Raw genomic sequence first — 56,073 nt, 5'->3', positions numbered from 1 at the left:
ACCCAGTGCGGCGGGATCTCGGCGGGCCACTCGTCGTCGATCTCGGCGAGTCCGAAGGCGGGGTTGCCGTCGCCGGTGTGCGCCGTCGCCCAGCGCGGGCCGCCGGGATCGGTCTCGTCGGTGAACTCGTGCCCGAAGACGGCGAGCGAGAAGCCCTGCACCCGGTCGTAGTCGCGGGTCAGCAGCTCGTTCCACGTCAGCGAACCCGGCTCGTCGAGCACCCCGCTGCCCGGCAGGTCACCGGGCTCCCACAGGCCGAAGTAGGCGCCGCCGGGGTCGACGGCGATGAGGGTGCGCGACAGGGCGCCGATGGAGACCGGGCGGCCGAGCGTGCGCCCGCCGTAGGCGTTGATGGCGCGCGCCGCCACCTCGATGTCGCCGACGCGGAGGTAGGTCGTCCACTGGCTCTGGATGGGCGCCGAGTCCGGCTTGCGGCTGATGCCGGCGACGGGGTGGCCGTCGAGCAGCGCCATCGTGTAGCCGCCCGTAGCGGGGTCACCGGCGAGCCACTGCCAGCCGAAGAGCTCGCTGTAGAAGGTCTTGGCGCGCGGGACGTCGCTGACGAGCAGGTCGACCCAGCACGGGGATCCATAGGGATAGTCAGGCACGGTCAGGTTCAGGTCTCGCATCAGGTCAGGGCTGCTCCGGATCCACGCGGCGGCGCGTCTGGTCGGCCAGCCGGCCGTCCAGCTGTCCCCTGACGTGGTGAAGGATGCCACGGCACGCGGCCTCGACCTCCGCGAAACACCGGGCGAAGTGCTCCTCGTCGCCGTACCAGGGGTCACCCGTCTCGAGGGTGCCGGCCGCGACGGCGGCGGGGTCGAACTCGCGCACGAGACGGATCTTGCCCCGGTTGTCCGGCGTGCGGGCCAGGCGGTTCAGGGTGCGCACGTGCCCCTCGTCGGAGGCGAGGACGAGGTCGACCTCGTCGAACTCCTCCGGGTCGAACTCGCGCGCGCGGTGGCGCGACCCGTCGTAGCCGTGCCGGGCGAGCACCGCGACGGTGCGCGGGTCGGCGTGCTCGCCGACGTGCCAGTCACCGGTGCCGCTCGAGGAGACCCGGACGTGCTCGGTCAGCCCGGCGTCGTCGACCATGTGCTGGAGGATCACGTGACCCATGGGAGACCTGCAGATGTTGCCGCTGCACACGAAGGTGACATGGATTGGGCGCGACGACATGGTGCCCATTGAACACTGCGAAACGGGCGCCAAGGCCCGAAGCGCGATGACTCCTCGTCCCGGGTTTGTCCTTGGTTCGTCCTGGGTGTCGACACGTCGTCCGCCAAGGGCCCGTCCGGGCGTCGGCGCGGCCGTCTTCGGGGTCGGCCGGGGGCAGCGAGGGGCCGGAGTGGCCGGTGTGACAGGCGTGACGAGGTGGTGTCGGTGGTCGGTGACACGGTGTGGCCATGACGACGACCGCGCAGCCGACCGCGCACCCGACCGCTCAGGGCGCCCTTGCGCCGGAGGCCCTCGAGTCCACCTTCGCCGCCTGCGTCGCCGGGGGCGACCTCGACGGGCTCGTCGGGCTGTATGCCGCCGACGCCGTCGTCAGCCTGCCGCGTGGTCGCGAGGCGGCCGGGTCCACCGCGATCCGCGAGGCGTTCGGGCGGGCGCTGGCGGCGGGCGTGCTCGATGGCGGCGAAACGGGTGTGAGCTCGCGCGCCGTCGTCAGCGGCGACCTCGCCATGACGACGTCCACGACCGGCGACGGCACGGTGCGCACCCAGGTCGCGCGACGCACCGCCGAGGGCCGGTGGGTGTGGGTCCGCGACGGGTCGCGCCTGCGCGAGGTCGAGGCCGCTCTGCCCGCGGTGCCGGGCGCTCTCGCCGTGGCGTAGTTTCGCTCTGTGACCGACGCACCTCCCGGCCCCGAGGCTCCGGCGCCGCCCGAGGGCACGCGTCGCTCGCACTTCGTCGACCTGACACCGCTGCGGGTCAGCCCGGCCTTCGCGCGGCTCTGGTTCGGCAACACCCTGGCCGGCGTCGGCACGTTCGTCACCAACACGGCCGTCGGACTGCACATCTACGACCTGACCCGCTCGACCTTCATGGTCTCGCTCGTCGCCTGGTTCTCGCTGCTGCCGATGATCGTCGCGGGCCTCTACGGCGGCGCGATCGCCGACCGTTTCGACCGGCGCACCGTGGCCCTGTCGGCCTCGACCGTGGCGTGGGCGTCGACGGTCGTGCTCGCGACCATCGTGTGGCTCGGCGCCGAGCAGGTCTGGATGTTCTACGTCATCACGACCGTCAACGCCGTGGCCGCGACCATCGCCTCGGCGACCCGGCAGGCGATCACGCCGAGGCTGCTGCCGCGCGACCAGCTGCCCAAGGCGGCGGCCCTGCTCGGCATCTCGGCGGGTGTCATGGTGACGGTCGGCCCCGGCATCGCGGGTGTCCTCGTCGCGCGGGCCGGCTACGCGTGGACCTACACCGTCGACGTCGTGCTCTTCTTCGCCGGCTTCTTCGGCCTCTGGACCCTGCCCCGCATCCGGCCCGAGGGGGAGCACGCGCCGGCCGGCGGGTTCCGTTCGGTGGTCGACGGGCTCGCCCACCTGCGCCGGGCGCCCAACGTCCGGATGAGCTTCGTCGTCGACATCATCGCCATGACCTTCGGCCAGCCCATGGTGCTCTTCCCCGCCGTGGGCGCGATCGTCATCGGCGGCGGCTCGGTGACGGCCGGCATCCTGCTCGCGTCGTTCGCCGTCGGCGGCATCCTGTCGAGCATCGGCTCGGGGCGGGTGACCGGACTGCGCTGGCAGGGGCGGGCGATCCGCAACTCCATCGTCGCGTACGGCCTCGGCATCCTCGGCTTCGGCGTCGTGCTGGCTGTCACGACGCTCGGCGGTTTCGCCGTCACCTCGATGGACTTCGGCGACGTCAACCGGTGGGCGCTCGCGCTGGCGGCGGTCGGGCTGGCCGTGGCGGGTGGCGCCGACAACGTCAGCGCGATCTTCCGCCAGTCGATCCTGCAGGCCGCGGTGCCGGACCACCTGCGCGGCCGCACCCAGGGCGTCTTCACCGTCGTCGTCACCGGAGGACCCCGGCTCGGTCAGATGTTCGCCGGCACCCTGGCCACGCTCACAGCGACGTGGGTCCCGTCCGTCGTCGGCGGCGTGCTCGTCGTCGTGCTCGTCGTCGTCACGGTCTCGCGGGTCACCTCGTTCCGCGACTACGACGCCCTCGACCCCCGACCCTGAATCGACTGAGCGCCCCGCCTCACACCACCGTCGAGTGGCCCCGTCGTCACACGGCTCAGCCGTGAAACGGATGGGACGACGCGCTCACTCGAGTGGGCGTCCTGGTCTCTGACCACCGTCGAGTGAGCGCCCCGCCCCAGACCACCGTCGAACACCGTCGAGTGGCCCCGTCGTCACACGGCTCAGTCGTGAAACGGGTGTGACGACGCGCTCACTCGAGTGGGCGTCTTGTTCCCAGACCACCGTCGAGTGAGCGCTCCACCCCACTCCACCGTCGAGTGAGCGCCCAGCCCCCAGACCACCGTCGTGGGGCTGGTGTGACGACGCGGCCACTCGAGTGGGGTTGGGACTCAGGCGTCGGGGTAGCCGGTGGGGTTGGCGCTCTGCCAGCGCCACGTGTCGACGCACATGTCGTCGATGGTGCGCGTCGCCCGCCACCCCAGCTCGTGGTTGGCCTTGGTCGGGTCGGCGTAGGACACGGCGACGTCACCGGCGCGACGCTCGACGACGCGGTAGGGCAGCTCGCGGCCGACGGCCCGCTCGAACGCGTGCAGCATCTCGAGCACGGTCGTGCCGTGGCCGGTGCCGAGGTTCCAGACCCCGACGGGCTCGTCCATCGAGCCGAGCTTGGTCAGCGCGGCGAGGTGCCCCGCGGCGAGGTCCTCGACGTGGATGTAGTCGCGCGCGCCGGTGCCGTCGGCGGTGTCGTAGTCGTCGCCGTAGACCTGGAGGTACTCGCGCCGGCCCACCGCGACCTGGGAGATGTAGGGGACGAGGTTGTTGGGGATGCCCTGCGGGTCCTCGCCCATGGTGCCGCTGACGTGCGCACCGACCGGGTTGAAGTAGCGCAGCAGCGCGAAGCGCATGCTCGGGTGGGCTGCCGCGACGTCGCGCAGGATCTGCTCCTGCATGACCTTGGTCCAGCCGTACGGGTTGGTCGCCGAGGTCTGGCGGTCCTCGGTGGCCGCCTCCTGGTTGGTGCCGTAGACCGTGGCGGACGAGCTGAAGACGAGCTTGTCGACGCCGTGCAGCCGCATGGCGCGCACGAGAGAGAAGGTCGAGCCGAGGTTGTTCTCGTAGTACTCGAGCGGCAGCTCGACGCTCTCGCCGACGGCCTTGAGCCCGGCGAAGTGGATGACCGCGTCGATCTTCTCGTTGGCGAAGAGGTGCTCGGTCTTGTCGTGGTCGGTCAGGTCGAAGGAGTGGACCGGCAGGTGCGTGCCGGTCAGGGCCTCGAGCCGGTTGACCACCGTCGGCTTGCTGTTGGCGAAGTTGTCGACGATGAGCACGTCGTGCCCGGCGGCGACGAGCTGGACCACGGTGTGCGAGCCGATGTAGCCGGCTCCGCCGCTGACGAGTACGCGCATGCGGTCACCCTATCGACCGACGTCCGCGGGCAGGGAGGGGATCAGACGAGCGTCAGCTCGGTGATCGCGGCGGAGTAGAGCGCGAGGGGTGCGACGACGAGGAGGGCCGACACGGCATACATCCCCACGGCGGCGACGGGGAGCGGCAGGCCGGCGATGTGCTCGGCGTCGAGCAGGCCGATCCGCGCGGTGGCCACGCGGGTGCTGTCGGACATCGCCATGGCGCCCGCCGGCTTGGGGCCACCGGCCATCGCGACGATGGCGCGACCGGTGTGGACCGGGCCCGCGTGCCGCACGGCGGCCCGGTCGGCGAGCACCTCGATGAGCAGGCTCACCTCACGCAGCGCGGCGTCGCAGCGCAGGAAGCCGGGCATCGCCTCGTGGACGACCGTGAAGAACTCCATGACGAGGTCGTGCCGGGCGCTGAGGTGGGCGCGCTCGTGGGCGAGGACCGCCGACAGCTCGTCGGGGCCGAGCCGGTCGAGGGTGCCTTGGGTGAGGACGACCCGGCGGCGCACGCCGGGCACGCAGTAGGCGGTCGGCGTCGTGTGCTCGAGCACGCGCATGTGCCGGTCGGCGCCCTCGCCGGGCACGCCGAGGAGATCGACGAGGTCGCGGTGGCGGCGGCGGGCGGCGCGCAGGTTGCGGCCGACGCGGTCGCCGGACAGGAGCAGCCGCACGGCGACGACCCCGCTCAGGGCTGCGGCGACGGCGAGCACCGCCCAGTGCTCCGAGAGCCGGACCTGCCGGCCGACGAGCAGCGGGATCGCGGCGGGCGCGGCGAGCAGCGCGGCCAGCACGGCGGCGACGGCGGTCGACTGCCAGAGCACGAGCGCGGCCCGGGGCGCGCGTCGGAGAGCCGTCGCGCGGGCCAGGACGCGCGGCACCGGCCACGCGAGCAGGATCGCGAGGACGACGAGGGACGCGACGAGGAGCACGTGATCAGTGTGGAGGGTCCGGGGCGCGATCGGGGTCAGCCGGCACGTTCTGGTCGGCGGGCCTCGAGCTCGGCCAGGGCGGCCTTGAGCTCGTCGATCTCCTCGGGCGTCGACTCGTCGAGGAAGTGGAGCAGCGCCGTGCGGCGCTTGTCGCCGGCGAGCTCGCCGAGCGTGTGGTGCAGCGACTCGGACGTGAGCTCGGCGCGGGTGGAGGCCGCGGTGTAGCGCCAGGCCCGCCCGTCGCGCTCGCGGTTCACCAGGTCCTTCTTGGCCATGCGGTCGAGCACGGTCATGAGGGTCGTGTAGGCGAGCCCGCGCTCGACCCCGATGGCGTCGTGGACCTCACGCACGGTGCGGCCCTCGGGGTGGGCGTCGGCGGTGGTCCAGAGCTCTTCCATGACGACGCGCTCGAGGTCGCCGAGACGGTTCTTCGGGGTGCTGGGCATGGCGGTCCAATCTACCGACGTGGGGGGTCGGGTTCGTGCGTGCGGTCGTCCGGCCGGGCGTCCGTTTCTGCGGTGTGCTGAGCAGTGTTCGGAGACATCGTCGCCGATGGACGGCGCCGCACCTGCATGACGTGGTCGAACAGGTCGGCCCCGTCGTCGCGGTGGGTCACCATGATGATCGTCTGCGGAGGCGTCCCCGCAGCCTCCCCCTGAGACGTACCCGGTGCGCCGCCACCTCTGGTCAGGTCCTCGACGACGGCGCGGGCCGTCGGCGGGTCGAGGTGGGCGACGGGCTCGTCGAGCAGCACGACGGGTCGGCGGCTGACGTGGGCCCGGGCGATGCCGAGGCGGGCGCGCTCGCCCCCCGAAAGACCGCGACCGCCAGCGCCGAGCGTGGTGTCGAGCCCGTCGGGCATCGCGCGCAGCAGCGGGGTGAGCCCCGCCGCGCCGAGAGCCTGCTCGAGGTCGGCGTCGTCGGCGTCGGGGCGGGCGAGGGCGAGGTTGGCGCGCAGCGAGGTGCCGAACACGTGCGTCTCGTCGTCGACGACGGCGATCCGGGAACGGGCCTGCTCGAGCGGCTGGTCGAGGGCGTCGGCGCCGCCGAGCAGATAGGTCCCACCGGATGGGTCGAGGTGGCGCGCGAGGACGGCGAGCAGGGTCGACTTGCCGCTGCCGTTGGGACCCGTGATCGCGATGCGGCTACCGGCCGGCACGTCGAGGTCGGTCGTGGTGAGGTCGGTGCGCGCGCCCGTCCACGAGGCCGTGAGCGCTCGCGTCTCGACGTCGCTGCGGTCACCGCCGGCGTATGCCGTGTGCCCGGCCGGGGTGCCCGACGCGTCCTCAGGCGCCCGGTCGGGCGAGGACGCCTCGGGGGACGCTGGCTCGGCCGCGACGGCGGGGGCCAGGTCGAGGAGCGCGTCGATGCGGCGCTCGCTGCCGCGGGCCCGGGCGAGGGCCCGCATGGCGTCGACGAGCGGGGTGATCGCCTCCGAGACCGCGACGGGCGTGAGCACGAGCAGGGCCTTGACGGGGGTCGAGACGGGCAGGTCGCGAGCGATGACCGCCGTGACGGCGACGGCTGCGCCGACGGCGACGAGGAAGAGCGAGGCCGCGGTCGCGCGACCGGCGCTGATGCGGCGCGTCACCCGGTCCAGGGCGGCGTGGGCGTCGTCGAGCCAGCCGAGCGCGGTCGTCCAGCCGCCGACGGCGCGCAGCTCGCCGGCCTGGCTGGCCATGAGCTCGCTGACGCGCGTCACCTCGGCGCGAGCTGCGAGCAGCTCCGGGAGCGAACGGGACTCGAGGCGGGCCGCGAGGGCGCTGACGAGGCACACGACGACGCCGAGGCCGAGCATGACGAGACCGACGGGCAGCGCGAGTGCCATCGTCAGGGCGATGACGATGCCGCCGGCCACGGCGGTCGAGATGACGGGGACGGTGACGCGCACCTGGGCGTCGACGACGTCCGTGAGGTCGTCCACGACGCCGGTGAGCACGTCGGCGCGGCGACGGCGCCCGAGGCGGGCCGGGGTGAGGGGGATGAGGGCCTCGTAGGCCGAGGTGCGGCGCTCGGCGAGCAGGCGCAGTGCGGCGTCGTGGCTCGTGAGGCGCTCCCAGTAGCGGAAGACCGGACGTGCCATGCCGAAGGCGCGGACGGCGACGATCGCGGTGAGCAGGGTGAGGATGACGGGCCGCTCGGAGGCCCGGACGATGAGCCAGCCGGACGTCGCGGTGAGGGCCATGCCCGAGGCGGTCGCGATGCCGCCGAGGAGGCCGCCGCGGACCGTGCCGGCCGAGGGCCACCAGACCCGCCGCCGCCGTTCACCGGCGGTTCGAGGTGATGGGGGCACCGGCGTGGGCCGCGCGATCACCTCGACGCGCGGGTCGGGGGAGGACGCGGTGCTCATCGTGCCCCCTCCTCTCCAGCGGTTCGAGGTGATGCCGGCAGGGTCCCGGCTGTCAGGATCACCTCGACCGGCCTGGCGTCTGCGCTGGCGAGGACGACGTGGTGGTCGGCGTGGGCGAGCAGCTCGTCGCGGTGGGTCACGGCGACGACGACCCGGCGCTCGGCAAGCTCGGCCACGACGGCGGCGACGTGCTCGGCGCCTTCGGGGTCGAGGTGGGCGGTCGGCTCGTCGAGCAGCAGCAGCGTCTCGGGGGCGAGCCAGGCGCGCGCGAGGGCCAGGCGCTGGCGCTGCCCGGCCGACAGCCCGAAGCCGTCGTCGCCGAGGTCGGCCGACAGGCCACCGGGCAGCGCGGCGACGACGCCGTCGACCTCGACCGCGCGCAAGGCCTCCCAGAGCTGCTCGTCGGTGGCGGGGTGGCCGATCGTCAGGGCGGAACGCACAGAGCCGGTCGCGAGGAACGGGCGCTGCGTCACGTAGTGCGAGGCCGGGGCCTCGACCGTGCCCGCACCCGGCCGGCGCAGTCCGGCGACCAGGTCGAGCAGCGTCGACTTGCCGACCCCCGAGGGGCCGGTCACGACGGTGAGCCCGGCCCCGGCCACGAGGTCGAGGTCACGGATCACGGGAGTCGGCGACCCGGCATACGCGTAGGTGACGCCGGTCAGGCGCACCCGCCCGACCGCCCCGCCACCCCCACTGGCCCGACCGAACGCGGCGTTCGACGTCGAACTCATTGTTAGAGCAGCGCTTTCGGCACCGAACGCGGCGTTCGGTGCGGAATGTGGGGCGGAGGTCGGGTTGGGCTCGAGTTGGGCGAGGATCGCGTCGAGGGCGACCGCGCCGTCGGCCGCCGCGTGGTACTCCGCGCCGACCCGGCGCACCGGCCAGTAGGCCTCGGGCGCCAGCAGGATCGCGACGAGGGCCGGCCCGAGGGCCATCGACCCGGTCGAGAGCCGCAGGCCGACGGTCACGGCGACGATGGCGACGGAGATCGTCGCGAGCAGCTCGAGGGCGGCCGACGAGAGGAAGGCGATGCGCAGCGTCTCCATCGTGGCGCGCCGGTGCCGGTCGCTGACCTCGCGGACCGTCGTCACCTGGCGCCGGGCCCGTCCGTAGGTGACGAGGGTCGGCAGGCCGCGCACGACGTCGAGGAAGTGGCCCGACAGTGCAGCCAGGGCGGACCAGCGGCGCTCGGTCGACTCGGCCGTCGCCTTGCCGATGAGGGCGGCGAAGACCGGCAGCAGCGGCAGGGTCAGCACGACGACGAGCGCGCTCGGCCAGTCGACGACCACGAGCGTGGCGATGGCGAGCGCCGGCACGACCGCGGCGGTGACGAGCGTCGGCAGGAAGCGGGCGGCATAGGGCTCCACGGCTGCCGTGCCCGCGGTCGCGAGCGACACGGCTGCACCCGGCTCGAGCCGTACGTCCGCGTCGACGGTGCCCCAGCGCCGCAGCAGCGCCGCCCGCAGCGCCGACGACACCGAGACGCCGGCCCACGCCGCCACCCACTCGGTGGCCGCGGCGAGCACGGCCCGCACCGCGAAGAGCCCGAGCAGCCAGGCGAGCGGGGTGACGAGGTCACGCCCCTCGACGACGGCCACGACGACCGCCGACAGCGCGAAGGCCGTGGCGATCGTCGCCAGGCCGCTCGCGATGCCGGTTGCAGCGAGGACGGCGACGGGCCTCCGGGCGGCGGGGACCGCCCGGAGGAGTCGTGGGTCGAAGGGCTTCACGGAGTCCGTGCTCTCTTCAGTGTCGGGTGATGGGTGGTCGGCTGTCGCGGGTCAGTGCGACACCGTCTCGAGCGGTGCGTCCTCGGGAATGTGCTTGACGGTCAAGCGCTTCCGGAAGACCCAGTACGTCCAGCCCTGGTAGAGCAGCACGATCGGCGTGAAGACCAGCGCGACGATCGTCATGACCTTGAGCGTGTAGTCGGTGCTCGACGCGTTGTCGATGGTGAGGTTCCACGCCGGGTTGGTCGAGCTGGGCATCACGTTGGGGAACAGCACGAGGAAGTACGTCGCGACGGCCATGGCGATCGTGACGGCGGTGCCGATGAAGGCCCAGCCCTCCCGTCCGGCACGGTTCGCCGCGAGGCCGCCGAGGAGCGCGACCGCGGCGACGACGGTCGTGACCCACGAGGCGAGCTTGCCGTCGGTGACACCGATCCAGAGGAGCAAGGCGACGGCGAGGACCGCCGCGACGACACCGACGCGCTCGGCGATCTGGCGCGCCTCGTGGCGGATCTTGCCGTCGGTCTTGAGGGCGATGAAGATCGCGCCGTGCGTGAGGAAGAGCGCGACGAAGACGAGGCCGCCGAGCAGGCCGGCCGGGTTGAGCAGCGTGAAGAGGTTGCCGGTCAACTCCTTGTTCGCGTCGATCGGCACGCCGCGCACGATGTTGGTCAGCGCGACGCCCCAGAGGAGTGCGGGCACGAGCGAGCCCCAGAAGATCGCCTGGTCCCAGCGTGCCTTCCACTGCGCCTCGGGCCGCTTGTGACGGTACTCGAAGCCGAGGTTGCGCAGGATGAGGGCGACGAGGATGAGCAACAGCGGCAGGTAGAAACCGCTGAACAGCGTTGCGTACCAGTGCGGGAAGGCGGCGAAGGTCGCACCGCCGGCCGTGAGCACCCACACCTCGTTGCCGTCCCAGACCGGGCCGATGGTGTTGAGCAGGACGCGGCGGCGCTTCTCGGCGTCGACGGCGTCGGAGGCGTAGCGCTTGCCGCCGAGGACCGGCAGCAGCATGCCGACGCCGAAGTCGAAGCCCTCGAGGACGAGGTAGCCCGTCCACAGGACGCCGAGGACGATAAACCAGAAGGTGGCGAGATCCATTGCAGCTCAGCCCTTCTCAGTAGGCGAAGACGAGGGGTGCGTCCTCGTCCCGGTCGGCGGGCTCCTGCGGCTCCTCGAAGGGCTCGGCCCCCTTGCGGACGTAGTGCAGGAAGAGCTTGATCTCGACGACGGCCAGCGCCCCGTAGAGGAGGGTGAAGACGACCATCGACGTGATGACCTCGCCCATCGAGACGCCGGGGGAGACGCCGTTGGCCGTCGTCATGAGGCCGAAGACGAGCCAGGGCTGGCGGCCGACCTCGGTGAAGATCCAGCCGAAGCTGTTGGCGAAGACGGGAAGGAGCGGAGCGGCCACGGCGGCATACGCCATCCACTTCGAGGTGGGGGTGCGGCCCTTGCGGGTCAGCCACAGCACCGCCAGCGCGATGGCTACCGTCGCCATGCCGAGCCCGATCATGAGACGGAACGACCAGTAGGTGGTCGGGATGTTGGGCACGAAGGCGGTCGCGACGTCGGCGACGCGGGGGTTGCCGCTCGCGCCGTACGTCTGGGCGTACTCGGCCTTGAGGTCGTTGATGCCCCGGACGGCGCCCTTGAAGTCGCCGGTCGCGAGGAAGCTGAGCAGGCCGGGGACCTCGATGAGCGCGTTGGCGTGGGACCCGTCGAGCGAGCCGATCGTCAGCACGGAGAAGGGTGCTCCCTGGCCGGCCGGCACGGAGTCGTAGAGCGCCTCTGCGGCGGCCATCTTCATCGGCTGCACCTCGGTCATGATCTTGCCCTGCACGTCGCCGGAGACGATGACGCCGACGGCGGCGACGAGGGCGAAGACCGCGCCGATGCGCGTGGCCCGGCGGTACATCGGGGCGTCGGTGCGCGCGACGTCCTGCGCGTCGTCGGCGGCGCGCTTGGCCTCGCGGCGCATGAGCCAGAGCGCGACACCCATGACGACGCCGGCGCCGGCCATGTAGGCCGACAGGACGACGTGCGGGAAGGTGACGAGCTGGACCTTGTTGGTCAGCACCGCGAAGAAGTCGGTGAGCTCGGCGCGGCCGCTCGCCCTGTTGTAGGTGTAGCCGACCGGGTGCTGCATGAAGGAGTTCGCGGCGAGGATGAAGTACGCCGAGAGCACCGTGCCGATGTGCACGAGCCACATCGTCGTGGCGTGCAGCTTCTCCGGCAGCCGGCCCCAGCCGAAGATCCACAGTCCGAGGAAGGTCGACTCGAGGAAGAAGGCGAGCAGCGCCTCGATCGCCAGGGGGGCACCGAAGATGTCACCGACGAAGCGCGAGTAGTCGCTCCAGTTCATCCCGAACTGGAACTCCTGCACGATGCCGGTCACGAGACCGAGCGCGAAGTTGATGAGGAAGAGCTTGCCGAAGAACTTGGCCAGCCTCATCCACTCCGGGTTGCGCGTGCGCACCCAGGCGGTGTGGAAGACGGCGACGATGAGGGACATGCCGATCGTGATCGGCACGAAGAGGAAGTGGTACACGGTGGTGATGGCGAACTGCCACCGTGCCAGGTCCGTTGCATCCATTGGGACTCCGCGAGGGTCGCGCCAGAACTACATTACGTAGTAGATGCTAGCGGGTGCCCCGGCGGCCCACCCCGCCGGTGTCCAGCGTTGGGGCGTGACGCCGCTCACGCGCGAGGTCGGCGTTGACACGGCCGCGCGCCACTGCCTTACTTCCCGGGTGACCGAACTGGACGTCGCCGTCGACCCCGCCTCCCACGAGCCGCCCTACCTGCAGCTGCGGGCCCAGGTCGAGGCGCTCGTCCGCTCCGGCCGCCTCGTGCCGGGCGACCGGCTGCCCACCGTCCGTGCACTCGCCGCCGACCTCGGGCTCGCGGCCAACACGGTGGCGCGCGTCTACAAGGAGCTCGAGGCCGCGGGTCTCGTCGAGACGCGCGGCCGTGCCGGCACGGTCGTCGCGTCGGGGGAGCATGCCGCTGCGGCGGCGCTCGACGTGCTCGCCGCTCGTTTCGTCGCGGCGGCCCGCGAGGCGGGGGTGCGCGACGCGGCCGCCGTCGAGATCGTGCGTCGCGCGCAGCGCAACAGCTGACCGAGGGCGTATGCCGTGTGCCCGGGTCAGGCGTGCCGGACGGGTCAGGCGTGGCGCTGGAGCGGGTGCAGGATCCGCGAGACGGTGATGCGGTGCGAGCGGTCGCGTCGCGGCTGTCGCGCCGGGGCGCCGAGCGATTGGGCGCCCACGGCCGCGTCGGCGACCGACCGGGTCGCAGCATCGGGCTGCGGAATGGCCGTGGACTTCACGGCCCAGGCGCCGGCGATGCGAGCTGCGTGCGGAGGGATGGTCATGACGTGCTCCTCGGGTCGGCCGGGCGGACAGAGGGTCACACCCGACAGTCAGAGCCGGCAGGCGGAGCGCTGATACCGCCCAGCGGCAGACCCCGCGACTCCGGGCGCCCGTCGGTGCACGTTCGTGCAGCCAGGAGCCGTTCGCAGGGCGGACGCGGGCGACTCGCTGCGAAGGTGCCGCTGACCGTTCGCTGTCTGGTGCCCCGTGGATGCGCGGGAGCGGCGCGAACGGCGACACGGGGAAGGAACGAGAAATGCGCAACACCATCGTTCGGATCGCCGTCGCGTTGATGGCGGTCCTCGGCATGACCGCGGTCGTCGCGTCACCCGCCTCGGCGATCACCCGGGTCAGCTGCTCCAGCAGCACCCTCCACACCCACTCGATCTCGGGTGACACGTGCTGGTCCGGCACGGGAACCGCCTGGGTGACGCTCTACCGTGTGACCCTCGTGGACGCGGCCAGCCGGTCCGGCTACGTCACCTACGACACCTTCAGCGGCACGCGCAAGACCACCTACTTCCAGGCGTACGACATGGTCTCCCTGCCCGAGGTCACGGTCCGCGTCATCTACCGCAGCTGACGACCTCCTCCAGTCGCCCGGTGGGGGACTGTCGCCGCCCGTGCTTCGACAGGCCTCCACCGGCCGACCGGCGGTCAGTCGACGAGGTCGATGTCCCAGCGCTCGTCGTCGCGCAGCGCGGGGGACGTCCACGCGGGGTCGGGTCGCCACCGGGTCCATGACTCGTCGAAGGGCCAGTCGCCGGCCGCGAAGGAGGCCCGCGCGTGGCGGCCGTTGTGCCGGATCGCCTCGGCCTGCTCGGCCGTCCCCCGACCCTGCTCGACGGCCGCCTCGAGCTCGTCGGCGTCCTTGACGTTGACCGTGCCGTCGGCCTCGATCCAGAGGTCGAGCACGTGGTCGCCCGTGCACGTGTCGCGTCCGTCGCGACGGTGGACGGTCTCGAGGTTGACGTACCACCCTTCGAACGTCCAGCGGTCATGTGCCGCAGGGTCGCCCGGGTGATCGCCCTCGGGCACGTCCCAGAAGAGCCAGACCGACCACGGCAGCTCGGCCGGGGCGATGCGCAGGATGCCTGCGCCGCGCCACCGCGTCCGGGCCTGCACGCGCTGGGCGTCCCGGAGGAACCGCTCGGCCATGGGCACGTCACGCAGGTCCGAGCCGTCGGCATACCTCTTCGTCAGCTGCACCGTGCCGGGCGCGAGCCACGCGACCAGGCCCTGCTCGTCGTCGCGCACGACCCGCATCGGTGCGACGCTCTCGGGGCGTCCGGGACGCCAGCCGAGGTCCCGGTAGCGCCACATGACCTCGTCGCCGGCGTCGAGGAACGGCGGGACACCGAGCGTGCGGGCGCCCTCCGGCGGCCACACGGGATACGGCGCAAGCACCGGGGCAGCGGACAGCGGTGAGGTGTCGGGCACGCGCCCCACCCTACGAGCCGCGGTCAGCCCGAACGGCCCGTCGGCGTCAGCCGGACCACGGCGATCCCGCGACCGGACCTCGTCGGGCAGCCGGCACGCGCGGCGCGGTGCCCGCTCAGCCTCGGGGTCGCTCGTCGACGATGCGACGGGCCTTGCCGATCGAGCGCTCGATCGTGCCGGGGTCGCGCACCTCGACGCGGCACGTCGTGCCGATGTGGGTCTTGATCGCGTGCTGGAGGGTGCGCGCGATCTCGTCGGCGGCGCCGGGCTCGAGGCGCGTGAGCGGCTCGACCAGGACGGTCAGCTCGACCATCCGGCCGGGCTGGGTCAGCACGCACTGGAAGTACGGCGACAGCCGCGGCTCGGCGAGCACGTGCTCCTCGATCTGGGTCGGGAAGACGTTGACGCCGCGGATGATCATCATGTCGTCGGTGCGGCCGGTGATCTTCTCCATGCGGCGCATCGACGGGACGGCCGTCCCGGGCAGCAGCCGCGTCAGGTCGCGGGTGCGGTAGCGGATCACCGGCATGGCCTGCTTCGTCAGCGACGTGAAGACGAGCTCGCCGACCTCGCCGTCGGGCAGGACCTCCTCGGTGATGGGGTCGATGACCTCCGGGTAGAAGTGGTCCTCCCAGATGTGCAGGCCGTCCTTCGTCGTCGCGGCCTCCTGCGCGACGCCGGGGCCCATGACCTCCGAGAGGCCGTAGATGTCGACGGCGTCCATGCCGGTGCGGCGCTCGATCTCCTGGCGCATCGACTCGGTCCACGGCTCGGCGCCGAAGATGCCGACCTGCAGGCTCGTCGCAGCGGGGTCGATGCCCTCGCTCTCCATCTGGTCGAGCAGGCTGAGGAAGTAGCTCGGCGTCACCATGATGACCCGCGGCTCGAAGTCCTGGATGAGCTGCACCTGCCGCTCCGTCATGCCGCCGCTGACGGGCACGACCGTGGCGCCGAGCCGCTCGACGCCGTAGTGCGCGCCGAGGCCGCCGGTGAACAGGCCGTAGCCGTAGGCGACGTGGACGATGTCGCCGGGGTGTCCGCCCGCGAGGCGGATCGAGCGGGCCATGAGGTCGGCCCACGTGTCGATGTCGCGCTTGGTGTAGCCCACCACGGTGGGACGGCCGGTGGTCCCCGAGCTCGCGTGCACGCGTACGACCTGCTCGCGGGGCACGGCGAACATCCCGAAGGGGTAGTTGGCCCGCAGGTCCGCCTTGGTCGTGAACGGCATACGACTCACGTCGTCGAGCGACTGCAGGTCGTCGGGGTGGAATCCCTTGGCCTCGAACGCAGCCCGGTAGTGCGGGACGTTGTCGTATGCCGCGTGCACGGTTCGCCGGAGACGCTCGAGCTGGGTGGCGCGCAGCTCGTCCACCGACATCGTCGGGATCTCGTGATCCGGCAGGCCTGGCTGGTCGGGCTGCTCGGGCTGGTCGGCTGGGCGGGTGGCGGCTGACTCCGTCGTCATGGCCCCATTGTGCCCACCCCGCGCCCGGATCACCCCGGCCCCGCCCACCCCCGAAAGTCGAGTGGGCACTCTCACCCGGGGTGAAAGTGCCCACTCGACGGTCGAGAGACCGCGGACGCTCAGACGTCGGCCGTGGTGGTGGTCGTGCCGGTGCTGGCGGCGTCGGCCCGCGCCTCGTCGTCCTCGGTGCGCATGCGCTTGAGGAACGTCCTGGTCCGCTCGTGCTGCGGGTTGCTGATGACGTCCTTGGGCTTGCCCTCCTCGACGACCACCCCGCCGTCCATGAAGACGACGTGGTCGGCGACGTCGCGGGCGAAGCCCATCTCGTGCGTCACGACGATCATCGTCATGCCCTGCTTGGCGAGCTCGCGCATGACGAGGAGCACCTCGCCGACGAGCTCGGGGTCGAGCGCCGACGTCGGCTCGTCGAAGAGCATCAGCTTGGGGTCCATCGCGAGGGCGCGGGCGATCGCGACGCGCTGCTGCTGGCCGCCGGAGAGCTGTGCCGGGTAGGAGTCCGGCTTGTCGCCGAGACCGACCTGCTCGAGCAGCTCGAGCGCCCGGGCCCGTGCCTTCTTCTTGTCGACCCCGCGCACCTGGACGGGGGCCTCCATGACGTTCTGGAGCGCCGTCATGTGCGGGAAGAGGTTGAAGCGCTGGAAGACCATGCCGATGTCGCGGCGCTGGGCAGCCACCTGCTTGTCGGTGAGGTGGTGCAGGTGACCACCCTCCTCGCGGTAGCCGACGAGGTCACCGTCGACCCAGATGCGGCCGCCGTCGATGGCCTCGAGCTGGTTGATGCAGCGCAGGAAGGTCGTCTTGCCCGAGCCGGACGGCCCGAGCAGGCAGACGACCTCACCACGGTGCACGTCGAGGTCGATGCCCTTGAGCACCTCGTTGCCGTGGAAGCTCTTGAGCACGTTGACCGCACGCACGAGCGGCGCGTCCTCGCCGGTGCGCGAGCGCTCGTGCGGCTGCGAGGACTCCGCGGTCGTGCTGGTGGTGGAGTTGTCGGACATCAGGCGCCTCCTGCCCCGGCCGGACGGGCGAACCGCTTGTTGCTCGGGGTGCCGAAGCCGCGTCCGAAGCGCTTCTCGAGGAAGTACTGCCCGACCATGAGCACCGACCCGACGATGAGGTACCAGGCGGTGACGGCGACGAACGCCGGCATGATCAGCAGCGTCCGGTTGCCGATGGCGCTCGTCTGGTAGTAGAGCTCGGTGATGACGGGGATCGCCGAGAGCAGCGAGGTGTCCTTGACCATGGCGATCGTCTCGTTGCCGGTCGGCGGCACGATGACGCGCATGGCCTGGGGGAGCACGATGCGGCGCATGGCCTGGCCCCGGTTCATGCCGAGCGCCGAGGCCGCCTCGGCCTGGCCCTTGTCGACCGACAGGATGCCGGCGCGCGCGATCTCGGCCATGTAGGCCGCCTCGGACAGGCCGAGGCCGATGATGCCGGCGAGGAGCGTGCTCGAGAACTGGTTGACGTTGAGGGTGAAGAAGGTGAAGTCGCTCGACAGGCCCATGAGCGAGGCGAGCTGCTGACCGAACGGGACGCCGAAGTCGAGCCGGTTGTAGAGGAAGCCGACACCGCTGCCGATCATGGCGAGCAGGACGAGGCGCGGGATGCCGCGGAAGAACCACGTGTAGACGAACGAGACGCCGCGCAGGATGGGGTTCTCCGACAGGCGCAGCACGGCGATGATGATGCCGCCCACGATGCCGATGACCATCGAGCCGACGGTGCCGATGATCGTGCCCTTCCAGAGCCCCTCGAGCACCGGGGTCTGGCGCATGATCTCGAGCGCCTTGGGGAAGTTCCAGCGTTCGTTGGTCAGGAACGAGGTGACGAGCATCGCGACGAGCACGAGGATCACGGCCAGCGCGACCCAACGGCCGGGGTGCCGGACCGGCCGGGCGTCGATGACGCCCGGCCGGTCGGTGGTGGTGTCGGTCATCCGCGCGCTCAGGGGTTGAGGGCGAAGTTGTCGATGGCGCCGGCCTCGACGGAGTACTTCTTCAGGGCCGCCTCGTAGCTGCCGTCGGCCTTGCTCGCCTTGAGCGCGTCGACGAGGAGGTTCGCGAAGTCCGTCTGGTCCTTGGGCACGACGTAGCCGTAGGGCGCCGAGTCGTAGATGTCGCCGAGCGCCTCGAGCGAGCCCGTCTGCTTGACGGCGTAGAGGCCGACCGGCGAGTCGGCGAGCATCGCGACGGTCTTGCCGCTCGCGACGTCGGCCGTGACCTGGTCCTGTCCGGTCTGGATGACCTGGGTGATCGCGGGCTTGCCGGCGTCGGTGCACTTCTTGCTGCGGGCGGCGAGGTCCTCGGCCTGCACGGTGTCCTTCTGGGCGCCGACGCTCTTGCCGCAGACGTCGTCGATGCTGACCTTCTGCGGGTTGCCCTTGGCGACGACCCACTGGGTGCCGGCGCTGTAGTAGCTCACCATGTTGACCTGCTTCTTGCGGTCGGGGTTGATGGTGAAGCTCGAGACGCCGACGTCGTACTTGCCGCTCGTGACGCCGAGGATGATCGTGCCGAAGCCCGCCGGGACGTACTCGGTCTTGAGACCGAGCTTGGCGGCGACGGCGTTGAAGACGTCGACGTCGAAGCCCTCGACGGTCTTGCCGTCGGAGCCGAGCATCTCGTTGGGCGCGTAGGTCGGGTCGGTGCCGACGACGATCTTGCCGGCGGACTTGAGCTTGGCGGGGACCTTGGCCGCGAGGGCCTGGTCGACGCCGCCGCCGGCGGCGGTCCCGGCGGGCGTGCTGCCCGCGCCGGGCGACGTGGACAGCGAGTCCGAGCCGCAGGCTGAGAGCGTGAGGCCGGCGGCGATGAAGCCGGTGACGGCGATGAGGGGCAAGCGACGCATCAAAAGGGTCCTTCCGGGGCAAGCAGGTCGTCCGAGTGCGGGGGCGACGGTGCACCCCGCTGATCTGGCCGATCCTGCCACCTTTCGCTGGGCCTGCCCACGGATGCGACCGAACCGTTAGCGGGCACACACGGACGCCCCGGGCGGACCCGCCCGGGGCGTCCTGCGCACTCAGAGGCGGTAGCGGGTGATGCTGCCGGGAGCGTTGACCACCGGACCCTCGGGACCGAAGGCCACGTCGGCGAGGGTGCCGACGTAGAGCGACCCGCCTTGGATCTCGATCGAGAGCGGACGGTCCGTCGTGACGACGGTCGAGGTCCGACCGTGCTTGAGCTTCGTGACCTTGCCCGCGAACAGCTCGGCGACGTAGACGGAGCCGTCCTTGCCCAGCGCCAGGTCGGTCGCACCGAGGAAGCCGGTCGCGACGCGCTGCGCCGAGTGCTTCCAGGGGTTGACCCGGTAGACCGAACCGCGGGCTCCGAGACTCGGGTCCTCAGGACCGCCCGGCAGCGTCGAGACCCAGAGCCTGCCGTGCTCGTCCCGCTCGACGTCCGTGGGGACGGCCTCGAAGTTGTACGTCGCCCCGGCCATGCAGGACGGCGCGCCGAGGCCGGCGACCTGTTCGGCCGACAGCGTGATCGGCTGCGGCGGGAGGACCGCGATCGTCGACACGTGCCCGTGTCGGTCCACGCGCAGGACGTCGTTGCCGCCGGCGTCCGCCACGGCCCACGCACCGTCACCCAGGTAGGCCACGGCATACGGGTGCGAGTCGACCTGGCCCGTGTAGGTCGCGGGGAGCTGGAAGGCGTTCATGAAGAAGTCGTCGAGCTCGCCCGGCGCGCAGGACGTTCCGCCGGCGACGATCCCGTAGGTCACGCCGCCGTCGGGGTTCTTCTTCTTCTCGTAGCCGCTGAGGTCGGCGACGACGTCCGGACGGCCCTTGGTGCGGATCGTCAGCGTGGTCGCGCTGTGGTCGTCGTTCGACGACGTGAAGGCGAAGGTCCGGCCGCCCTGGATGACGTCGATGCCGGCGACCTCGGACTGCGGCCCCGTCGTGACGACCTTGTCGCTCCCTCGCGAGATCTTGTTGACGGTGCCGACGAATCCGTCTGTGTACCAGACGTCCTGACCGGCGATGGCCATCCCGAACGGCGCGATGACCTTGTTGTTCAGCACTTTCGGCGAGTGTGCCTGGGTTCCCCCGGACCCGTGGGCGGAGGCGCTCGAGGCGGTGAGACCAGCGAACGCAGTGGCTGTCGTGCACGCGGCGACGACAGCGGTGATGGCGCGGATGGTGATCGTCATGTGGTGTCCCCTTGTTGTCCTTGAGAGCGGGAGTTGCGGTGCGCTCTCGCGGCGTCCCAACGACGTCGTGGATCCGACGTTAGGGAAGGGCTGTGGCGTCCGTCACACGATTTCCCGGATCGCTCCGGCCGTTTGCGAGGTCTGCGTCGAAACGCCCAGAAGATCCTCGGGACACGGCCGTGATCGGGTCGCGGACCTGTCTGTGGACGGGCGGTGCGTGGCATGAGCCGCCCTCGGGTAGCATGGACACCAGCGGCCCGCCCAGTTCTGCCTCGGGCTGCTTCTTCTTGGCCGGGCGGAATGTTCGCCGGCCCCGTCGATTCGCTCTTGCGCCGCGACACCTCACAGCTGAGGCCGTCGCGCCGGGCAGAACGACCGCATCCACTTATGGGAGTACCCACCTGTGTCCACTGACACGAACTTCGCCGTCCTCGGCGTGCCCACCCACCTGGTCACCGTCCTCGACGAGCTCGGCATCACGGTGCCGACGCCGATCCAGGCCGCGACGCTGCCCGACTCGATCGCCGGGCGCGACGTCCTCGGCCGTGGCCGCACCGGCTCCGGCAAGACGTACGCCTTCCTGCTGCCGCTGCTGACGCGCCTGTCCCAGTCGGGCGGCCGTCGCCAGGCGCGCCGTCCCCGGGCCCTCATCCTCGCGCCGACCCGCGAGCTCGCGACGCAGATCGACACCGCGATGGCGCCGCTCGCGAAGCCGCTCGGCCTCACGTCGCAGACGATCTTCGGCGGCGTCGGCCAGAACCCCCAGGTCCAGGGTCTGCGTGCCGGTGTCGACGTCATCGTCGCGTGCCCCGGCCGTCTCGAGGACCTCATGCAGCAGGGTCACGTCTTCCTCGACGGCATCGAGATCACCATCCTCGACGAGGCCGACCACATGGCCGACCTCGGCTTCCTCCCCGGCGTGCGCCGGATCATGGAGAAGACCCCGCCGAAGAGCCAGCGACTGCTCTTCTCGGCCACGCTCGACGGCGCGATCAACGTCCTCGTCAAGCGCTTCCTCAACAACCCCGTGACGCACGAGGCCGACTCGGCCCAGTCGCCGGTCTCGACGATGAGCCACCACGTGCTCCACGTCGACAACGGCTCGCACCTTCCCGTGCTGCTGGACCTCACTGCCGCGCCGGGTCGCACCGTCGTCTTCACGCGCACCAAGCACCGGGCCAAGAAGCTCGCCAAGCAGCTCAACGCCTCGGGAGTTCCGGCCGTCGAGCTGCACGGCAACCTCAGCCAGGGTGCCCGCACGCGCAACATGGACGACTTCCACTCGGGCCGCGCCCAGACGCTCGTCGCCACCGACATCGCCGCCCGCGGCATCCACGTCGACGACGTCGCGCTCGTGATCCACGCCGACCCGCCGGTCGAGCACAAGGCCTACCTCCACCGCTCGGGCCGCACCGCCCGTGCCGGCAACGACGGCACCGTCGTCACGATGATGCTCGACGACCAGGTGCGCGACGTGCGCGACCTGACGCGCAAGGCCGGCATCAAGCCGACCACGACGCGCGTCCAGCTCGGACACCCGCTCCTGACCGAGCTCGCCCCCGGCGACCGGTCGTATGCCGGTGGCCTCGTCCGCGAGGAGGCGCCCGCGGGTGCCGGCGGCGGACGCGGCGGCAACGGTGGCGGGGGTGCCGCTGGTGGCCGTGGCCGCGGTCGTGGTCGCGGCGGCAACGGCGGGGCGCCCGCCGGTGGCCGTGGTGCCGGAGCCACTCGTCCGGCCGGCGAGGGTGGCCGCGGTCGTGGCCGCGGCGACGAGGGCTCGGGCCGCGCAGCCGGTGCCGGTCGTGGCGCCGCTGGTGGCCGTGGTGGTCAGGCCGGTGGCCAGGGTGGTCGTCGCTCCGGTGGTGCCGGTAGCGCTGGTGGTGCCGGTCGTCGCGGCGGCTCCTCGACCGTCTACTCGACGAGCAGCGGTGGCAGCGCCGCGTCGTTCTCCGCCGGCACCCGTGCCGGCAGCCGCCGCTCCCGCTGACCCCAGCACCCACCCCAGCTCTTCAACCGTCGAGAGGCCAAAGTTTGCGGCCTCCGACCAGTCGAGAGGCCAAAGTCTGCGGCCTCCGACCAGTCGAGAGGCTAACGTTCGTCACGAACGTTGGCCTCTCGACGTCGGCACACCCACAAACTGTGGCCTCTCGACGTGCGGGGAGTGCAGTCAGGGGCGGGGACTCGCGAGCGTGCGGCTGCGGCCGCGGAACTCGGCGATGATCTGGCCGTCGGACTCCCGCTTGACCGTCACGTCGGTGATGCCGCTGCGCCCGAACGCCGAGCGCACGTGTCCTTCGGCGACGAGCACGTCCCCGAGCCGCCCCGGCGCGGTGAAGGTGATGTCGGCCCCGGCCGCCACCGTGAGGCGCCCCCGCGAGTTGCAGGCGAGCGCGAAGCACGAGTCGGCCAGGGTGAAGATGTAGCCGCCGTGGCAGATGGCGTGGCCGTTGACCATGTCGTCACGGATCGCCATCCGCACGACGGCGTGGTCCTGCCCGACGGTGACGGCGTCCATGCCGAGCCGGCGCGACGCCTCGTCGTCGGCCCACATCTGCCGGGCGAAGGCGACCCCGGCGTCCCCGGCGTCCTCGTCGTTAGAGGTGATGTCGGCGGGCACGTCGGTGCCGGTTTCACCTCGACCGGGGGCATCGCTCACGACAGGCTCCCGTCGGTCAGTGCGGGGCTCGGCCGGTAGCGGCCACCGGGGTAGGCCTCGTCGAGCTCGGCCACCTGCCGGGCCACGACGTCGAAGCCGATCTCGCGGCCCCAGGCGATCGGGCCCTTCGGGTAGCGGGTGCCGAGCCGCATCGCGGTGTCGACGTCGTCGGCGCTCGCCTCGCCGCGGGCGACGAGGTCGACAGCCTCGTTGACGAGCATCGCGAGCGTCCGGGCCAGCGGGTCCGTCGCGATCGGTCCGCCGACGAGTCGTCCGGCGAGCTCGAGGTCGGGCTCGCCGGCCTCCGCTGAGGCGCCCACCGAGCCGTCGGCCGCATACGCGTAGATCCCCCGACCGGACTTGCGGCCGAGGCGGCCGGCCTCGACGAGCTCCTGCTGGAAGGCCGTCGGCGTGTAGCGCTCGTCCCGGCCCGTCTGCTCCCACACCGAGGTGCCCACGGCGAGGTTGACGTCCTGGCCGATGAAGTCGGTGAGCTCTAGGGGACCCATCGGGAAGCCACCCTTCTCGCGCAGGATCCAGTCGACCGTGGCCGCGTCGGCGATTCCGGCCTCGACGATGCGCTGGGCCTCCCCGTAGAAGGGGCGCGCGACCCGGTTGACGATGAAGCCGGGCGTCGAGCGGCACCGGACCGGTGTCTTCCCCCAGGCGTTCATGAGGGCCACGGCGTGCTCGACGTAGGCGTCCGCCGTGCGCTCTCCGTGCACGACCTCGACGAGCTTCATCACGGGTGGCGGGTTGAAGAAGTGCAGGCCGAGCACGCGCTCGGGGTCCGTGACCTCGTCGGCGACGTCGTCGATGTCGATGCTCGAGGTGTTCGTGGCCAGGACCGTGTTCGGGGGCTGGCGGTCGGCGAGCTCGGCGAAGATGCGGCGCTTGAGGTCGAGGTCCTCCGGCACGGCCTCGATGACGAGCCCGCAGTGCGGCAGCTCGTCGATCGACTCGGCCGGGGTGATCCGCTGCAGCACCGCCGTCGCGTCGTCCGCCGACAGCCGTCCCTTGTCGACGAGGCGCGACAGGGCGCTCCCGATCCTCTCGACGGCGGTCGCCGCCGCGCCGGGGACGGCGTCGACGAGCGCGACGGCGTGGCCGGCGCTCGCCGCCACCTGGGCGATGCCGGCTCCCATCGCGCCGGCCCCGACGACGCCGACGGGGCCGAACGACGACCCCTCGTGCGCCGTTTCCTTGTTGGTGCGGTCGGGCTCGGTGACGTCCGTGTCCATGGCGGCCATCCTGCCGTCTCGCCCGCCCCACGTGCGCGGTGGGCGGTCGCCGGAGCGCGCCACACGGCATACGACCGCGGTGTGCGGCGGGGCTAGCATCGACCCGTGACTGCACCGGCAACGACGCCCACCCACCCCCTGCTCGACGCGCACGCGGGAGTCCTCGACGAGATCCGTCAGGCCCTGGCAAGCCGCAGCTGGTACTCCCGCTACCCCGAGTCGCCGAGCCCACGCGTGTACGGCGAGACCGCCGCCGCCGACGGGCTGGCCGCGCACGAGGCGCACCTGAACACGGCGTATGCCGGCCTGTCGAGCCAGCCGACCGACGGCACCTTCGTGGGGAGCGAGGTCTCGCCCTACGGCCCGACGCTCGGCGTCACCTACCCGGCACTCGACCTCGACGCGGGGCTCGCGGCCGCGCGGGCGGCGATGCCGGCCTGGCGTGACGCGGGTCCGCAGGCGCGGGCCGCGGTGTGCGTCGAGATCGTCGACCGCATCAACAAGCGCAGCTTCGAGATCGCCAACGCCGTCATGCACACCTCGGGGCAGCCGTTCGTCATGTCGTTCCAGGCCGGGGGCCCGCATGCCCAGGACCGCGCCGTCGAGGCGATCGCGGCGGGGCTCGTCGAGCAGGAGCGCGTGCCCGCGTCGGTGGTGTGGGAGAAGCCCGGTCGCGACCGCGAGGGCAAGCCGGCCCCGACCCGCATGCAGAAGGACTACCGCCTCGTGCCGCGCGGCGTGGCGCTCGTCATCGGCTGCAACACGTTCCCGACGTGGAACGCCTACCCCGGCATCTTCGCCTCGCTCGTCACGGGCAACGCGGTCGTCGTCAAGCCGCACCCGCGCGCCGTGCTGCCGCTCGCCATCTCCGTCGAAGTCGCGCGCCAGGTGCTCGCCGAGGCGGGCTTCGACCCGGCGCTCGTGCAGCTCGCCGCCGAGGCGGACGGCCAGGGCCTGGCCAAGACGCTCGCCGAGCGCGACGAGGTCGCCATCATCGACTACACCGGCGGCCCGACGTTCGGTGCCTGGCTCGAGGAGTCGGCGGCCGCGCACGGCAAGCTCGTCTACACCGAGAAAGCCGGCCTCAACTCCATCGTCGTCGACTCGACCGACGACCTGCGCGGCATGCTCGGCAACCTCGCCTTCAGCCTTACGCTCTACTCCGGCCAGATGTGCACGGCGCCGCAGAACCTCTACGTCCCCGAGGGTGGCATCGACACCGACGAGGGGCACCTGTCCTTCGACGAGTTCGGCGAGCGCCTCTCCGGCGCCGTCGGGCGCCTGACCGGTGACGACGCCAAGGCCGTCGAGCTGCTCGGCGCCACCGTCAACGACCAGGTGCGTGACAACGCGGACTCGCTCGCCTCGATCGCGCAGGACGCCGACGGCCGGGTCGTGCTCGACTCGCGCCGCGTGACGCACCCGGCGTATGCCGACGCCGTCGTCCGCGCCCCGGGCCTCGTCGCCGTCGACGTCGCCCGCGAGGACGTCTACACGCAGGAGTGCTTCGGCCCGGTCGGCTTCCTCATCCGCACCGCCTCGACCGAGCAGTCGCTCGCGCAGCTCGCCGACACCGTGCGCGAGCACGGCGCGATGACGGCCGCCGTCTACTCGACGGACGAGTCGGTGCTCGACGCGGCGCGCGACGCCGCGGCCGAGGGCGGAGTTGCCCTGTCCGAGAACCTGACCGGCCAAATCTTCGTCAACCAGACGGCGGCGTTCTCCGACTTCCACGGCACGGGCGCCAACCCCGCCGCCAACTCCGCCTACACCGACGCCGCCTTCGTCGCGAACCGCTTCAGGGTCATCACGTCGCGTCGTCACGTCTGAGGCGCGGGTGGTCCTCGCTCCAGCCTCGCTCGACCGGGCAGCCTTGCAGCGCAGGGTGGTTCGGACTCTCGTAGGCTCCCAGATCCTCAGCGGTGTGGGGATGGCGTGCGGCATCGCGGTCGGCGCCCTCCTCGCCGAGGACCTGAGCGGCACCGAGGCCCTGGCGGGCGTCGGCACCACCGCCCAGGTGCTCGGCACGGCGCTGCTGACCATCCCCGTCGCACGGGCGACAGCTGCGCGCGGCCGTCGCGTCGGGCTTCGCTGGGGTCTTGCGGTGGCGTTCGTCGGCGCCGCGCTGGTGCTCGTCGCCGCCGTCCTGCGCTCGTTCCCGCTCTTCGTCGTCGGCATGTTCCTCTTCGGCGGCGGCACGACCGCCAACAACCAGACGAGGTATGCCGCGGCTGACCTCGCCGCCCCCGTGCACCGTGGTCGTGACCTCTCCATCGTCGTCTGGGCGACGACCATCGGGTCCGTCGCCGGCCCGAACCTCGTCGGCCCGGGCAAGGCGCTCGCGCACGCCCTCGGGCTGCCTGAGCTGGCCGGGACGTTCCTCTTCTCGCTCGTCGGGTTCGTGCTGGCCTGGATCGTCGTGGACCGCCTGCTACGGCCCGACCCCCTGCTCACGGCCCGCGCCCTCGACGCCGCCGCCCGTGAGGAGACGCGCCGTACCGCGGAGCCGGACCTCGTCGCCGACCCGGCGTGCGGGGGAGTGGTCGACGTGCCCAACCACGACGGGTCGATGCGACGCGGCCTCGCCGTCGTGCGAAGCAACCCGCGGGCGCTGCAGGCGATGGTCGTCATGGCCCTCGGCCACCTCGTGATGGTGAGCGTCATGGTCATGACACCGATCCACATGAAGCACGGTCACGCCGAGCTCGAGGTCATCGGCTTCGTCATCTCGGTCCACATCCTCGGGATGTTCGCCCTGTCCCCGCTCGTGGGGGCGGCGGTCGACCGCTGGGGCGCGCCGCCCGTCGCGATGACCGGCGGTGTCGTGCTGACGCTCGCGTCCCTGCTCGCCTCGCGCTCGCAGGCCGGCTGGTCAGGCCTGCTGCTCGTCGCGCTCTTCCTGCTCGGGGTCGGCTGGTCGTGCACGCTCGTGTCGGGGTCGACCCTGCTGACGTCGGTGGTCGCCACCGACGAGCGTCCGGCGACGCAGGGTCTCGCCGACGTGCTCATGGGGCTCGCCGGAGCAGGGGGAGGCGTGGCGGCCGGCGTCGTCGTCGGGTCGCTCGGCTACTCGGCGCTCGCCTCCGGGTCCGCCGTCGTCGGCGTCGTCATCCTCGCCGTCGGCGCTGCGCGCGTGCGGCACACCGCGGCCGAGCTCAGCTGAGCAGGGTCAGCACGAAGCCGATGAGCGGCAGCGTGCCCTGGGTCAGCGCGGCGCGCAGGTAGCTGCGGCCGGTGGTCACGAGGACGGATGCGGCGAGCACCATCGACGCGGTGCAGAAGAGCACCAGCGTGCGACCGGCCGTGTCGTGGCCGGTCCACCAGAGGACGAGCCCGAGCCCGGCGCCGAGCCCGAGGAAGAGGTTGTAGAAGCCCTGGTTGTAGGCCATCGACCGCGTCACGTCGGCCGCGGCCTGGTCGGCGACGCCGAAGCGCTTCCAGACCTCGGGCCGGGTCCAGCCGACGCTCTCCATCCAGAAGATGTAGACGTGCAGCAGTGCGGCCAGCCCGACGAACACGCTCGCGGCGATCCTCATGCTCGGATCGTAGGCCCCGTCGAGTGGCCCCGCCGTCCCACTCGTCCCACGTCGACCGTGTCGCTCGCCCGTGTGGCTCGCTCGCTCGTGTGGCCCCGCGGCCCCACCTGTCCCAACCGTCGTGTGACGGCGGGGCCACTCGACGCGGGAGCGGGGTCGACGGGTGTGACGGCGGGGCCACTCGACAGGTTGGGCGGGTCGGACGGAAGGGCGGAGGGCGGGAGGGTCAGGCGGTGATGCGCAGGGTGCTCGTGCGGTCGGGCTTGACGAGCACTTCGATGCGGTCGGCGACCCGGGACTTCAGCTCGGTCACGTGGCTGACGATGCCGACGGTGCGTCCGCCCTCGCGCAGTCCCTCGAGGGTGTGCATGACGTCGTCGAGCACGTCGGGGTCGAGGGTGCCGAAGCCCTCGTCGACGAAGAGCGTGCCGAGGTCGACGCCCCCGGACTCGGCCCGCACCACCTCGGCCAGCGCGAGAGCGAGGGACAGCGAGACGTAGAAGGTCTCGCCGCCCGAGAGCGTGCCGACCTCGCGGACCTGGTTGGTGTGCATGTCGTGCACGCGCACCCCGAGACCCGACTTGGCGTTGCCCTTCTTCGCGTCGGTGTGCTCGAGCGTGTAGCGGCCGCCGGAGAAGCGGCCGAGCTCGGTGTTGGCCGCCGAGAGCACCTCGGTGAAGCGCCGGATGAGGACGTACTTGGCGAGGTCGAGGTTGAGCTGGTTGTCGCCGTTGCCGGCGACGAGCTGGCCGACCCGCACGGCGTCGGCGGTCTCGGCGATGACGGCGGCGTTGCGGGCCATCGCCTCGCGCACGTCGGTCACCCGTCGCTTGGTGCGGGTCACCTGGTCGCGGAGGCTGCCGTGCTCGTTGGTCGCGGCCTCCATCTCCTTCTTGGCCGCGGCGGCGAGGGCCTCGAGCTGCTCGATGTCGTCGAAGAGGGCGTCGAGCTGGACGTCGGCGAGCTCGGGGCCGGTGAGGCCGGCCCGGACCTGGGTGCAGTCGCGCTCGAACTCGGCGATCTCGCGGGTCTTGGCGTTGATCCATTCGGCGCCGCGGTCGGCCGCCATCCACTCTGCGACGTCGGCGAAGCCGAACTGGGCGAGGTCGGCGTCGCGCGCCGCGGTGTCCTCGGCGACCGACGCGGCCGCGACGTCGCGCTGGCCGAGCGCGTCGACGAGGGCGTCGATGCGAGCGGCGCGGGCGACGAGGTCGTCGCGCCGGGCCGTGACGCTGGGGTGACCGTCGCGAGCGACCTCGACGACGGACGTCTCCTCGGCGATGCGCGCCTCGAGGTCGGTGGCCGACTGCTCGGTGCGGGCGAGGTCGGCGCCGAGGCGGCCTGCCTGCGCGGAGAGGGTGTCGACGCGGTCGCGCAGCTCGGTCAGGCGAGCAGCTCCCGCCTCGACGTCGGCGCGCGCCCGCACCGACTCCGCGAGATCGCGGGCCGCGGCCTCCGCGCGCGACCGGGCGCTGGCGACGTCGAGCCCGTCGCACCGGGCCGCCAGCTCACGCACCTCGGACCGGAGGTTGCCGAGGGCCTCGGCCGCGAGGGCCGCCTGCTCACGAAGGCGGACGACGCGACCCTCCTCGGACTCGATCTGCTCAGGGGTCACGGCATCGAGGGTCGGGTGGGCCGGCGAGGGATGCTCGGGCGACCCGCACACGGGGCACGGGTCGCCCGCAACGAGGGAGAGCCCGAGCTCACCGGCGATGCCGTCGATGCGAGCCCGGCGCAGCCCGGCCAGGGCGGTCTCGGCGGTCGCGACAGCCGACAGGGCCTCGGTCGCCACCGCCTCGGCGCGCGGCACGCGGGCCAGGGCGGCCTCGTGCGCGACGGCGGCCTCGAGCCTCTCCTTGGCCCGCTCGCCCTCGTGCGCGCGTCCGTCGAGGAGTGCGGCGACGCGTCGGCCCTCGGTCAGCGCCTCCTCGTGCGTCGCGATCGTCAGGGGGAGGGCCTCGAGCTCGGTCGTCACGGCGGTCACCGACCGGTGCAGGCCGTCGAGCCGCTCGCGCAGCTGCCTCAGCTGTGCGAGGCGGCCGGGCAGGGCGTCCTCGAGCGTGATCGCGCCGGTCAGCGAGCCGACGACCTCGCGGGCCTGCGCAGCCGCCTCGCGCAGAGCGGCGGGACCGTGGTCCCGCAGCGCCGCGTCGACGTGCGCACGGGCCTGCGTCAGGGCTGCCTCGGACCGCTTGAGGGCGGCCTCGGACTGGGCCAGGGTGCGCACGGCGCCGGCGACGGGCCGGGCCTGTCGAGCCCGGGCCACCTCCTCGCCGAGCTGCTGGAAGGCCACCGCCTGCTTGCCGAGGTCGTGCTCCTGCTGCTGCAGCTGGAGGAGGCGCTCGCGGCGCTGCATGCGCAGCCGCGCGTCGCTGACCATGTCGGCCATCTGCTTGTGGGTCTCGATGGCCTCGCGGCTCGCCTTGCCGGCGTGGCGCTCGCGGGTCGTCAGCTCGTCGACGACCTGGGCCAGCTCGGCGTCGAGGGACTCAGGAGCGGTGCGACTCAGGGCCTCGAGCACGTCGCGGCGCTGGGTCTCGAGACCGGCCGAGACGGCGAGGGCGTGCACGGCGAGACGGATCTCGTCGACGGCGGACTGCCGCCGGGCCTGGGCGACGCGGCCCGCCTCGACGATCTCGTCCTGGACCCGCCGGAAGAACGCCGTGCCGAAGACCTTCTCGAGGAGCTTGCCCTTGTCCTCGGACCGGGCGCGCAGGAAGGTTGCGAACTCACCCTGCGGCAGGATCACCGTCTGCACGAACTGGTCGCGGGTCAGGCCGACGGCGCGGGTGATCTCGTCGTCGCAGTCGCCGATGTTGGTCGAGAGCAGGTCGCCGCCCTCGAGGTCGTCGGGGGTCTGCAGCCGCCACAGCTTGATGGTCGGCTGCTGCACGGTCGTGCCCTCGCCGCGCGACTTGGGCCGCTCGAAGCGAGGCGTGCGCTGCACGCGGTAGAGCCCCGACTGGGTCTCGAAGACGAGCACCACCACGGGCACGGTGCGCGGGTCGGCGTGGTGGGAATGGATGCGCTCGACGTCGGCGGAGGCCTGCGCGACCTTGCCGTAGAGCGCGAAGGTGATGGCGTCGATGATCGTCGACTTGCCGGACCCCGTCGGGCCCTCGAGCAGGAAGAGGCCGGCGCGCCCGACGGTGGTGAAGTCGATGACCTCCGTGCCGGCATACGGCCCGATGGCCGTCATGGACAGGTGGTGCATCTGCACGTCAGCCCACCTCCTGCGCCTCGGCGCGGTGCTGGGCCCGGACCGCAGCCTCGAAGCCCGCCTCGAAGACGTCGACCTCGCCGCCGCTCGCCTCGGCCTTGGTGACGTAGGCGATGAAGTCGGAGCCGAGCTCGCGCGGGTCGCGCTCGCTGACGACCGTGGTGCCCGACCTGCCGCGGTCGATGGCGCCTTCGGGCTCGTGGAAGACCTGCAGGGCGTGCGGGAAGCGGGACTTGAGCCGGTCCATGAGCGAGTCGGGTCGCACCCGGTCGGTGATCGTGATGCGCACCCACGCGGACTCGGCCCCGGCGAACGTCGGCGACTCGAGCAGCTCGTCGAGGCACCCGCGCAGCGTCGCCATCGTGCGCGGCTGCACGACCTCGACGGGCGTCACGCGAGCCGGCCCCGACGCGTCGAGGTCGACGAGCAGGACGACCTTCTGCTGGTCCTGCTCGGAGAAGGAGTAGCGCAGCGGCGAGCCGGAGTAGCGCACGACCGACCCCTCGGCCGAGTCGGGAGCCTGCGGACCGTGCAGGTGCCCCAGCGCGGCGTAGTCGATGTCGTGGAAGACGGTGCCGGCCACGCGGTCGACGCCGCCGACCATGATCGAGCGCTCGGAGTCGCTCGGCTCGGCGCCCGCGACGAAGGCGTGCGCCAGCACGACCGAGCGCACGCCCGGGCGGTCGGCGAGGTCGGCGCGGATGCGGTCGCAGGCAGCCCCGACGACGGCCTGGTGCGAGCGCGGCAGCGGCTCCCTGCCACCGGCCAGCGCAACTCGCGCGTGGTCGGGGTCGAGGTAGGGGATGCCGTAGACCGCGACCCGCACGCCGTCGCTGCCCTCGAGCAGCATCGGCAGGTCGAGCTGGCCGAGGTCGGTGACCATGCGGATGCTGTCGCGGAAGAGTCCCGCGCCGTAGCCGAGGCGGATCGCCGAGTCGTGGTTGCCCGAGGTGACGACGACCGTCGTCACCGCCGACAGCCGCGAGAGGGTCCACTCGAAGAGCTGCACCGACTCGACGGGCGGCACGCCGCGGTCGTAGACGTCACCGGCGACGAGCACGGCGTCGATCGGCACCCCGTCGGGAGGGTCCTCGACGAGCTCGCAGATGCGCTCCAGGACAGCCGTCTGCGCCTCGTGGAGGTTCACGCCGTGGAGCGTGCGCCCGAGGTGCCAGTCGGAGGTGTGGAGCAACCGCATGCCACGACGGTAGGACCCTGCGCCGACACCCTCACCACCGACACCCCGGTGGGCGTGGCGCGGCCCGAGTGCACGGCCTGCGCGTCGGGCAGTCCGGGGAGGCCGGGGCGCAGCTCGGCCTGCAGGCCCTCGAACATCGCGGAGAGGTGCACGCTGCTCGCCGGCGGTTATCGTCGTCCATGGTCGTGTCCACCTTCGTCATCGCCAGGCGTCAGGAGCAGCCGACATGAGCCCGACCCCGCCCGTGGCCCCGGTCGACCCTCTCGTCGGCACGGCGGTACGGTCCGGCCCATGAGCGCCATCGACCTCAACAGCGACATCGGCGAGGGCTTCGGCCGGTGGACCCTCGGCGACGACGAGGCCATGCTCCGCGTCGTCACGAGCGCCAACGTGGCCTGCGGCTTCCACGCCGGCGACCCCAGCATCCTGCGGCGGGTGTGCGCCCGCGCCGCGCAGCTCGGCGTGGCCGTCGGCGCCCAGGTGGGTTACCGCGACCTCGCGGGCTTCGGCCGTCGCCACATCGAGATGGACCCGGCCGAGCTCGTCGACGAGCTGATCTACCAGATCGCGGCCCTGCACGGCATCGCCGGCGTCGAAGGGGCCCGCGTCAGCTACGTCAAGCCGCACGGCGCCCTCTACAACGCGGCAGCGAGCAACCCCGTGACGGCCGGCGCGGTCACCGAGGCGGTCGCCCTCTTCGACCGGTCGATGCCGGTGCTGGGCCTCGCCGGCTCCGAGCTGCTCGTCCGCGCCGAGGCCGACGGTCTGACCGCGGTCGCCGAGGCCTTCGCCGACCGTGCCTACACGCCCGAGGGCCTGCTCGTCCCGCGCCGTGAGCCGGGGGCCGTCATCCACGACGCCGACGTGGTCGCGCGCCGCTGCGTCCAGATGGCCACGGAGTGCACGGTCGTCGCCATCGACGGGACCACGATCTCCGTTGAGGCACAGTCGATCTGCATCCACGGTGACACCCCCGGCGCCGTCGAGATGGCGCACGCCGTGCGTCGCGCGGTCGACGACGCCGGCGTCGCGCTCCGCCCGTTCACGGCCGTGCCCTGATGACGCGCCTGCTGGCGGCTGGACACCGCGGGCTCCTCGTCGAGTGCGACGACCTGCCCCAGGTGATGGCCCTCCACCGCACGCTCGAGGAGGCCCGCGCCGGGGGCGCGCTCCCCGGCGTCGTCGACCTCGTGCCCGCGGCCCGGACGGTGCTCGTCACGTTCGACGACACCTCCTCGCACAGCCGGGTCGCAGAGGCGCTGGCGTCCCTCGACGTGCGCGCGGCCGACCACGAGCGGCCCGACCACGAGGTCGAGGTGGCCGTGACCTACGACGGGGACGACCTGGACGAGGTCGCGCGCCTGTCCGGCCTGTCGGTGGAGGAGGTCGTGCGGCGCCACGGCGCGGCCACCTACCGCGTGGCGTTCACCGGTTTCGCGCCGGGCTTCGCCTACCTCGTCGGGGGAGACGCCGCCCTCGTCGTCCCGCGCCGGGGCACCCCGCGCACCCGCGTCCCCCGCGGCTCCGTCGCCCTGGCGGGCGAGTTCACCGGCATCTACCCGCAGGAAGGGCCGGGCGGGTGGCAGCTCATCGGCCGCACCGAGGCACCGCTGTGGGACCTCGACCGACAGCCTCCGGCCCTGCTCGCTCCGGGCACCCGCGTGCGCTTCACGAGGCGCGACCCGTGATCGAGGTGCTGCGGGCCGGTCCGCTGACGACGCTCCAGGACCTCGGCCGTCCCGGGCTCGCGCACCTGGGCGTCGGTCGCTCCGGCGCCGTCGACCGCCCGAGCCTGCGCCTCGCCAACCGGCTGGTCGGCAACCCGGAGGGCGCGCCGGCGCTCGAGACGACGTTCGGCGGTCTCGTCCTGCGCTTCACCGAGGCGGCCACAGTGGCCGTCACCGGCGCCCCGGCACCGCTGTGCGTCGACGGCCGCGCGCACGCCGGCTGCACTCCCGTCACGGTCAGGGCGGGTCAGGTGCTCGAGCTGGGGATGCCGACCCGCGGCGTGCGCACCTACCTGGCGCTGCGCGGTGGCGTGGCGTGCGAGCTCGTGCTCGGGTCGGCCGCCACCGACCTGCTCTCGCGCCTGGGCCCGGCCCCGTTGCGCGACGGCGACACCGTAGAGCTGGGCCGGCCCGCGGGTCCGATGCCCGGCGTCGACCACGCCGCGGTGGCTCCGCTCCCCGACGAGGTCGTGCTGCGCGCCGTCCCCGGCCCGCGCGCCGACTGGTTCACCGACGACTCGCTCACCCGTCTGGGACGCGCCGCCTACGAGGTGACCGCGGCATCCGACCGGATCGGGCTGCGGCTCGAGGGCCCGGCGCTGACGCGGGGGCGCACCCACGAGCTGCCGTCCGAGGGCATCGTCGAGGGCGCCGTGCAGGTGCCGCCGGACGGCCGCCCGGTCATCTTCCTCGCCGACCACCCCGTCACCGGTGGCTATCCCGTCGTCGCCGTCGTGCACCCCGAGGACGTGCCGCTCGCCGCGCAGGCGCGGCCCGGTCAGCCGCTGCGCTTCGCGCTCCAGCGCCCGCTGCTCTGACGCCCCGCGGCCGCGTCTGGGAAGGGTCGTATGCCGTGAGCCCGCCCTCCGGACGGAAGGCGGGCTCACGGCATTCCGGATTGACCTGCCGGAGCCGCTCGCATGCTCACGGCCACGGCAGCTCCCCGGCTCCACGTCTACGAGCGACGGAGGGGACCTCAGTCGGTCTTGATGAAGCTGAGGATCATCGACACGAAGGTGACGATGAGCGCGCCGAAGACGGCGTCCCAGAAGAAGTGGTCGACGTGGAAGGCGAGGTCGAACTTGCCGGCCAGCCACGACGTCAGCTCGAGCATCAGGGCGTTGACGATGAAGACGAACAGCCCCAGCGTCAGGATGATCAGCGGCAGCGAGATCAGCTTGAGCAGCGGCTTGATGAAGGCGTTCACGATGCCGAAGATCAGGGCGACGATGACGACCGTCTTGACGACCTGACCGGTGGTGTCGCCGCCGAAGGTGATGCCGGGGATGGCCCACGCGGCCACCCACAGGGCGACGGCGTTGATCACCGTCTGCAACGCGAAGTTGAGGAGCATGCGCTCAGTGTTCCACGGGGGTGGGCGCGTCGACGGGAAGTCCGGGGTGCTCGTCGCCGGGGATGCGCGGCTGGAACATCGCGTTGAGCCGCAGCAGGTCCGGCTCGACCGTCTTGAGCGTGCCGACGGCGTCGGCGAGGGGCACGCGCTCGATGTGACCCCTCTGCAGCGCGACCATCTGGCCCCAGGCGCCGTCGAGGGCGGCCTCGACCGCAGCGACGCCGAACCGGGTGCCGAGCACGCGGTCGAAGGCGACGGGCGACCCGCCGCGCTGGATGTGGCCGAGCGCCGTCATGCGGCTCTCGATGCCGGTGCGGCCCTGGATCTCGCGGGCGAGGATCGAGCCGATGCCACCGAGGATCTGGTGGCCGTACTTGTCGATCTCGGGCGCGGGGATCTCCATGGTGCCCGCCTTGGGCAGGGCGCCCTCGGCGACGACGACGATCGTCGCGAACCGGCCCTTCTTGTGGCGGTGGACGATGCGCTCGCAGACCTCGTCGATGTCGAAGGGCTCCTCGGGCACCAGCGTGATGGCGGCGCCGCCGGCCAGGCCCGACCAGATCGCGATGTGCCCGACGTGGCGGCCCATGACCTCGACGACGAGGACGCGGTGGTGGCTCTCGGCCGTCGTGTGCAGCCGGTCGATGGCGTCGGTGCAGATCTGCACGGCCGTCTGGAAGCCGAAGGTCATCTCCGTCAGGGAGATGTCGTTGTCGATCGTCTTGGGCACGCCGATGACGGGGAAGCCGTTCTCGTGCAGGCGGTTGACGACTCCCATGGAGCCCTCGCCGCCGATGCCGATGATGGCGTCGAGGCCGTGCCGGTCGTAGGCCTTGCGCACGCGCTTGAGGCCGTCCTCGTGAGCGAACGGCTGGTCGCGCGACGTGCCGAGGATCGTGCCACCGAGGGGCAGGATGCCGCGGCACCGGTCGACGTCGAGGATCTCGTAGTCGTTGTCCATGACTCCGCGCCAGGCGTTGCGGAAGCCGATGACGGTGCTGTCGTAGGTGACCTCGGCGGCGCGGGTCGCGCCGCGGATGACGGCGTTGAGGCCGGGACAGTCCCCGCCCCCGGTGAGGATGCCGATGCGCATTGATAGGACTTTCGGAGAGTGGGCAGCAGACAGGGTGTCGTGGCGGCGCTGACGCGACGATGTGAGCCTAGCCACAGACAGGGCCTCACGTCAGCGGAGCGTCCATGGGCCGGTCGCTCCCGTGGACACTGCCTCTACAGTTCCGGTATGAGCGACACCACCGAGAGCGTGACCGAGAGTGCCACCCCGCAGGAGGCGTATGCCGCCCCGCCGGCGTCGGCGACCACGGTCCGCCTGCGCGAGGTGCTCGCGCAGATGCCCGACTACAAGCCCGGGAAGCCCGCGGCGGCACCTGCCGGCGTGACGGCCTACAAGCTGTCGTCCAACGAGAACCCGTACGGCCCGCTGCCCTCGGTGCTCGCCGCCATCGACGACGCGGCCACCACGGTCAACCGCTACCCCGACATGGCCGTCACGGCGCTCACCGAGCGCCTCGCCAAGGCGCTCGACGTGCCGGCTGAGTGCATCGCGACCGGCACCGGCTCGGTCGCCGTGCTGGCGCAGATCGTCAACGCCGCGTGCGACGCCGGAGACGAGGTCGTCTTCGCGTGGCGCTCCTTCGAGGCCTACCCGATCGTCACGCAGCTCGCCGGTGCCAAGCCGGTCATGGTCGGTCTCGACGAGCAGGCGCGCCACCGCCTCGACGCGATGTTCGCCGCGATCACCGACCGCACCCGCGTCATCCTCGTGTGCACGCCGAACAACCCGACCGGTCCGTGCGTGCACCAGGCCGAGCTCGAGGCGTTCCTCGACAAGGTCCCGGACGACGTCATCGTCGTCGTCGACGAGGCGTACGTCGAGTTCGTCCGCGACCCCGAGGCCGTGCGCGGGCTCGACGTGTGGCGCCACCGCCCCAACGTCGTCGTCCTGCGCACCTTCTCCAAGGCGTACGGCCTCGCCGGCCTGCGGGTGGGGTATGCCGTCGCGCACCCTCCCGTCGCCGCTGCCCTGCGCAAGACGGCCACGCCCTTCGGGGTCAACTCGGTCGCGCAGGTCGCGGCCATCGCCTCGCTCGACGCGTTCGACGAGCTGAACGAGCGCGTGGAGTCCCTTGTCGCAGAGCGCGACCGGGTCGTGCAGGCGCTCGCCGACCAGGGGTGGAGGCTGCCGCAGTCCGACGCGAACTTCGTGTGGTTCCCGCTGGGCCCCGACTCGACGGCGTTCTCCACGGCGTGCTCCGACGCCGGGCTCACGGTGCGGCAGTACGGCGACGACGGCGTGCGCGTCACGATCGGCGAGGTCGAGGCCAACTCGCGCTTGATCGAGGTCGCCGCAGCCTTCGGCCCTCGCTGACGGGCCGTTCCGCGCCTTGCCGGGCGACAATGGCCTGAGCCGCGCCGACGCGCGGCGGTCGTCGTGGGCGGAGGTCGCGGACGTGGCGGACATGGCGGACGTGGCGTGGACGGGCAGACGTGACCGGTGGGGCGGTCGGCGCCTCAGCGGCGGCGTCGCGCTCCTCGGCGTCCTGCTCGTCGTCCCGTCGCTGCTCGCCCCGACGTGGGAGATGTCCGTGGCGGACCGCGAGCACGGCTCGCTCCTGTCCCGTCAGTGGGAGTGGAGCTGGGGCCGCGTGCGCGTGACCGGCCTCGAGGGCGTCGAGCTGCGCGACCAGTGGAACGTGCTGGGCCTGGCCGTGCTCGTGCTGCTCCTCGCCGCGGCCCTGGTGGGCGTGGCCGTCTGGTTCTTCCCGCGGTTGGCCTGGGGTCGCGCGATGGGGCTGGTGACGATCGGTCTGCTCGCCGGCCGGGTGCTGACGACGGTGGCCGACCGGGTGGGCCGCTCTCTCGGGGAGATCGACCAGGGGGCGGCCGGACTCACCGTCCGCACCGAGATGACGTCGGCCGGCTCCTTCGAGACGGCGGCCGCGGTCGTCCTGCTGCTGGCCGTCGTGCTCTCGGCGCTGACGGCGGTGCGTCCGGTCGACGCCGGCGTCGCCGTCCCGTCCGGGGGGCCGGGCACATCGTGCCCTCCGGGCGTCGACCCACCGGCCCCCTCCGACCCCGGTCGCACCGCCGGCCTGCGGCCCGCGGGGGAGCACCTGTCGACCACCCCCGTGTCGTTCGGCGAGTCCGCCAGCGGTGGTCCCGAGCAGCTCCGGCGCTCGCGATGAGCGGAGAAGCGAGTGTCGTCACGTCGTCCGCCGGGTCGGACCGGTCGAACCGATGGCGTATGCGTGTGGCCACCTCCGCGCTCGGTGGCTCGGGGCTGCTGCTGGCGGCGTCCACCGCGGTGTGGCCGACGCGCATCCTCGCCGTGCGCGTGCCCGAGGTCGGTGACTTCACGAAGGGCTACGAGCAGAGCATCTGGTCCTGGGGGCGGCAGTTCGTCTACACCTCCGACGGGGTACCGCTCGACGCCTTCGCCCAGCCCGACCCCGTGGCGCGGCTCGTGCTCCTCGTCGTCGTGCTGCTGCTGGCCGCGGCGGGCGTCACGGCGTGGCTCCTCCGCCCCGGACTCGAGGGGCGCCTGCTCGCTGCCGTCGGGCTCGCGCTGGCGCTCGCGACGGTGGCGGCGTCCGTCTTCGAGCGGGTCTCGTTCGACGACCGGTCGCTGGGCCTGCAGCCGGGACTCGTCGACATCACCACGGCCGCGGGATGGCTCGAGGTGGCCGCAGCCGTCCTGCTGGCTTTGGCCCTGGCCCTCGTCGTCGTGCCCGTCGCGCTGCCGGGACCGGCGAATGCCGCGTCCGCGCGGGTGTCCGCCGCGGCCGCCCGGCTCGCAGGACGGCGCCCGACCGACCCAGCCGAACCGGCCTCGGCGGCCCAGCCTGTGGCCCGACCCGTCGCGACCTGGCGCGAGGGCACGTCGCCCGGCTCCACGCATACGCCCTCGGTGGGGTTCAGGGACGACGACGAGCCGCCGCAGCGTCCGCGCGGCTGACGGTCTGCGCCCTCCTCCGCGGGGTGCGGCACGGCACGCAGGGCGCACCGCGCGGAGCGAACCGGAACTCGCGTGTGCCGCTCGCCTCCGTGTGTCGGTGCCCGGGCCTACCGTCGGGTCATGGACATGAAGCTCGAGCTGGTGGCGGTGCCCGTGACCGATGTCGACCGGGCCAAGGAGTTCTACGTCGAGAAGGTCGGGTTCAACGCCGACCACGACCACACGGTGAGCGACGAGGTGCGGTTCGTGCAGCTGACGCCGCCCGGCTCGGCCTGCTCGATCGCCATCGGCAAGGGCCTGACCCAGATCGTGCCCGGGGGCCTCGACAACCTCCAGATGGTCGTTGCCGACGCCGACGCGATCCGGGCCGAGCTCGTCGGGCGTGGTGTCGCGGTGTCCGAGATCGACGAGCAGCCCTGGGGCCGCTTCGCCTACTTCACCGACCCCGACGGCAACCGCTGGTCGCTGCAGGAGGTGCCGGCCTGGTCCGGGAGCGGCGGCGCCGGTGCGGGCGACGCCGACCAGGACCAGCAGGCCTGAGGTGCGGCGACGGGTGGCGGCCCTGCTGGTCGTGGGCTCGGCACTCCTCGTCGCAGCCGTGATCTGGCCGACCGACACCATGGTCCTGCAGTCAGCGGACGGTGCCGTCGTGCCCCTGCTCGACATCTGGCTCTGGGGCCGGGTGCGTTCGGTGAGCGAGCTGTCGTCCACCGACCTCGACGGCTCGCTCGGCGTGCTCGTGGCCCTGGTCGTGGCGGCGATCCTCGCCGTCGCGGCCGGCGTGGTGTGGCTCCGTGCGGTGAGCGACCCGGGGCGAGGTCGTAGGGCGACGGTGGTCGCCGCGGTCGGCGTCGGGGCGGCGCTGGTGACGGCCCTGCTCGCGTTGGGCAATACCGGAACGTCCTTCGGCTGGGCCTCCCCGGCGGGCGAGCCGGTGTTCACCCGGACGGTCGTCGCCTCCTTCCCGGTGGTGGCGCTCGCGCTGTGGGTCGTGGCACTCGCCGTCATGGTGGTCCTCGTCCTCCGGCGCCGGGACGGTCCCGGCGAGGAGACTGGCGGGGCGTCACCGGCCTGAGGGGCCTCGCGCTGTCGGACGTGGCGCCTACCTTCGAGGAATGCTCACCGCCGTCGCCGTGTCCGGCTACCGCTCCCTGCGTGACGTCGTGGTCCCGCTGCACGGCCTCGACGTCGTCACGGGGGCCAACGGCAGCGGCAAGTCGAGCCTCTACCGGTCGCTGCGGCTGCTCGCCGGCTGCGGTCGGGGCGACGTCATCGGCACGCTCGCGCGCGAGGGCGGCCTGCAGTCCGCGCTCTGGGCCGGCCCGGCCACGCTCGGCGGCGCGCGCGACCGTGGCCACGCCGTGCAAGGCACCCGGCGCAAGGGCCCGATCAGCCTCCAGCTCGGCTTCGCCTCCGAAGACTTCGGCTACCTCGTCGACCTCGGCCTGCCGCAGCAGGCGTCGGGGAGCGACGCCGGCTCGCCGTCGGCCTTCCTGCGCGACCCCGAGATCAAGCGCGAGGTCGTGTGGGCCGGTCCCGTCATGCGGCCGGCGTCCGTCCTCGTGCGGCGCCGCTGGGGCGTCGTCGAAACCCGCGCGACGAGCGCCGACGACGACGGCTGGGGCTCGGAGTGGGGCGGGGCCGGCGAGGACGATGGTGCGTCGGAGTGGGAGTCCGACCCGGTGGAGCAGCCCGGCTCGCAGACCGGCTCGAGGGCTGCCTACAAGGATCCGACCGGGGTCGGCGGCCCTGCCCCCGGCGGCAGCGTGCGCACGGCGCGTCCGGGGTGGACCGAGCTCACCCGGTCCCTGCGCCCGTGGGAGAGCATGCTGACCGAGCTCGCCGACCCCGAGCGGGCCCCCGAGCTGCTCCGGGTCCGCCGGATGATCCGGGGCTGGCGCTTCTACGACGGCTTCCGGGCCGACGCCGGCGCGCCGGCCCGCACGCCCCAGGTCGGCACCCGCACCCCGGTGCTCACCGACGACGGTCGCGACCTCGCGGCGGCGCTCCAGACGATCCGCGAGAACGGTCGGTCCGAGCTCGACCGCGCCGTGGCCGACGCCTTCGACGGCGCGATCCTCGACGTGACCGTCGAGGGCGGCCGCTTCGACGTGGCGCTGCACCAACCCGGCATGCTGCGTCCGCTCGCGGGGGCCGAGCTCTCCGACGGCACCCTGCGCTACCTGCTCCTCGTCGCGGCCCTGCTGACGCCCGACCCGCCGCCGCTCATGGTGCTCAACGAGCCCGAGACCTCGCTCCACCCCGAGCTCCTGGCGCCCTTGGCGCGCCTCATCCGCGCCGCGGCCGAGAGCAGCCAGGTCATGGTCGTCTCCCACTCCGAGGCCCTGATCCGCGAGCTCGGCGTCGTCGACCCGGACGACGAGGACGACGCGGGCGATGACCTGCCCGTGGGACTCGCCTCGCCCGCTCGAGGGGTCACCCTCGTCAAGGACCTCGGCGAGACGTTCGTGCAGGGGCAGGGCCTGCTCAGCACCCCGGCCTGGAGCTGGGGCACCCGTCGCTGACCGCGCCGTCGAGACCGCCCCGGCCACGCGGCATACGCCCTCGGTCGTGCGGGCTCAGGAACTGGCGTTGCCGACCGTGCGCGCCTGAGGCTGGCCCGGGTCCACGGGGCCGGGGCTGCGCCGGATCCGGGAGGCCGCGAACGTCGCCCAGGCGGCCTCGCCCAGCAGGTAGCAGGCGAAGCCACCCACGAGCCAGGTGAACGGCTCGAAGACCCCTCGGACCGTGAGCCAGACGAAGCAGGCGCCTCCCACGACCCGCCACCCGGCCAGGGCCGGGTAGAGCTGCGCCCAGTCGAGCGCGGTGCTCCACGTCGTGTGGTCGGTCCGAGGTCGGTGCCCCCTGACGGCCGCGATCACCAGCTCGCGCCGGGTCCGGAGCGGCAGCGACCGCCAGGCCCTGCTGACGGACCATCTGTTCGTGCGGTCCGGTGCTGCCACGGCGTCCCCTGTCCTCGACGGTCCGGTCATCGTCGCACGGGTGGGACGACCTCGCGCGGGCGTCACCGTCCCGCATTGTGAGATTTGCAGGCCTCTCCGGTAAGTTCCGGGTCGAGGACCAAGCACGTGTCCGTCGTCACGAACGGCGGCCTTGCGCCCCCAGAAGCCGACGAGCGGGTGACCCCCGTTTGCGGGCCGAACGAGTAGGCCGGTCTCACCGGCGAAGGAGCCCCAGTGAGCGACAAGGTTGTCGCCGAGCTGCAGGAGCCGACCCCCGCGGTCGGCGACGGTGGCCCGGACATGATCCAGCTGCTGACCCCCGAAGGTCAGCGTGTGTCCCACCCCGACTACGACAAGTACGTCGCGGACCTGACGCCTGAGGACCTGCGGAGCTTCTACCGCGACCTCGTCCTCATCCGGCGCCTCGACGCCGAGGGCTACGCGCTCCAGCGCCAGGGCGAGCTCGGCCTGTGGCCCAGCCTGCTCGGCCAGGAGGCCGCCCAGGTCGGCTCCGGCCGCGCGCTCAAGCCGCACGACTTCGTCTTCCCGACCTACCGCGAGCACGGCGTCGGCTTCGTGCGCGGCATGGACCCGCAGAGCTCGCTGCAGCTCTTCCGCGGCGTCAGCCAGGGCGGCTGGGACCCGCAGGAGAACAACTTCCACCTCTACACGATCGTCATCGGGGCCCAGGCGCTGCACGCCACCGGCTACGCGATGGGCGTGCGGATGGACGGCAACGTCGGCACCGGCGACCCCGACCGCGACACCGCGGTCATCTGCTACTTCGGTGACGGCGCGTCCTCGCAGGGCGACGTCAACGAGGCGTTCGTCTACGCCGCGAGCTTCGACGCTCCCGTCGTCTTCTTCTGCCAGAACAACCAGTGGGCCATCTCCGAGCCCGTCGAGAAGCAGACCCGCATCCCGCTCTTCCAGCGAGCCCGCGGCTTCGGCTTCCCCGGCGTCCGGGTCGACGGCAACGACATTCTCGCCACGTACGCCGTGACGCAGCACTGCCTCGACGAGGCCCGCAACGGCAACGGCCCGCTGCTCATCGAGGCCTACACCTACCGCATGGGTGCGCACACGACCGCCGACGATCCGACGAAGTACCGCGTCTCGGCCGAGGTCGAGGAGTGGAAGTTCCGCGACCCGATCCTGCGCCTCAAGACGCTGCTGGCCCACGAGGGCATGGCCGACGAGGCCTTCTTCACCCGTATCGACGAGGAGGCCGACCAGTTCGCCGCCGAGCTGCGCGAGGGCTGCGTCACGATGGAGACGATGCCCGGCGAGACGATGTGGGACCACGTCTACGCCGAGGACCACCCCGTCATGGAGGCGGAGCGTGCCGCCTACCTCGCCTACAAGGCGAGCTTCGAGGAGGCGAACTGATGGCGCTCGAGAAGGTCACCCTCGGCAAGAGCATCACCAACGGCCTGCGCAAGGCCATGGAGGCCGACCCCAAGGTCGTGCTCATCGGTGAGGACATCGGCAAGCTCGGCGGCGTCTTCCGCATCACCGAGGGCCTCCAGAAGGACTTCGGCGAGGACCGCGTCATCGACAGCCCGCTCGCCGAGTCCGGCATCGTCGGCACCGCGGTCGGCATGGCGCTGCGCGGCTACCGCCCCGTCTGTGAGATCCAGTTCGACGGCTTCGTCTACCCGGCCTTCGACCAAATCGTCAGCCAGGTCGCCAAGATGCACGCCCGCGCCCTCGGCGCGGTGAAGATCCCCATGGTCATCCGCATCCCGTTCGGCGGCGGCATCGGCAGCCCGGAGCACCACTCCGAGAGCCCCGAGGCCTACTTCGCCCACACCGCGGGCCTGCGCGTCGTCGCGTGCAGCAACCCCGAGGACGCCCACTGGATGATCCAGCAGGCCGTCGCGTGCGACGACCCGGTGATCTTCTTCGAGCCGAAGCGCCGGTACCACGACCGCGCCGAGTACGACACGTCGCTGACGAGCGCTCCGCGGGGACTCTTCGAGGCCAACGTGCTGCGCGGGGGCACCGACGTGACGCTCGTCGGCTACGTCTCCGTCGTCAAGACGATGCTCGAGTCGGCGGCCGCCGCCGAGGCCGAGGGCACGAGCATCGAGGTCATTGACCTGCGTTCGCTCTCGCCGCTGCCCATCGACGCCATCGTCGCGTCGGTCCGCAAGACCGGCCGCCTCGTCGTCGTGCACGAGGCGAGCAGCTTCCTCGGCATGGCGTCGGAGATCTCGGCCCAGGTCACCGAGCAGTGCTTCTACGAGCTTGAGGCGCCGGTCATCCGCGTCAACGGGGCCAACATCCCCTACCCGCCGAGCCGGATGGAGGAGGAGTTCCTCCCCGACCTCGACCGCATCCTTGACGGCGTCGACCGCGCGCTCGCGTACTGAGAAGGGCTGCGACACATGGCAATCAAGACGTTCAACCTGCCCGACCCCGGTGAGGGCCTCGTCGAGGCCGAGATCGTCGAGTGGAAGGTCAAGCCCGGCGACACCGTCAAGGTCAACGACATGGTGCTCGAGATCGAGACGGCCAAGTCGCTCGTCGAGCTGCCCATCCCGTGGGCCGGCACCGTCAAGGACCTGCTCGTCGAGGTCGGCCAGACCATCGACGTCGGCACGCCGATCATCTCCATCGACGACGGCCTGGGCGGTGACGAGGCCCCGGCGGCCGCGCCGTCGATCCCCGGCGAGAAGGCGGCTCCGGCCGAAGGCGCCTCCGAGGCGATCCTCGTCGGCTACGGCGCCAAGGCCGGTGCTACCGCCCGTCGGGCCCGCAAGGGCTCCGTCGCACCGGTGGCCGTCGCTCCGGTCGCTGCTGCCCGCACGGAGACCGAGCAGGTCGCCGCGGCGGCCCCGGTCGCCGAGCCCGTGGTCCCGGCCGCGCGCGTCGAGTCGCCGGCGCCCGCCGTCCCGGCCGTTGCTCCTGCCATTGGCCGTCCCAAGGCCAAGCCGCCCGTGCGCAAGCTCGCCAAGGACCTCGGCATCGACCTCGCGTCGGTCACCCCGACCGGCGCCGACGGCATCATCACGCGCGACGACGTGACCAACCACGCGAGTGGTGCGTCCGTGAACGGCGTTGCCACGCAAGCGGACTCGGCCGCTGTCCCGGCGGCGACGGCATGCCGCATGCCGTTCGGTGCGGGGGAGCGCGAGGAGCGCACGCCGATCAAGGGCGTGCGCAAGATGACTGCGCAGGCCATGGTCGGATCGGCCTTCACCGCGCCGCACGTCACCGAGTGGATCACCATCGACGTCACGAAGACGATGGAGCTCGTCGACCGCCTCAAGGGCAGCCGCGAGTTCAAGGACGTCAAGGTCACCCCGCTGCTCGTGCTCGCCCGGGCGCTCGTCCTCGCGATCAAGCGCAACCCCGGCATGAACGCGACGTGGGACGAGGCCAACCAGGAGATCGTCCAGAAGAACTACGTCAACCTCGGCATCGCAGCGGCGACCCCGCGCGGCCTGATCGTCCCGAACATCAAGGACGCCCACGCCATGACGATGCTCGAGCTGGCGCAGGCCATCGGCCAGCTGACGGCGACGGCTCGCGAGGGTCGCACCCAGCCCGCCGAGATGTCGGGCGGCACGATGACGATCACCAACGTCGGCGTCTTCGGCGTCGACAGCGGCACCCCGATCATCAACCCGGGGGAGTCGGCGATCGTGTGCTTCGGTGCGATCCGCAAGCAGCCGTGGGTGATCACCGATGCCGACGGCAACGACGAGATCGCGATCCGCCACGTCACGCAGCTCGCGGTCAGCTTCGACCACCGGCTCATCGACGGCGAGCTCGGCAGCCGCTTCCTCAGTGACCTCGCCGCCATCATGGCCGACCCGGCCCAGGCGCTCGTCTGGGGCTGACCCGCCTCGCTCGCTCCACCGTCGAAAGGCCACGTCTGGCCCTCGACCACCAGTCGAAAGGCCAGCTCTCGTCCCGAGAGCTGGCCTTTCGGTTCGTGAGGCAGGGCGATTCGTGGCCTCTCGACGTGCGGCAAGTGGCCACTCGTGGCCTCTCGACGGTGGAGTCGGGTGGGTCAGGTGGCAAGGAGGATGCCGCCGAGCGCGACCACGGCCACCCACACGGTCGTCGCCCCCGCGAGCACGAAGGGGCGGGGTCCCACTCGTCGCAGGGAGGCGACCCGCACGCCCGTGCCGAGGGCGAACATGGCAATCGTGAGCAGGGCGGTCTCACCCCACTTCGCCAGCGAGAGCACGCCGGACGGTACGACCCCCGTGGTGCGCAGCGCCATGAGCGCGACGAAGCCCACGACGAAGAGGGGCACCAGGGGAGGACGCCCGCCGCGGCCCCCGCCCGTAGACCCGTCGGCCGCCGACCCGTCACCCGCCGTCCCGGCGCCGGACCTGGCCGCGCGCCGCCGCTCAGCGAGGCCGATGAGGGCCAGCACCGGGGCGAGCATGAGCACGCGGCCCAGCTTGACGACGACGCCCACCGCCAGGGCGCCGCTGCCGATGACCCCTGACGCCGCCACCACCTGGGCCACCTCGTGGATCGAGGCCCCGGCCCACATGCCGGCCTGCGCCGGCGCCAGCCCGATCCATCCAGCGGCCAGGGGGAGCAACGGGATCATGGCGGTCCCGAAGAGCACGACGAGCGCGACCGACGTCACGAGCTCGTCGTCCTCCGACTCGATGACTCCGTCGACGGCCGCCGCAGCCGCTGCGCCGCAGATCGAGAAGCCGCCGGCGATGAGAAGGGTCTGCGAGCGGCTGAGGCCGAGCAGCCGCCCCACGACCATGCCGCCGGCGATCCCGAGGGCCACGACCGCGACGACCACGGCGATGACTCCCCAGCCCAGCCGGAGCACGTCGCCGAGCGCCAGCTGGAGCCCGAGCAGGGCGACGCCGAGCCGGAGCAGCCGCCTGGACGCCACCGCGAGCCCCGGCTCGAGGCCGGCACCGATCCGGCCGGTGTTGGCGAGGGTGGCGCCGACGACGATGGCCACGAGCAGCGGGCTGAGCGAGGGCACCCAGCGGTTGAGGCCGAGGGCGGCTGCCGACACCGCTGCACCGAGCGCGAGGCCCGGGAGCGCACGCGCCACCCCGCTCGAGCGTGGGGCCGAGGTGGCGGACTGCTGCGGGCCGACAGTGGTGGACATGATGACCAGCCTCGACCCCGGAGCGTACGACCGGTAGCCGGAGATTGTGCATACATCCATATCCAAGCGATATGGCCTTCGTCAGAGCCATATGCTGAGAGCATGTCTCGCGCCTGGCCCGACCTCGCGGTGCTGGCCGTCCTCGTCGGCGTCGACGATCTCGGCAGCCTCGGTGCGGCTGCGCGCCGGGAGGGCATGGCCCAGCCGAACGCGAGCCGGGCCGTGCGCCGGCTCGAGAGTGAGCTCGGGGTGCCGCTGCTGCGACGCGGTGCGCGAGGGTCTGCACTCACGCCCGAGGGAACCGTCGTGGTGCACTGGGCCCGTGAGGTCCTGGCCGATGCGGGGCGCCTGCTCGATGCGGCCCAGGCCCTCCGTGGCGCACGACGGCACGAGCTGGCGGTCAGCGCGAGCATGACGGTCGCCGAGCACCTGGTCCCGGCATGGCTCGGTGAGCTGCGCCGGCGCCACGAGGACCTGCGCATCCACCTGCTGGTGCACAACTCGACGCAGGTCCTCGAGCAGGTCGAGGCCGGCGGCTGCGACATCGGCTTCGTCGAGTCACCCTCGGTGCCGCGCGGCCTGCACAGCTGCACCGTGGGTCGCGACCGTCTCGTCGTCGTGGTCACGCCGGACCATCCGTGGTCCCGGAGGCGCCGTTCCCTGCGTCCGGACGAGCTGGCCGCGACGCCCCTGGTCGTGCGTGAGCCGGGCTCCGGCACGCGCACCACCCTCGACGACGCGCTGCGCGATTTCACCCGCGCTGAGCCGCTGCTCGAGCTGGCCAGCGGCGCGGCCGTCCGTGCGAGCGTGCTCGCAGGCGTCGGCCCCGCCGTCGTCAGCGTCCTCGCGGTCCGCGAACAGGTCGAGGCCGGGGCCCTGCGGGTCGTCGAGGTGGAGGGGTTGACGCTGGACCGACGGCTGCGGGCGGTGTGGCGCGAACCCCGCCGCCTGACCGGACCCGCCGCCGAGCTGGTCGCGACCGCCCGACGACTCGGTCAGCCCTTGAAGGCCTGATGGACGATCAGGTCCATGGCCCGGTCGGGCAGCAGCTTGCGCGCCGTCACGATGGCGCGGGCGCCCTTGCCGGCGGGGTAGCGGGCTGCAGGGTTCGTCGCCTCGAGGGCCTTGAGCACCTTCTCGGCGACGGCTTCCGGCCCTGAGCTCATCCGTGGGGTGTCGACGCGCTCGAACATGACGGCCATGCGCCGGGCCATGTCCTCGTACGCCGTGCCGACCGACCGCTCGACCAGGCTCTCGCGGGCGATGGTGTTCCACTCCGAGATGATCGGTCCCGGCTCGACGATGACGACGTCGATGCCGAAGGGCGCGAGCTCGATGCGGAGGCTGTCGCTGAAGCCCTCGACGGCGAACTTCGTGGCGTGGTACCACGCGCCGAGCGGCTCGTAGATCTTCCCGCCGATGCTGGAGATGTTGACGATCCGCCCGCGTCGCCGCGTGCGCATGTGCGGCGTGACGAGCTGGGTCAGCCGCGCCAGGCCGAAGACGTTGACTTCGAACTGTCGCCTCGCCTCCTCGATCGGCACGTGCTCGACCGGGCCGTAGGAGCCGTAGCCGGCGTTGTTGACGAGGGCGTCTACCTGCCCCTGCTCGGTGATGATGCGGTCGATGCCGGCGACCATCGACGCGTCGTCGGTGACGTCCATCGCGAAGGGGATGACGCCCCGCGCCTCGAGCGCGGCCATGCGCTCGACGCGCCGGGCGACTGCGTACACCGTCCACCCGGACTCGACGAGGTGGAGGGCGATGGACTCACCGATGCCGGACGACGCGCCGGTGATGAGGGCAACCTTGGTCATCCGGACACCGTATGCCGTGTCGCCGCCCCCAGCGCCGGGCTCGCTCGAGCGCGCCCCGGCCACCCGGCATACGCCGCCTGGCCACACGGCATACGGCCCGGTCCCGAGATCGCGGACTCGGCGAACCCCGACCGTCGAAAGGCCAGAGTTTGCGGGTGTGGGGACGTCGAGAGGCCAGAGCTCGTGACGAGCTCTGGCCTCTCGACTGCGCCGGACCCGCAAAGAGTGGCCTCTCGACGGTGACCGGGGACTGACCGGTTCGGGCGCGGTCAGCGCACGGCGGCCTCGGCCTGCTCGGCGACCCTGGCGTTCTGCCGGTCGACGAGGTAGGCGGCGGTGAGGTCGTCACCGACGGTGGACAGCAGGCGGATGTCGACCGCCTCGTGGCGCTCGGCGACGGTCGGCTCGCGCGTCGTCATGACCGTGCGGGCGTCGCGCTCGGCCACGGCGGTGGCGAGCTCCCGCTTGAGCGACTCGTCGAGGATGCCGCCGGGCACCTTGGCGCGAGCCGCGACCTCCACGGCGAACCGCTCGGTCTCGGCGACGAGCGCGGGGTCCTCCGAGGTGAGCATGCGCGAGGTGCGGTGCAGCAGCGCCGCACCGGCGTCGAGGTCGCCCTCGCCGAGCCGCGTCACGGCCTGGGTCAGGAGCGGGCGGTCACCGCGCAGCGCCGAGTCGGCGAGCAGGCCGAGGCGCAGGCCGAGAAGGCGCTCGTGGGTCCGCGTGTTGCCGGCCTCGCGACCGAGCGGCACCTTGAGCTCGTCGTCGGGTGCCGACTGCGACATCGTGTCGAGCAGCTCGATGCCGGCCTCGTCGGGCGTGTGCACGGTGTCGCGCAGCGGCACCTCCTTGATGAAGAGGGCTGCGAGCAGCGCGAGCACGAACGGCACCAGGCCCCAGACGAACACGTTGTGGAGCGAGTCGGCGAGACCCTGCTGGACGCCCGTCGCGACCTGCGGGGGCAGCTTGGCCAGCGCCGAGGGGTCGAGCACCGAGCCGGCGCTGATCTCCTGGCCCGAGGCCTGCATCTGCTTGACAACCGAGGCCGGCAGGTGCGAGGCGATGTTGCCCGCCAGGCCGCTCGTCATGATCGTGCCGAAGACGGCGGTGCCGACGGTCGAGCCGACGTTGCGGAAGAACTGGGTGGAGGCCGTCGCCACGCCGAGGTCCTTGCGCTGCGAGGAGTTCTGGATGATGAGGGTGAAGACCTGCAGGGCCATGCCGAGGCCCACGCCGAAGACGATCATCGACAGGGTGAGGTCGAGCTGGCTCGAGCCGTAGTGCAGCTGGGTCAGCAGCCAGAAGCCGACGCCCATGATGAGGATGCCCGCGATGGTCTGCAGCTTGTAGCGGCCCGTCTTGGTGATGACGAGGCCGGAGATGATGGACAGGCCGATCATGGCGACGGACATCGGCATGAGGATCAGGCCCGAGTTGGTGGCCGACGCCCCGAGCACGCCCTGGGCGTAGACCGGGAGGTAGATCATCGCGCCGAACATCATGACCGACACCATGAAGGCCGCGATGTTGGACAGGGTGAAGAGCGGGCTCTTGAAGAGGCGGAGCGGCAGCACCGGCTCGACGGCCTTGCGCTCGATGGCGATGAAGACGCCGAGCATGACGATGCCGGCGACATACATCCCGATGATGGCGGGGGAGCCCCAGGCCAGCGTCGTGCCACCGAGCGAGGTGGGCACGAGCAGCAGGATGAGCGTCATCGACAGCGCGGCGATGCCCGCCTTGTCGACGACGGTCTCGCGCGGCGTGTGCTCGAGGTGGAGGAAGCGGCTGATGCCGAAGAAGGCGAAGACGCCGACGGGCAGCGTGATGAAGAAGAGGTAGCGCCAGCCCCAGTTGTCGGTGACGAAGCCGCCGACGAGCGGGCCGAGGATCGAGGCGAGCCCGAAGACGCCGCCCATGAGGCCCTGGTACTTGCCCCGCTGACGCGGCGGGATGATGTCGCCGATGATCGTCTGCGACAGCGGCATCAGCGTGCCCATGCCGGCGCCCTGGATGGCGCGGGCGGCGATGAGCCACCAGAAGTTCTGCGCGAAGCCGGAGAGGATCGAGCCGGCCATGAAGACGACGAGCCCGCCGAGGTAGAAGCCGCGGCGGCCGTAGAGGTCGCTCATCTTGCCGACGATCGGCACGGTGATCGCGCTGACGAGCATCGCGGCGGTCGCGAGCCACGAGTAGTGGTCGATCCCGCCGAGCTCGGCGACGATGCGCGGCATGGCCGGTCCGACGATCGTTTGGCTGATCGACGCCACGAGCATGCCGAGCATGAGCGCGATGAAGATGTTGCGGGTCGAGCGGTCGAGTCCGGGCGCCTTGGCGGCATTCGTCGATCTGGCTGTGCCGGTCGCGGTGTCCGTGGCTACCCCCTGGGTCTTCTGTGGCATGCCGTCCACGGTACGCCGAATGTGCAGTCACTGCAAAATTGCAGTCCATGCACTGAACATGACACGATGAGGGCATGAGCACGGACCTGCTGACCGACGAGTCGTGCGGCCTGCGTGAGCGCAAGAAGCGCGAGACCCGCCGCGCGCTCAACCTCGCCGCCCTCGACCTCGTGGAGGAGAAGGGCTTCGCGGCCGTCACCACCGAGGAGATCGCGTCCCGCGCCGGCGTCAGCGCCCGCACCTTCTTCAACTACTTCCCGTCCAAGGAGGCCGCCGTCATCGGCACGACGGCCGAGGAGCTCGAGTCGTATGCCGCCGCCCTCGAGGAGGACGTCCACGGCGAGACGCCGCTCGAGTCCCTTCGCCGGATCCTCGCGTCCATGCTCGCGCCCAGCTCGATCGACAAGGAGCTGCGGGCGCGCCGGCGCCGGATCCTGCTCGGAGAGCCCTCGCTCGCGCCCGCCCTCGTCGGCAACAACATCCGCATCGAGAACGCCCTGACGGCGGCGCTCGAGCGCCGCCTCGGCGTCCGGCCGGGGGCCTCGCTCGAGGCCCGCCTCACCGTGGCCGTCGCCATCGCCGCCGTGCGCGCCTGCATCGAGCACCAGCAGAACGGCGGCTCCGGCCGCCTCGAGCGCAACATCGACCAGGCGTTCGAGCGCATCGGAGCCGGCCTGCGCTGAGCCGCGCTGCCCCTGCCCTACCGCTGCGAGCCGTGGGGGAGCCGCTCAGCGGCGCAGCGCGGCCCCTGCGTGGTCGATGCACGTGCGAGCGGTCGGCCGGGCCAGCAGCCGGCCGTCGGGGATCGTCTCACCGCACACCTCGCACCGGCCGTAGTCGCCGTCCGCGATCCGCTGGAGCGCCGCGTCGATCTCGGCGAGGTGCTGCTCGGCCTGGGTGATGAGGGCGCCGATCTGGGTGCGCTCGTAGGCGATCGTCGAGCCTTCGGGGTCGTGCTCGTCGTCGGCGATGTTGGCCTCCGAGGCCTCGACGACCTCGGCGAACTCCCGGCGGAGTCCGGCGATCCGCTCGACCTCGTTGGCCCGGTCCGACGCCAGCTCTGCTGCGTGGGCGGCCGTCTTGGTGCTCATGTCCCCATCGTCCTCCGGTTCAGCCCGGTCGGCGGGGCCGAGTGGCGCACCACACCCCGGTCGTCCGAGCCGGAATCAGGCTCTCGCGGCAGGCCTGGTCGGACCTGTCCGGCTGTCCCGAATGTGACCCCATGGGCGACCCGTCCCACGAATTCGAATTCACATCACCGGCGGGCGTATCACCGCTCCCACCAAGGACTTCCGACCAGTGTTGGGCGCCGGACGAGCGCCCCGGGCAGGGAGCCGGCCATGACAGGACCCAGCGCACACGGCACGGCCTCCGCCATCGCGTGGGGCGCAGGACTCGCGGTCCTCACGTGGGGTGGACTGGGCCTGACAGGGGCGCACGGAGTGGCGAGCCCCGACCCCCACGCAGTGGCGGTCGTCCACGACCCCACACCACCGACCGGTCTGCACCTGGAGGACGGCCCGAACGCGGACGGCTGGTACTCCGCCCCGACCCACTATCGATGGGCGGCCGTGGACCCCGGCAGTGGGATCGACTGGTGTCAGGACGGTCTCGTCGTGACAGTCGACACGGCAACTCCACGGACCGTCTACGGGACGTGCGTCAACGGTGCTGGGCACGCGGCGGCATACGCCGGCTTCTCCTACCGCTACGACGGCACCCCGCCGGAGCTGGACCCCGTCGCCGAGCCCGCCGTCGTGGACCAGGGAGGCAGGGTCGTCGTGCTTCCCCGTGCGACGGACGTGCTGTCCGGCGTCGCCGCTCAGAGCTGCAACGGCAGCCACGTCGTGTCCACCCGACGGCCGGGGATGCACACGGTCGGCTGTGTTGCGCATGACCGGGCCGGCAATGTCGCGACGGCCACGGTCAACTACCTCGTGCTCGACCGGCGCCAACGGGACTGAGCGCGTCATGCGCCGGTCGCGCCCGCCCTGTCGGCGACCGGGCAGGATGGGCGCATGAGCGAGCCCCGCGGAGTGGTCTTCCCACTCGACCCGTCGTCCGGACGCCGCAGCACGACCGCCACCGGGCGGGCCGTCGTCGCCGACGCCCTGCGCGCGGTCGACCCGGTGGGCGCGGCCTCGGCGGAGCGCGAGACGAACTGGCGCCAGGGCTATCTCCCGCACTTCCGGCGCCTCGTCGAGGCGGGGCTGACCTCGCCGGACGCGGCCCGCACCATCGCGCGCAGGGGCCTGGAGTCCCTGCACGAGCGGATGCGCTGGGTCGACGGCGGCGGTGACCACCCCCTCGACGCGGCGTTCGGGGACGACGGCGGCGTGAGCCCGCTCGGCTCGGAGACGATCCGCGGCGAGGGTCTGCCGGACCGCACCCTCTCGGTGCCGTATGCCGGGGAGCGCCTCTCGGGGGACGCGCTGCGCCGTCGTCTCGACCTCTGGGTCGAGACGGGCACCATCGAGCCGACGTGCGCCGAGGCCGTGGGTCGGGTCGTCGACAACCCCGAGTGGCTCGACCTCTCGGACCGCACCGTCGTCGTGCTCGGTGCGGCTGCGGAGATGGGCCCGCTCCGGTCGCTGCTCCGCTGGGGCGCCGATGTGGCAGCCGTCGACCTGCCACGAAAGGACCTGTGGGACAGGCTGATCGGCGACACCCGGCGGCTAGCAGGCTCGATCACGGTGCCGGTGCGTCCGGGCGAGGAGCCGCTCGCTGCGCGCGCCGGCGGCGACCTCGTCCACGACCTCGGCGCGGTCACCCGGTGGGTGTCCTCCCTCGAGGGGCCCCTCGCGATCGGCAACTACGTCTACGCCGACGGCGAGACCAACGTCCGCGTCTCGATGGCCGTCGACGCCCTGACCCGTCAGGTCGTCGAGGCGAAGGGGCGCGACGACGTCGCCCTCGCCTTCCTCGCCACCCCGACCGACGTCTTCGCGGTGCCGGGCGCTGCTGTCGAGCGCTCCGTCGACAGCTACGCCCACCGCCGCACCTCGAAGGTGCTGCGCGTGCCGCTCCGCACGGTGAGCGGCGGCCGACTGCTGCGGCGCAACTACGTGCCAGGCCAGGACCCCGGCGTCAACGACAGCGTCGTGCTCCAGCAGGGACCCAACTACCTGCTCGCCAAGCGGCTCCAGCGGTGGCGCGCGACGGCATACCGCGCCGACGGCGGCCTCGTGTCGTTCAAGGTCGCCCCGCCGACGCGCACGCGCTCCGTCGTCAAGAACCGCGCGCTCGCGGCGGCCTATGCCGGCGCGCACCGTTTCGGCATCGAGGTCTTCGAGCCCGGCACGGCCAACACGCTCATGGCCGCGCTCCTCGTCCACGACCTGCGCACCGGCGCTCCCGCGCAGCCGAACCCGTGGCAGGACGAGGCGTATGCCGCAGCCCACGGAGGTCTGTGGACCGCTGCCTACGACCCGCGCAGCGCGCTCGGGATCGCCGCGCTGCTCGGGGTGGCCTCGGCCCGCTGAGCGCCGGACGTCCGGCCCGGCCCGGGCTGGGTCCGCGACTCGCGGCGTGAGGCGTGGGTCGCACTGACGTCCAGGGAGTTGGCGCGGCCGCCCGTGAGGCCCGATGCTGTGTCCCATGGGTGAGCGAGTGGCGCAGCAGCCGCGCGTGGACGACCGGTCGCCGGAGCGTGGTCTCGGCGGCACGATCAGCGCGCCCCGCACCCTCGTGCCGGCGCTGCTCGCTGCGATCGCCTATGTCGACCCCGGCAACTTCGGCGTCAACATCACCTCGGGCGCCGAGCACGGCTATGCCCTCGTCTGGGTCGTCGTCTTCGCCAGCTGCTCGGCGATGGTCATCCAGTACCTCGCGGCCAAGCTCGGCATGGTCACCGGCAAGAGCCTCGCCGAGCACAGCTCGGAGCGCTTCCCCGGCGTCGGCCGGCTGCTGCTGTGGGCCCAGGCCGAGCTCGTCGTCATCATGACCGACCTGGCCGAGATCGTCGGTGGCGCCATCGCCCTCAAGCTGCTCTTCGGCATGCCGCTCATGGCCGGCGCCGTCTGCGTGACCCTCTTCAGCCTCGCCGTCCTCGCGCTCAAGGTCCGCGGCCGCAGCCACTTCGACTCCGTCGTGCTCGTGCTGCTCGTCGTCATCATCGCCTCGCTCGTCTGGCAGGTCTTCATCGCCGACGTCGACCGGGTCGCGCTCCTCAAGTCGGTGGTCCCCAGCCCGCTCGACTCGTCGGCCGCGCTGCTCGCCGTCGGCATCGTCGGCGCCACCGTCATGCCGCACGCCCTGCACTTCCACTCCGCCGCGTCGCGGGGCCACGACGACGGCTCTGCGGAGGTCGCCCAGGCCGGGCGCCTCCGCGCCGGCCGCCGCACGGTGCGCAGCGTCGTCATCGCCATGACCGTCGCCGGGGTCGCCAACGTCAGCCTCGTCGTCTTCTCCGCCGCCCTGCCGTCCGAGGCGGGCGCGAGCATCGAGACGGCGTATGCCGCCCTCTCGGCCAGCGCCGGACAGATCGTCGCGACGATGCTGGCCGTCGCCCTGCTCGCCTCCGGTCTCGCGTCGACCCTCGTCGGGGTCCAGACGGGAGACGTCGTCATGCAGGGTTTCGGGCGGCGGCCCATCGCGCCGCTCCTGCGGCGCCTGCTCGCCGTCGTGCCCGCGCTCGTCATCCTCGGCATCGGCGTCGAGCCGACCAACGCGCTCGTGTGGAGCCAGGTCGTCCTCTCGTTCGCGCTGCCGGGGACGCTCGTGCCGCTCCTGCTCTTCACGCGCGACCGACGGATCATGGGCGTGCTCGTCAACCACCGGCTCACGACGGCCGTCGCGACGCTCATCACCGCCGTCATCGTCGGCCTCTGCGCCTACCTCGTCGCC

Annotated in this window: 52 protein-coding genes (1 of these 52 only partly in view); 24 read left to right on the top strand and 28 right to left on the bottom strand. The window is 72.2% G+C overall.

Going from position 1 to position 56,073, the window contains the following annotated elements:
* Together IEY30_RS20080 and IEY30_RS20075 are read right to left on the bottom strand one after the other, a co-directional pair.
* Positions 1 to 629, bottom strand: partial view of a VOC family protein gene (locus tag IEY30_RS20080; RefSeq protein WP_030200568.1) — the 5' portion only. It extends 163 nt beyond the left edge of the window; the window shows 629 of its 792 coding nt (coding positions 1-629); the start codon lies at positions 627 to 629; the stop codon falls past the left edge of the window.
* Between the two features lie 4 nt (positions 630 to 633).
* Positions 634 to 1,179, bottom strand: a complete 546-nt coding sequence (locus IEY30_RS20075; RefSeq protein WP_052358786.1) for a low molecular weight protein-tyrosine-phosphatase — start codon at positions 1,177 to 1,179, stop codon at positions 634 to 636.
* A 227-nt stretch (positions 1,180 to 1,406) separates the two neighbouring features.
* Here IEY30_RS20075 and IEY30_RS20070 point away from each other — a divergent pair, with 227 nt between their 5' ends.
* Entirely contained in the window at positions 1,407 to 1,838 is a 432-nt protein-coding gene (locus IEY30_RS20070; RefSeq protein WP_052358728.1) for a YybH family protein, read from the top strand.
* Between the two features lie 9 nt (positions 1,839 to 1,847).
* A complete protein-coding gene (locus IEY30_RS20065; protein ID WP_030200576.1) occupies positions 1,848 to 3,197 on the top strand; it encodes an MFS transporter in 1,350 nt (449 codons plus the stop codon).
* Positions 3,198 to 3,547: 350 nt separating this feature from the next.
* Here IEY30_RS20065 and galE read toward each other — a convergent pair whose 3' ends face one another.
* From galE to IEY30_RS20030, 7 genes are read right to left on the bottom strand one after another with little or no spacing between them, the layout of a single operon-like run.
* Complete coding sequence (gene galE / locus IEY30_RS20060; RefSeq protein WP_030200577.1) at positions 3,548 to 4,564, bottom strand: UDP-glucose 4-epimerase GalE; 1,017 nt, start codon at positions 4,562 to 4,564, stop codon at positions 3,548 to 3,550.
* Between the two features lie 41 nt (positions 4,565 to 4,605).
* Complete coding sequence (locus tag IEY30_RS20055; protein ID WP_030200579.1) at positions 4,606 to 5,502, bottom strand: M56 family metallopeptidase; 897 nt, start codon at positions 5,500 to 5,502, stop codon at positions 4,606 to 4,608.
* A gap of 35 nt (positions 5,503 to 5,537) precedes the next feature.
* Positions 5,538 to 5,948 carry a BlaI/MecI/CopY family transcriptional regulator gene (locus tag IEY30_RS20050; RefSeq protein ID WP_030200581.1) on the bottom strand — a complete coding sequence of 137 codons (411 nt, stop codon included), beginning with the start codon at positions 5,946 to 5,948 and terminating at the stop codon, positions 5,538 to 5,540.
* Between the two features lie 11 nt (positions 5,949 to 5,959).
* Positions 5,960 to 7,852, bottom strand: a complete 1,893-nt coding sequence (gene cydC, locus IEY30_RS20045) for a thiol reductant ABC exporter subunit CydC (protein WP_081920575.1) — start codon at positions 7,850 to 7,852, stop codon at positions 5,960 to 5,962.
* Positions 7,849 to 9,582 carry a thiol reductant ABC exporter subunit CydD gene (gene cydD / locus IEY30_RS20040; RefSeq protein WP_052358730.1) on the bottom strand — a complete coding sequence of 578 codons (1,734 nt, stop codon included), beginning with the start codon at positions 9,580 to 9,582 and terminating at the stop codon, positions 7,849 to 7,851. The genes cydC and cydD overlap by 4 nt, the downstream gene beginning before the upstream one ends.
* Positions 9,583 to 9,633: 51 nt before the next feature.
* Positions 9,634 to 10,683: a cytochrome d ubiquinol oxidase subunit II gene (gene cydB / locus IEY30_RS20035; RefSeq protein ID WP_030200592.1), complete on the bottom strand. Its 1,050-nt coding sequence runs from the start codon at positions 10,681 to 10,683 to the stop codon at positions 9,634 to 9,636.
* Positions 10,684 to 10,699: 16 nt separating this feature from the next.
* Positions 10,700 to 12,178, bottom strand: a complete 1,479-nt coding sequence (locus IEY30_RS20030; protein ID WP_030200596.1) for a cytochrome ubiquinol oxidase subunit I — start codon at positions 12,176 to 12,178, stop codon at positions 10,700 to 10,702.
* A gap of 157 nt (positions 12,179 to 12,335) precedes the next feature.
* On the opposite strand from IEY30_RS20030, the gene IEY30_RS20025 reads away from it, so the two are divergent.
* Complete coding sequence (locus IEY30_RS20025) at positions 12,336 to 12,704, top strand: GntR family transcriptional regulator (protein ID WP_030200598.1); 369 nt, start codon at positions 12,336 to 12,338, stop codon at positions 12,702 to 12,704.
* A 44-nt stretch (positions 12,705 to 12,748) separates the two neighbouring features.
* Here the strand turns inward: IEY30_RS20025 and IEY30_RS20020 are convergent, their stop codons facing one another.
* Positions 12,749 to 12,958, bottom strand: coding sequence for a hypothetical protein (locus tag IEY30_RS20020; protein ID WP_030200601.1), 210 nt, complete (start codon positions 12,956 to 12,958; stop codon positions 12,749 to 12,751).
* Positions 12,959 to 13,212: 254 nt separating this feature from the next.
* Between IEY30_RS20020 and IEY30_RS20015 the strand changes: the two genes are divergently transcribed.
* Positions 13,213 to 13,539, top strand: coding sequence for a hypothetical protein (locus IEY30_RS20015; protein ID WP_030200602.1), 327 nt, complete (start codon positions 13,213 to 13,215; stop codon positions 13,537 to 13,539).
* Between the two features lie 74 nt (positions 13,540 to 13,613).
* Here IEY30_RS20015 and IEY30_RS20010 read toward each other — a convergent pair whose 3' ends face one another.
* From IEY30_RS20010 to IEY30_RS19985, 6 genes are all read right to left on the bottom strand, one after another.
* On the bottom strand, positions 13,614 to 14,396 hold the full coding sequence (locus IEY30_RS20010) for a ribonuclease FAU-1 family protein (protein ID WP_156035400.1): 783 nt from the start codon (positions 14,394 to 14,396) through the stop codon (positions 13,614 to 13,616).
* A gap of 115 nt (positions 14,397 to 14,511) precedes the next feature.
* Positions 14,512 to 15,861, bottom strand: coding sequence for a phenylacetate--CoA ligase PaaK (gene paaK, locus IEY30_RS20005; RefSeq protein WP_030200606.1), 1,350 nt, complete (start codon positions 15,859 to 15,861; stop codon positions 14,512 to 14,514).
* A gap of 119 nt (positions 15,862 to 15,980) precedes the next feature.
* The gene (locus tag IEY30_RS20000; RefSeq protein ID WP_030200609.1) at positions 15,981 to 16,880 is read right to left on the bottom strand and encodes an amino acid ABC transporter ATP-binding protein; all 900 of its coding nucleotides are present in this window, start codon (positions 16,878 to 16,880) and stop codon (positions 15,981 to 15,983) included.
* Positions 16,880 to 17,821 carry an amino acid ABC transporter permease gene (locus tag IEY30_RS19995; RefSeq protein WP_030200612.1) on the bottom strand — a complete coding sequence of 314 codons (942 nt, stop codon included), beginning with the start codon at positions 17,819 to 17,821 and terminating at the stop codon, positions 16,880 to 16,882. Before IEY30_RS19995 ends, IEY30_RS20000 begins: the two co-directional genes overlap by 1 nt.
* 8 nt (positions 17,822 to 17,829) lie before the next feature.
* Positions 17,830 to 18,732 carry an ABC transporter substrate-binding protein gene (locus IEY30_RS19990; protein WP_030200615.1) on the bottom strand — a complete coding sequence of 301 codons (903 nt, stop codon included), beginning with the start codon at positions 18,730 to 18,732 and terminating at the stop codon, positions 17,830 to 17,832.
* Between the two features lie 171 nt (positions 18,733 to 18,903).
* A complete protein-coding gene (locus IEY30_RS19985) occupies positions 18,904 to 20,037 on the bottom strand; it encodes a ScyD/ScyE family protein (RefSeq protein ID WP_052358734.1) in 1,134 nt (377 codons plus the stop codon).
* A gap of 403 nt (positions 20,038 to 20,440) precedes the next feature.
* Between IEY30_RS19985 and IEY30_RS19980 the strand changes: the two genes are divergently transcribed.
* The gene (locus IEY30_RS19980) at positions 20,441 to 22,024 is read left to right on the top strand and encodes a DEAD/DEAH box helicase (protein WP_030200619.1); all 1,584 of its coding nucleotides are present in this window, start codon (positions 20,441 to 20,443) and stop codon (positions 22,022 to 22,024) included.
* Positions 22,025 to 22,204: 180 nt separating this feature from the next.
* Here the strand turns inward: IEY30_RS19980 and paaI are convergent, their stop codons facing one another.
* Positions 22,205 to 22,693 carry a hydroxyphenylacetyl-CoA thioesterase PaaI gene (paaI, locus tag IEY30_RS19975; protein WP_229675116.1) on the bottom strand — a complete coding sequence of 163 codons (489 nt, stop codon included), beginning with the start codon at positions 22,691 to 22,693 and terminating at the stop codon, positions 22,205 to 22,207.
* Positions 22,690 to 23,934, bottom strand: coding sequence for a 3-hydroxyacyl-CoA dehydrogenase NAD-binding domain-containing protein (locus IEY30_RS19970; protein WP_030200624.1), 1,245 nt, complete (start codon positions 23,932 to 23,934; stop codon positions 22,690 to 22,692). The genes paaI and IEY30_RS19970 overlap by 4 nt, the downstream gene beginning before the upstream one ends.
* Positions 23,935 to 24,039: 105 nt before the next feature.
* Between IEY30_RS19970 and paaN the strand changes: the two genes are divergently transcribed.
* On the top strand, positions 24,040 to 25,764 hold the full coding sequence (gene paaN / locus IEY30_RS19965; RefSeq protein WP_030200627.1) for a phenylacetic acid degradation protein PaaN: 1,725 nt from the start codon (positions 24,040 to 24,042) through the stop codon (positions 25,762 to 25,764).
* A gap of 100 nt (positions 25,765 to 25,864) precedes the next feature.
* Complete coding sequence (locus IEY30_RS19960; RefSeq protein WP_229675121.1) at positions 25,865 to 27,097, top strand: MFS transporter; 1,233 nt, start codon at positions 25,865 to 25,867, stop codon at positions 27,095 to 27,097.
* Here IEY30_RS19960 and IEY30_RS19955 read toward each other — a convergent pair.
* From IEY30_RS19955 to IEY30_RS19945, 3 genes are all read right to left on the bottom strand, one after another.
* On the bottom strand, positions 27,090 to 27,470 hold the full coding sequence (locus tag IEY30_RS19955; protein WP_030200634.1) for a DUF1304 domain-containing protein: 381 nt from the start codon (positions 27,468 to 27,470) through the stop codon (positions 27,090 to 27,092). The two genes, IEY30_RS19960 and IEY30_RS19955, sit on opposite strands and share 8 nt — an antisense overlap.
* 226 nt (positions 27,471 to 27,696) lie before the next feature.
* Positions 27,697 to 30,684, bottom strand: coding sequence for an AAA family ATPase (locus IEY30_RS19950; RefSeq protein ID WP_229675120.1), 2,988 nt, complete (start codon positions 30,682 to 30,684; stop codon positions 27,697 to 27,699).
* Between the two features lie 7 nt (positions 30,685 to 30,691).
* Complete coding sequence (locus IEY30_RS19945; RefSeq protein ID WP_030200639.1) at positions 30,692 to 31,888, bottom strand: exonuclease SbcCD subunit D; 1,197 nt, start codon at positions 31,886 to 31,888, stop codon at positions 30,692 to 30,694.
* A 291-nt stretch (positions 31,889 to 32,179) separates the two neighbouring features.
* Between IEY30_RS19945 and IEY30_RS19940 the strand changes: the two genes are divergently transcribed.
* From IEY30_RS19940 to IEY30_RS19930, 3 genes are read left to right on the top strand one after another with little or no spacing between them, the layout of a single operon-like run.
* Complete coding sequence (locus tag IEY30_RS19940; RefSeq protein WP_030200642.1) at positions 32,180 to 32,947, top strand: LamB/YcsF family protein; 768 nt, start codon at positions 32,180 to 32,182, stop codon at positions 32,945 to 32,947.
* Complete coding sequence (locus tag IEY30_RS19935; protein WP_030200643.1) at positions 32,947 to 33,576, top strand: 5-oxoprolinase subunit B family protein; 630 nt, start codon at positions 32,947 to 32,949, stop codon at positions 33,574 to 33,576. Before IEY30_RS19940 ends, IEY30_RS19935 begins: the two co-directional genes overlap by 1 nt.
* Positions 33,573 to 34,433 carry a 5-oxoprolinase subunit C family protein gene (locus IEY30_RS19930; protein ID WP_030200651.1) on the top strand — a complete coding sequence of 287 codons (861 nt, stop codon included), beginning with the start codon at positions 33,573 to 33,575 and terminating at the stop codon, positions 34,431 to 34,433. Before IEY30_RS19935 ends, IEY30_RS19930 begins: the two co-directional genes overlap by 4 nt.
* 158 nt (positions 34,434 to 34,591) lie before the next feature.
* On the opposite strand, the gene IEY30_RS19925 is transcribed toward IEY30_RS19930, so the two are convergent.
* Together IEY30_RS19925 and IEY30_RS19920 are read right to left on the bottom strand one after the other, a co-directional pair.
* The gene (locus IEY30_RS19925; RefSeq protein ID WP_030200652.1) at positions 34,592 to 34,969 is read right to left on the bottom strand and encodes a phage holin family protein; all 378 of its coding nucleotides are present in this window, start codon (positions 34,967 to 34,969) and stop codon (positions 34,592 to 34,594) included.
* A gap of 4 nt (positions 34,970 to 34,973) precedes the next feature.
* On the bottom strand, positions 34,974 to 36,062 hold the full coding sequence (locus tag IEY30_RS19920; RefSeq protein ID WP_030200653.1) for a 6-phosphofructokinase: 1,089 nt from the start codon (positions 36,060 to 36,062) through the stop codon (positions 34,974 to 34,976).
* Between the two features lie 147 nt (positions 36,063 to 36,209).
* On the opposite strand from IEY30_RS19920, the gene hisC reads away from it, so the two are divergent.
* From hisC to IEY30_RS19890, 6 genes are all read left to right on the top strand, one after another.
* On the top strand, positions 36,210 to 37,355 hold the full coding sequence (gene hisC / locus IEY30_RS19915; RefSeq protein ID WP_030200654.1) for a histidinol-phosphate transaminase: 1,146 nt from the start codon (positions 36,210 to 36,212) through the stop codon (positions 37,353 to 37,355).
* A gap of 91 nt (positions 37,356 to 37,446) precedes the next feature.
* The gene (locus IEY30_RS19910) at positions 37,447 to 38,172 is read left to right on the top strand and encodes a hypothetical protein (RefSeq protein WP_229675115.1); all 726 of its coding nucleotides are present in this window, start codon (positions 37,447 to 37,449) and stop codon (positions 38,170 to 38,172) included.
* A 65-nt stretch (positions 38,173 to 38,237) separates the two neighbouring features.
* A complete protein-coding gene (locus IEY30_RS19905) occupies positions 38,238 to 38,942 on the top strand; it encodes a hypothetical protein (protein WP_229675114.1) in 705 nt (234 codons plus the stop codon).
* Positions 38,943 to 39,062: 120 nt separating this feature from the next.
* Positions 39,063 to 39,482: a glyoxalase superfamily protein gene (locus IEY30_RS19900; protein WP_030200667.1), complete on the top strand. Its 420-nt coding sequence runs from the start codon at positions 39,063 to 39,065 to the stop codon at positions 39,480 to 39,482.
* Between the two features lie 13 nt (positions 39,483 to 39,495).
* Positions 39,496 to 40,017, top strand: coding sequence for a hypothetical protein (locus IEY30_RS19895; RefSeq protein ID WP_030200669.1), 522 nt, complete (start codon positions 39,496 to 39,498; stop codon positions 40,015 to 40,017).
* Between the two features lie 40 nt (positions 40,018 to 40,057).
* Positions 40,058 to 41,467 (top strand): AAA family ATPase, encoded by a 1,410-nt coding sequence (locus IEY30_RS19890; protein WP_030200675.1) that lies wholly within the window; start codon positions 40,058 to 40,060, stop codon positions 41,465 to 41,467.
* Positions 41,468 to 41,521: 54 nt separating this feature from the next.
* On the opposite strand, the gene IEY30_RS19885 is transcribed toward IEY30_RS19890, so the two are convergent.
* Positions 41,522 to 41,905 (bottom strand): hypothetical protein, encoded by a 384-nt coding sequence (locus tag IEY30_RS19885; RefSeq protein ID WP_030200678.1) that lies wholly within the window; start codon positions 41,903 to 41,905, stop codon positions 41,522 to 41,524.
* Positions 41,906 to 42,139: 234 nt separating this feature from the next.
* Here IEY30_RS19885 and pdhA point away from each other — a divergent pair, with 234 nt between their 5' ends.
* From pdhA to IEY30_RS19870, 3 genes are read left to right on the top strand one after another with little or no spacing between them, the layout of a single operon-like run.
* Positions 42,140 to 43,294 (top strand): pyruvate dehydrogenase (acetyl-transferring) E1 component subunit alpha, encoded by a 1,155-nt coding sequence (gene pdhA, locus IEY30_RS19880; protein ID WP_030200681.1) that lies wholly within the window; start codon positions 42,140 to 42,142, stop codon positions 43,292 to 43,294.
* The gene (locus IEY30_RS19875; RefSeq protein WP_188960179.1) at positions 43,294 to 44,280 is read left to right on the top strand and encodes an alpha-ketoacid dehydrogenase subunit beta; all 987 of its coding nucleotides are present in this window, start codon (positions 43,294 to 43,296) and stop codon (positions 44,278 to 44,280) included. The genes pdhA and IEY30_RS19875 overlap by 1 nt, the downstream gene beginning before the upstream one ends.
* Before the next feature lie 15 nt (positions 44,281 to 44,295).
* Positions 44,296 to 45,753: a dihydrolipoamide acetyltransferase family protein gene (locus IEY30_RS19870; protein ID WP_030200687.1), complete on the top strand. Its 1,458-nt coding sequence runs from the start codon at positions 44,296 to 44,298 to the stop codon at positions 45,751 to 45,753.
* A gap of 173 nt (positions 45,754 to 45,926) precedes the next feature.
* Here IEY30_RS19870 and IEY30_RS19865 read toward each other — a convergent pair whose 3' ends face one another.
* Entirely contained in the window at positions 45,927 to 47,009 is a 1,083-nt protein-coding gene (locus IEY30_RS19865) for a YeiH family protein (protein ID WP_030200691.1), read from the bottom strand.
* Positions 47,010 to 47,111: 102 nt separating this feature from the next.
* Here IEY30_RS19865 and IEY30_RS19860 point away from each other — a divergent pair, with 102 nt between their 5' ends.
* Positions 47,112 to 48,023: a LysR family transcriptional regulator gene (locus IEY30_RS19860; protein WP_030200692.1), complete on the top strand. Its 912-nt coding sequence runs from the start codon at positions 47,112 to 47,114 to the stop codon at positions 48,021 to 48,023.
* On the opposite strand, the gene IEY30_RS19855 is transcribed toward IEY30_RS19860, so the two are convergent.
* Together IEY30_RS19855 and IEY30_RS19850 are read right to left on the bottom strand one after the other, a co-directional pair.
* The gene (locus tag IEY30_RS19855; RefSeq protein ID WP_030200693.1) at positions 48,005 to 48,826 is read right to left on the bottom strand and encodes an oxidoreductase; all 822 of its coding nucleotides are present in this window, start codon (positions 48,824 to 48,826) and stop codon (positions 48,005 to 48,007) included. The two genes, IEY30_RS19860 and IEY30_RS19855, sit on opposite strands and share 19 nt — an antisense overlap.
* A gap of 269 nt (positions 48,827 to 49,095) precedes the next feature.
* Complete coding sequence (locus IEY30_RS19850) at positions 49,096 to 51,237, bottom strand: MDR family MFS transporter (protein ID WP_188960178.1); 2,142 nt, start codon at positions 51,235 to 51,237, stop codon at positions 49,096 to 49,098.
* Between the two features lie 65 nt (positions 51,238 to 51,302).
* Between IEY30_RS19850 and IEY30_RS19845 the strand changes: the two genes are divergently transcribed.
* The gene (locus IEY30_RS19845) at positions 51,303 to 51,911 is read left to right on the top strand and encodes a TetR/AcrR family transcriptional regulator (protein WP_030200697.1); all 609 of its coding nucleotides are present in this window, start codon (positions 51,303 to 51,305) and stop codon (positions 51,909 to 51,911) included.
* A gap of 45 nt (positions 51,912 to 51,956) precedes the next feature.
* On the opposite strand, the gene IEY30_RS19840 is transcribed toward IEY30_RS19845, so the two are convergent.
* On the bottom strand, positions 51,957 to 52,319 hold the full coding sequence (locus tag IEY30_RS19840; protein WP_030200704.1) for a TraR/DksA family transcriptional regulator: 363 nt from the start codon (positions 52,317 to 52,319) through the stop codon (positions 51,957 to 51,959).
* 249 nt (positions 52,320 to 52,568) lie between these two features.
* Here IEY30_RS19840 and IEY30_RS19835 point away from each other — a divergent pair, with 249 nt between their 5' ends.
* From IEY30_RS19835 to IEY30_RS19825, 3 genes are all read left to right on the top strand, one after another.
* On the top strand, positions 52,569 to 53,192 hold the full coding sequence (locus IEY30_RS19835) for a hypothetical protein (RefSeq protein WP_156035404.1): 624 nt from the start codon (positions 52,569 to 52,571) through the stop codon (positions 53,190 to 53,192).
* 54 nt (positions 53,193 to 53,246) lie between these two features.
* On the top strand, positions 53,247 to 54,710 hold the full coding sequence (locus IEY30_RS19830) for a hypothetical protein (RefSeq protein WP_030200706.1): 1,464 nt from the start codon (positions 53,247 to 53,249) through the stop codon (positions 54,708 to 54,710).
* Between the two features lie 115 nt (positions 54,711 to 54,825).
* A partial coding sequence (locus IEY30_RS19825) for an Nramp family divalent metal transporter (protein ID WP_229675112.1) occupies positions 54,826 to 56,073 on the top strand: 1,248 nt, incomplete at its 3' end.

This window comes from Terrabacter tumescens (assembly GCF_014646815.1).
Lineage (GTDB): Bacteria > Actinomycetota > Actinomycetes > Actinomycetales > Dermatophilaceae > Terrabacter > Terrabacter tumescens.
Note: the sequence above shows the minus strand (reverse complement) of the source record. Positions and strands in the feature narration are given on the sequence as shown.

Bases quoted from the DNA above. Each gene is read 5' to 3' on its own strand.
- IEY30_RS20075 (WP_052358786.1), bottom strand. From the start codon at position 1,179: ATGTCGTCGCGCCCAATCCATGTCACCTTCGTGTGCAGCGGCAACATC.
- IEY30_RS19945 (WP_030200639.1), bottom strand. From the start codon at position 31,888: ATGCGGTTGCTCCACACCTCCGACTGGCACCTCGGGCGCACGCTCCAC.
- IEY30_RS20000 (WP_030200609.1), bottom strand. From the start codon at position 16,880: ATGTCCGACAACTCCACCACCAGCACGACCGCGGAGTCCTCGCAGCCG.
- galE (WP_030200577.1), bottom strand. From the start codon at position 4,564: ATGCGCGTACTCGTCAGCGGCGGAGCCGGCTACATCGGCTCGCACACC.
- IEY30_RS19835 (WP_156035404.1), top strand. From the start codon at position 52,569: ATGACAGGACCCAGCGCACACGGCACGGCCTCCGCCATCGCGTGGGGC.
- IEY30_RS20030 (WP_030200596.1), bottom strand. From the start codon at position 12,178: ATGGATGCAACGGACCTGGCACGGTGGCAGTTCGCCATCACCACCGTG.
- IEY30_RS19935 (WP_030200643.1), top strand. From the start codon at position 32,947: ATGACGCGCCTGCTGGCGGCTGGACACCGCGGGCTCCTCGTCGAGTGC.
- IEY30_RS19955 (WP_030200634.1), bottom strand. From the start codon at position 27,470: ATGAGGATCGCCGCGAGCGTGTTCGTCGGGCTGGCCGCACTGCTGCAC.
- IEY30_RS19875 (WP_188960179.1), top strand. From the start codon at position 43,294: ATGGCGCTCGAGAAGGTCACCCTCGGCAAGAGCATCACCAACGGCCTG.
- IEY30_RS19960 (WP_229675121.1), top strand. From the start codon at position 25,865: ATGGCGTGCGGCATCGCGGTCGGCGCCCTCCTCGCCGAGGACCTGAGC.
- IEY30_RS19985 (WP_052358734.1), bottom strand. From the start codon at position 20,037: ATGACGATCACCATCCGCGCCATCACCGCTGTCGTCGCCGCGTGCACG.
- IEY30_RS19830 (WP_030200706.1), top strand. From the start codon at position 53,247: ATGAGCGAGCCCCGCGGAGTGGTCTTCCCACTCGACCCGTCGTCCGGA.
- IEY30_RS20020 (WP_030200601.1), bottom strand. From the start codon at position 12,958: ATGACCATCCCTCCGCACGCAGCTCGCATCGCCGGCGCCTGGGCCGTG.
- IEY30_RS19845 (WP_030200697.1), top strand. From the start codon at position 51,303: ATGAGCACGGACCTGCTGACCGACGAGTCGTGCGGCCTGCGTGAGCGC.
- IEY30_RS20015 (WP_030200602.1), top strand. From the start codon at position 13,213: ATGCGCAACACCATCGTTCGGATCGCCGTCGCGTTGATGGCGGTCCTC.
- IEY30_RS19870 (WP_030200687.1), top strand. From the start codon at position 44,296: ATGGCAATCAAGACGTTCAACCTGCCCGACCCCGGTGAGGGCCTCGTC.
- IEY30_RS19865 (WP_030200691.1), bottom strand. From the start codon at position 47,009: ATGTCCACCACTGTCGGCCCGCAGCAGTCCGCCACCTCGGCCCCACGC.
- IEY30_RS19860 (WP_030200692.1), top strand. From the start codon at position 47,112: ATGTCTCGCGCCTGGCCCGACCTCGCGGTGCTGGCCGTCCTCGTCGGC.
- hisC (WP_030200654.1), top strand. From the start codon at position 36,210: ATGAGCGACACCACCGAGAGCGTGACCGAGAGTGCCACCCCGCAGGAG.
- IEY30_RS20070 (WP_052358728.1), top strand. From the start codon at position 1,407: ATGACGACGACCGCGCAGCCGACCGCGCACCCGACCGCTCAGGGCGCC.
- cydC (WP_081920575.1), bottom strand. From the start codon at position 7,852: ATGAGCACCGCGTCCTCCCCCGACCCGCGCGTCGAGGTGATCGCGCGG.
- IEY30_RS19900 (WP_030200667.1), top strand. From the start codon at position 39,063: ATGGACATGAAGCTCGAGCTGGTGGCGGTGCCCGTGACCGATGTCGAC.
- IEY30_RS19950 (WP_229675120.1), bottom strand. From the start codon at position 30,684: ATGCACCACCTGTCCATGACGGCCATCGGGCCGTATGCCGGCACGGAG.
- IEY30_RS19940 (WP_030200642.1), top strand. From the start codon at position 32,180: ATGAGCGCCATCGACCTCAACAGCGACATCGGCGAGGGCTTCGGCCGG.
- IEY30_RS19910 (WP_229675115.1), top strand. From the start codon at position 37,447: ATGGCGGACGTGGCGTGGACGGGCAGACGTGACCGGTGGGGCGGTCGG.
- IEY30_RS20050 (WP_030200581.1), bottom strand. From the start codon at position 5,948: ATGCCCAGCACCCCGAAGAACCGTCTCGGCGACCTCGAGCGCGTCGTC.
- IEY30_RS19925 (WP_030200652.1), bottom strand. From the start codon at position 34,969: ATGCTCCTCAACTTCGCGTTGCAGACGGTGATCAACGCCGTCGCCCTG.
- IEY30_RS19890 (WP_030200675.1), top strand. From the start codon at position 40,058: ATGCTCACCGCCGTCGCCGTGTCCGGCTACCGCTCCCTGCGTGACGTC.
- IEY30_RS19920 (WP_030200653.1), bottom strand. From the start codon at position 36,062: ATGCGCATCGGCATCCTCACCGGGGGCGGGGACTGTCCCGGCCTCAAC.
- IEY30_RS19990 (WP_030200615.1), bottom strand. From the start codon at position 18,732: ATGCGTCGCTTGCCCCTCATCGCCGTCACCGGCTTCATCGCCGCCGGC.
- IEY30_RS19840 (WP_030200704.1), bottom strand. From the start codon at position 52,319: ATGAGCACCAAGACGGCCGCCCACGCAGCAGAGCTGGCGTCGGACCGG.
- IEY30_RS19855 (WP_030200693.1), bottom strand. From the start codon at position 48,826: ATGACCAAGGTTGCCCTCATCACCGGCGCGTCGTCCGGCATCGGTGAG.
- paaK (WP_030200606.1), bottom strand. From the start codon at position 15,861: ATGACGACGGAGTCAGCCGCCACCCGCCCAGCCGACCAGCCCGAGCAG.
- cydB (WP_030200592.1), bottom strand. From the start codon at position 10,683: ATGGATCTCGCCACCTTCTGGTTTATCGTCCTCGGCGTCCTGTGGACG.
- IEY30_RS19970 (WP_030200624.1), bottom strand. From the start codon at position 23,934: ATGGACACGGACGTCACCGAGCCCGACCGCACCAACAAGGAAACGGCG.
- IEY30_RS19995 (WP_030200612.1), bottom strand. From the start codon at position 17,821: ATGACCGACACCACCACCGACCGGCCGGGCGTCATCGACGCCCGGCCG.